This is a genomic window from Stenotrophomonas sp. PA-6-5C (assembly GCF_021605635.1).
GTDB classification, from domain to species: Bacteria; Pseudomonadota; Gammaproteobacteria; order Xanthomonadales; family Xanthomonadaceae; genus Stenotrophomonas; species Stenotrophomonas lactitubi.
In genome coordinates this window covers 57,672-114,224 of sequence record NZ_WKEE01000006.1, presented here as the reverse complement: position 1 = coordinate 114,224, position 56,553 = coordinate 57,672, and the positions used below count along the sequence as shown (strand labels likewise).

General features: G+C 67.8%; 53 protein-coding genes and 1 pseudogene (2 of these 54 running past the window's edge). 13 read left to right on the top strand and 41 right to left on the bottom strand.

The window, feature by feature from the left end; genetic code table 11:
* A protein-coding gene (locus GIW57_RS04095) for a LysR family transcriptional regulator (protein WP_100462033.1) crosses the window boundary here: on the bottom strand, positions 1–453 show its 5' portion. Its footprint begins 450 nt before the window's first position; 453 of the gene's 903 nt are visible here — the first part of the coding sequence; its start codon is at positions 451–453; its stop codon lies beyond the left edge, outside the window.
* 105 nt (positions 454–558) lie between these two features.
* Here GIW57_RS04095 and GIW57_RS04090 point away from each other — a divergent pair, with 105 nt between their 5' ends.
* Together GIW57_RS04090 and dkgB are read left to right on the top strand one after the other, a co-directional pair.
* On the top strand, positions 559–1,773 hold the full coding sequence (locus GIW57_RS04090; protein ID WP_236509221.1) for an MFS transporter: 1,215 nt from the start codon (positions 559–561) through the stop codon (positions 1,771–1,773).
* Between the two features lie 85 nt (positions 1,774–1,858).
* The gene (gene dkgB, locus GIW57_RS04085; protein WP_236509220.1) at positions 1,859–2,668 is read left to right on the top strand and encodes a 2,5-didehydrogluconate reductase DkgB; all 810 of its coding nucleotides are present in this window, start codon (positions 1,859–1,861) and stop codon (positions 2,666–2,668) included.
* Positions 2,669–2,784: 116 nt separating this feature from the next.
* Here the strand turns inward: dkgB and GIW57_RS04080 are convergent, their stop codons facing one another.
* Positions 2,785–3,492 (bottom strand): alpha/beta hydrolase, encoded by a 708-nt coding sequence (locus GIW57_RS04080; RefSeq protein WP_180165000.1) that lies wholly within the window; start codon positions 3,490–3,492, stop codon positions 2,785–2,787.
* A 45-nt stretch (positions 3,493–3,537) separates the two neighbouring features.
* On the opposite strand from GIW57_RS04080, the gene GIW57_RS04075 reads away from it, so the two are divergent.
* Complete coding sequence (locus tag GIW57_RS04075) at positions 3,538–3,918, top strand: YbjQ family protein (RefSeq protein WP_100462026.1); 381 nt, start codon at positions 3,538–3,540, stop codon at positions 3,916–3,918.
* Positions 3,919–3,971: 53 nt separating this feature from the next.
* Here the strand turns inward: GIW57_RS04075 and GIW57_RS04070 are convergent, their stop codons facing one another.
* Positions 3,972–6,692, bottom strand: a complete 2,721-nt coding sequence (locus GIW57_RS04070; protein WP_236509219.1) for a bifunctional acetate--CoA ligase family protein/GNAT family N-acetyltransferase — start codon at positions 6,690–6,692, stop codon at positions 3,972–3,974.
* Positions 6,693–6,870: 178 nt separating this feature from the next.
* Entirely contained in the window at positions 6,871–8,241 is a 1,371-nt protein-coding gene (mgtE, locus tag GIW57_RS04065; RefSeq protein WP_025877611.1) for a magnesium transporter, read from the bottom strand.
* A 342-nt stretch (positions 8,242–8,583) separates the two neighbouring features.
* Here mgtE and GIW57_RS04060 point away from each other — a divergent pair, with 342 nt between their 5' ends.
* The gene (locus tag GIW57_RS04060) at positions 8,584–10,362 is read left to right on the top strand and encodes a monovalent cation:proton antiporter-2 (CPA2) family protein (protein ID WP_180164995.1); all 1,779 of its coding nucleotides are present in this window, start codon (positions 8,584–8,586) and stop codon (positions 10,360–10,362) included.
* A gap of 117 nt (positions 10,363–10,479) precedes the next feature.
* On the opposite strand, the gene GIW57_RS04055 is transcribed toward GIW57_RS04060, so the two are convergent.
* The 27 genes from GIW57_RS04055 to GIW57_RS03925 all read right to left on the bottom strand — a co-directional run bounded on the left by GIW57_RS04055 (position 10,480) and on the right by GIW57_RS03925 (position 35,756).
* Positions 10,480–13,818: an ankyrin repeat domain-containing protein gene (locus tag GIW57_RS04055; RefSeq protein ID WP_236509218.1), complete on the bottom strand. Its 3,339-nt coding sequence runs from the start codon at positions 13,816–13,818 to the stop codon at positions 10,480–10,482.
* A complete protein-coding gene (locus GIW57_RS04050) occupies positions 13,811–14,071 on the bottom strand; it encodes a YcgL domain-containing protein (protein WP_100462022.1) in 261 nt (86 codons plus the stop codon). The genes GIW57_RS04055 and GIW57_RS04050 overlap by 8 nt, the downstream gene beginning before the upstream one ends.
* Positions 14,072–14,230: 159 nt before the next feature.
* Positions 14,231–14,671, bottom strand: coding sequence for an excinuclease ATPase subunit (locus tag GIW57_RS04045; RefSeq protein WP_100462021.1), 441 nt, complete (start codon positions 14,669–14,671; stop codon positions 14,231–14,233).
* A 37-nt stretch (positions 14,672–14,708) separates the two neighbouring features.
* Positions 14,709–15,947: a beta-ketoacyl-ACP synthase gene (locus GIW57_RS04040; RefSeq protein ID WP_025877989.1), complete on the bottom strand. Its 1,239-nt coding sequence runs from the start codon at positions 15,945–15,947 to the stop codon at positions 14,709–14,711.
* Positions 15,947–16,678: a 3-ketoacyl-ACP reductase FabG2 gene (locus GIW57_RS04035; protein WP_100462020.1), complete on the bottom strand. Its 732-nt coding sequence runs from the start codon at positions 16,676–16,678 to the stop codon at positions 15,947–15,949. Before GIW57_RS04035 ends, GIW57_RS04040 begins: the two co-directional genes overlap by 1 nt.
* Positions 16,675–17,133, bottom strand: coding sequence for a hotdog family protein (locus tag GIW57_RS04030; protein ID WP_236509217.1), 459 nt, complete (start codon positions 17,131–17,133; stop codon positions 16,675–16,677). The genes GIW57_RS04035 and GIW57_RS04030 overlap by 4 nt, the downstream gene beginning before the upstream one ends.
* On the bottom strand, positions 17,130–18,317 hold the full coding sequence (locus tag GIW57_RS04025; protein WP_236509216.1) for a beta-ketoacyl-[acyl-carrier-protein] synthase family protein: 1,188 nt from the start codon (positions 18,315–18,317) through the stop codon (positions 17,130–17,132). Before GIW57_RS04025 ends, GIW57_RS04030 begins: the two co-directional genes overlap by 4 nt.
* Complete coding sequence (locus tag GIW57_RS04020) at positions 18,314–18,868, bottom strand: DUF3261 domain-containing protein (RefSeq protein WP_180164983.1); 555 nt, start codon at positions 18,866–18,868, stop codon at positions 18,314–18,316. Before GIW57_RS04020 ends, GIW57_RS04025 begins: the two co-directional genes overlap by 4 nt.
* The gene (locus GIW57_RS04015) at positions 18,856–20,130 is read right to left on the bottom strand and encodes an NAD(P)/FAD-dependent oxidoreductase (protein WP_180164981.1); all 1,275 of its coding nucleotides are present in this window, start codon (positions 20,128–20,130) and stop codon (positions 18,856–18,858) included. The genes GIW57_RS04020 and GIW57_RS04015 overlap by 13 nt, the downstream gene beginning before the upstream one ends.
* A 62-nt stretch (positions 20,131–20,192) precedes the next feature.
* A complete protein-coding gene (locus tag GIW57_RS04010; protein ID WP_236509215.1) occupies positions 20,193–22,538 on the bottom strand; it encodes a hypothetical protein in 2,346 nt (781 codons plus the stop codon).
* Positions 22,531–23,160 carry an outer membrane lipoprotein carrier protein LolA gene (locus GIW57_RS04005; RefSeq protein WP_236509214.1) on the bottom strand — a complete coding sequence of 210 codons (630 nt, stop codon included), beginning with the start codon at positions 23,158–23,160 and terminating at the stop codon, positions 22,531–22,533. Before GIW57_RS04005 ends, GIW57_RS04010 begins: the two co-directional genes overlap by 8 nt.
* The gene (locus tag GIW57_RS04000) at positions 23,157–23,588 is read right to left on the bottom strand and encodes an acyl-CoA thioesterase (protein WP_033832524.1); all 432 of its coding nucleotides are present in this window, start codon (positions 23,586–23,588) and stop codon (positions 23,157–23,159) included. Before GIW57_RS04000 ends, GIW57_RS04005 begins: the two co-directional genes overlap by 4 nt.
* Entirely contained in the window at positions 23,575–25,125 is a 1,551-nt protein-coding gene (locus GIW57_RS03995) for an aromatic amino acid ammonia-lyase (protein ID WP_236509213.1), read from the bottom strand. The genes GIW57_RS04000 and GIW57_RS03995 overlap by 14 nt, the downstream gene beginning before the upstream one ends.
* Positions 25,115–26,056: an acyltransferase gene (locus tag GIW57_RS03990; RefSeq protein WP_236509212.1), complete on the bottom strand. Its 942-nt coding sequence runs from the start codon at positions 26,054–26,056 to the stop codon at positions 25,115–25,117. Before GIW57_RS03990 ends, GIW57_RS03995 begins: the two co-directional genes overlap by 11 nt.
* Before the next feature lies 1 nt (position 26,057).
* On the bottom strand, positions 26,058–26,828 hold the full coding sequence (locus GIW57_RS03985; RefSeq protein WP_236509211.1) for a glycosyltransferase family 2 protein: 771 nt from the start codon (positions 26,826–26,828) through the stop codon (positions 26,058–26,060).
* Entirely contained in the window at positions 26,818–28,503 is a 1,686-nt protein-coding gene (locus GIW57_RS03980; RefSeq protein ID WP_236509210.1) for an AMP-binding protein, read from the bottom strand. The genes GIW57_RS03985 and GIW57_RS03980 overlap by 11 nt, the downstream gene beginning before the upstream one ends.
* Complete coding sequence (locus GIW57_RS03975) at positions 28,496–29,047, bottom strand: hypothetical protein (RefSeq protein WP_236509209.1); 552 nt, start codon at positions 29,045–29,047, stop codon at positions 28,496–28,498. Before GIW57_RS03975 ends, GIW57_RS03980 begins: the two co-directional genes overlap by 8 nt.
* A 22-nt stretch (positions 29,048–29,069) precedes the next feature.
* Positions 29,070–29,327 (bottom strand): acyl carrier protein, encoded by a 258-nt coding sequence (locus tag GIW57_RS03970; protein ID WP_025878014.1) that lies wholly within the window; start codon positions 29,325–29,327, stop codon positions 29,070–29,072.
* 16 nt (positions 29,328–29,343) lie between these two features.
* Positions 29,344–29,601, bottom strand: coding sequence for a phosphopantetheine-binding protein (locus GIW57_RS03965; protein WP_005411610.1), 258 nt, complete (start codon positions 29,599–29,601; stop codon positions 29,344–29,346).
* Positions 29,588–30,385, bottom strand: coding sequence for a lysophospholipid acyltransferase family protein (locus GIW57_RS03960; protein WP_236509208.1), 798 nt, complete (start codon positions 30,383–30,385; stop codon positions 29,588–29,590). The genes GIW57_RS03965 and GIW57_RS03960 overlap by 14 nt, the downstream gene beginning before the upstream one ends.
* Entirely contained in the window at positions 30,378–31,124 is a 747-nt protein-coding gene (locus tag GIW57_RS03955) for a beta-ketoacyl synthase chain length factor (protein ID WP_236509207.1), read from the bottom strand. The genes GIW57_RS03960 and GIW57_RS03955 overlap by 8 nt, the downstream gene beginning before the upstream one ends.
* 229 nt (positions 31,125–31,353) lie before the next feature.
* Positions 31,354–32,367 carry a cytochrome d ubiquinol oxidase subunit II gene (cydB, locus tag GIW57_RS03950; RefSeq protein ID WP_236509206.1) on the bottom strand — a complete coding sequence of 338 codons (1,014 nt, stop codon included), beginning with the start codon at positions 32,365–32,367 and terminating at the stop codon, positions 31,354–31,356.
* Between the two features lies 1 nt (position 32,368).
* Positions 32,369–33,766 carry a cytochrome ubiquinol oxidase subunit I gene (locus GIW57_RS03945; RefSeq protein ID WP_236509205.1) on the bottom strand — a complete coding sequence of 466 codons (1,398 nt, stop codon included), beginning with the start codon at positions 33,764–33,766 and terminating at the stop codon, positions 32,369–32,371.
* A gap of 246 nt (positions 33,767–34,012) precedes the next feature.
* Positions 34,013–34,228: a hypothetical protein gene (locus tag GIW57_RS03940; RefSeq protein WP_100462005.1), complete on the bottom strand. Its 216-nt coding sequence runs from the start codon at positions 34,226–34,228 to the stop codon at positions 34,013–34,015.
* The gene (locus tag GIW57_RS03935; RefSeq protein WP_236509204.1) at positions 34,225–34,878 is read right to left on the bottom strand and encodes a sigma-70 family RNA polymerase sigma factor; all 654 of its coding nucleotides are present in this window, start codon (positions 34,876–34,878) and stop codon (positions 34,225–34,227) included. The genes GIW57_RS03940 and GIW57_RS03935 overlap by 4 nt, the downstream gene beginning before the upstream one ends.
* A 37-nt stretch (positions 34,879–34,915) precedes the next feature.
* Positions 34,916–35,245: a hypothetical protein gene (locus GIW57_RS03930; protein WP_100554000.1), complete on the bottom strand. Its 330-nt coding sequence runs from the start codon at positions 35,243–35,245 to the stop codon at positions 34,916–34,918.
* Between the two features lie 70 nt (positions 35,246–35,315).
* Entirely contained in the window at positions 35,316–35,756 is a 441-nt protein-coding gene (locus GIW57_RS03925) for a hypothetical protein (protein ID WP_236509203.1), read from the bottom strand.
* A gap of 150 nt (positions 35,757–35,906) precedes the next feature.
* On the opposite strand from GIW57_RS03925, the gene GIW57_RS03920 reads away from it, so the two are divergent.
* The 7 genes from GIW57_RS03920 to GIW57_RS03890 all read left to right on the top strand — a co-directional run bounded on the left by GIW57_RS03920 (position 35,907) and on the right by GIW57_RS03890 (position 44,711).
* Positions 35,907–38,279 (top strand): S9 family peptidase, encoded by a 2,373-nt coding sequence (locus tag GIW57_RS03920; RefSeq protein ID WP_236509202.1) that lies wholly within the window; start codon positions 35,907–35,909, stop codon positions 38,277–38,279.
* Positions 38,276–38,695, top strand: a complete 420-nt coding sequence (locus GIW57_RS03915; protein ID WP_100462001.1) for an NUDIX domain-containing protein — start codon at positions 38,276–38,278, stop codon at positions 38,693–38,695. Before GIW57_RS03920 ends, GIW57_RS03915 begins: the two co-directional genes overlap by 4 nt.
* 30 nt (positions 38,696–38,725) lie before the next feature.
* A complete protein-coding gene (locus GIW57_RS03910) occupies positions 38,726–39,289 on the top strand; it encodes a hypothetical protein (protein ID WP_100462000.1) in 564 nt (187 codons plus the stop codon).
* A 34-nt stretch (positions 39,290–39,323) separates the two neighbouring features.
* Entirely contained in the window at positions 39,324–40,445 is a 1,122-nt protein-coding gene (locus GIW57_RS03905; RefSeq protein WP_236509201.1) for a hypothetical protein, read from the top strand.
* A 36-nt stretch (positions 40,446–40,481) separates the two neighbouring features.
* On the top strand, positions 40,482–42,098 hold the full coding sequence (locus GIW57_RS03900) for a hypothetical protein (RefSeq protein WP_236509200.1): 1,617 nt from the start codon (positions 40,482–40,484) through the stop codon (positions 42,096–42,098).
* 54 nt (positions 42,099–42,152) lie between these two features.
* Entirely contained in the window at positions 42,153–43,049 is an 897-nt protein-coding gene (gene hemF / locus GIW57_RS03895) for an oxygen-dependent coproporphyrinogen oxidase (RefSeq protein ID WP_100461997.1), read from the top strand.
* A gap of 141 nt (positions 43,050–43,190) precedes the next feature.
* Positions 43,191–44,711 carry a hypothetical protein gene (locus tag GIW57_RS03890; protein ID WP_236509199.1) on the top strand — a complete coding sequence of 507 codons (1,521 nt, stop codon included), beginning with the start codon at positions 43,191–43,193 and terminating at the stop codon, positions 44,709–44,711.
* Positions 44,712–44,766: 55 nt separating this feature from the next.
* Here the strand turns inward: GIW57_RS03890 and GIW57_RS03885 are convergent.
* Together GIW57_RS03885 and polA are read right to left on the bottom strand one after the other, a co-directional pair.
* Positions 44,767–45,261, bottom strand: a pseudogene (locus tag GIW57_RS03885) (YetF domain-containing protein).
* 315 nt (positions 45,262–45,576) lie between these two features.
* On the bottom strand, positions 45,577–48,351 hold the full coding sequence (gene polA, locus GIW57_RS03880; RefSeq protein ID WP_236509198.1) for a DNA polymerase I: 2,775 nt from the start codon (positions 48,349–48,351) through the stop codon (positions 45,577–45,579).
* A 97-nt stretch (positions 48,352–48,448) separates the two neighbouring features.
* Between polA and GIW57_RS03875 the strand changes: the two genes are divergently transcribed.
* A complete protein-coding gene (locus GIW57_RS03875) occupies positions 48,449–48,733 on the top strand; it encodes a DUF2782 domain-containing protein (protein ID WP_236509197.1) in 285 nt (94 codons plus the stop codon).
* Between the two features lie 190 nt (positions 48,734–48,923).
* Here the strand turns inward: GIW57_RS03875 and GIW57_RS03870 are convergent, their stop codons facing one another.
* On the bottom strand, positions 48,924–49,370 hold the full coding sequence (locus tag GIW57_RS03870) for a universal stress protein (RefSeq protein ID WP_025878044.1): 447 nt from the start codon (positions 49,368–49,370) through the stop codon (positions 48,924–48,926).
* A 209-nt stretch (positions 49,371–49,579) separates the two neighbouring features.
* Here GIW57_RS03870 and GIW57_RS03865 point away from each other — a divergent pair, with 209 nt between their 5' ends.
* Positions 49,580–49,726, top strand: a complete 147-nt coding sequence (locus tag GIW57_RS03865; protein ID WP_165781013.1) for a hypothetical protein — start codon at positions 49,580–49,582, stop codon at positions 49,724–49,726.
* 94 nt (positions 49,727–49,820) lie between these two features.
* On the opposite strand, the gene GIW57_RS03860 is transcribed toward GIW57_RS03865, so the two are convergent.
* From GIW57_RS03860 to rpmB, 7 genes are all read right to left on the bottom strand, one after another.
* Positions 49,821–50,375, bottom strand: coding sequence for a hypothetical protein (locus tag GIW57_RS03860; protein ID WP_100554012.1), 555 nt, complete (start codon positions 50,373–50,375; stop codon positions 49,821–49,823).
* Positions 50,376–50,480: 105 nt separating this feature from the next.
* Positions 50,481–50,807 (bottom strand): low molecular weight protein tyrosine phosphatase family protein, encoded by a 327-nt coding sequence (locus GIW57_RS03855; protein ID WP_100461988.1) that lies wholly within the window; start codon positions 50,805–50,807, stop codon positions 50,481–50,483.
* A gap of 98 nt (positions 50,808–50,905) precedes the next feature.
* Complete coding sequence (uvrD, locus tag GIW57_RS03850; RefSeq protein WP_099819910.1) at positions 50,906–53,098, bottom strand: DNA helicase II; 2,193 nt, start codon at positions 53,096–53,098, stop codon at positions 50,906–50,908.
* Between the two features lie 9 nt (positions 53,099–53,107).
* On the bottom strand, positions 53,108–54,529 hold the full coding sequence (locus GIW57_RS03845) for an FAD/NAD(P)-binding protein (RefSeq protein WP_236509196.1): 1,422 nt from the start codon (positions 54,527–54,529) through the stop codon (positions 53,108–53,110).
* Positions 54,530–54,553: 24 nt separating this feature from the next.
* Positions 54,554–55,972, bottom strand: coding sequence for a cardiolipin synthase (gene cls, locus GIW57_RS03840; protein ID WP_089237853.1), 1,419 nt, complete (start codon positions 55,970–55,972; stop codon positions 54,554–54,556).
* Positions 55,973–56,233: 261 nt separating this feature from the next.
* On the bottom strand, positions 56,234–56,401 hold the full coding sequence (gene rpmG / locus GIW57_RS03835; RefSeq protein ID WP_170272460.1) for a 50S ribosomal protein L33: 168 nt from the start codon (positions 56,399–56,401) through the stop codon (positions 56,234–56,236).
* Between the two features lie 10 nt (positions 56,402–56,411).
* Positions 56,412–56,553, bottom strand: the 3' portion of a protein-coding gene (gene rpmB / locus GIW57_RS03830; RefSeq protein ID WP_005411638.1) for a 50S ribosomal protein L28. The gene runs 95 nt beyond the window's last position; 142 of the gene's 237 nt are visible here — the last part of the coding sequence; its start codon lies off the right edge, out of view — the gene reads right to left on this strand; its stop codon occupies positions 56,412–56,414.

Below are 56,553 nucleotides of genomic sequence, written 5' to 3'. Positions count from 1 at the left end.
ATCGGCCAGCGGACCAATGCGGATCGCCAGGTCGGTACGCCGTTCCAGCAGGTCGATGTAGCGCTCGGAACTGTTCAACTCCAGCTGCACGTCCGGATAGCGTGCGCGATAGCCCGCCACCAACGGCGCGATCACGTGCAGCACGAACGGCATCGCTGCATCCACCCGCAGCCGGCCAGCCGGACGCTCGCGGCGCGCCGCCATCTGTTCCTCGGCTGATTCCACCGCATCGATGATCGCCCGCGCATGACGCAGGTAGGCCTCGCCCTCGGCGGTCAGGTGCAGGCGGCGGGTGGTACGGGTCAGCAGGGTGGTGCCCAGCTTGTCCTCCAGCCGGCCCAGCGCGCGGCTCACGCCTGAAGGCGTCTGCCCCAGCTGTTCGGCGGCGGCGCTGATCGAGCCGCTGTCGATCACCGCGAGGAAGGCCTGCATTTCGTCGAGGGTGGTTTTCATGACGCCATTATTGACCACCAGGCAAGAGTGATTGGCGTGAAGACCGGTTTTTCGGCAAAGGTCGGCCGCGCACACTGCGCCCCTTCCTTCGCTCTGGACACTGTCATGATCCGTGGCATTCCGCTCGCCCTGCTGGCGCTGACCCTCGGCGCCTTCGCCATCGGCACCACCGAGTTCGTCATCGTCGGCCTGATCCCGACCATCGCCGCCGACCTGCAGGTCAGCCTGCCCTCGGCCGGCCTGCTGGTCTCCCTGTATGCGCTCGGCGTGGCGGTCGGCGCACCGGTGCTGACCGCACTCACCGGCCGTGTGCCGCGCAAGACCCTGCTGGTCGCGCTGATGGTGCTGTTCACCCTCGGCAACGTCATCGCGTGGGTGGCACCGGGTTACACCTCGCTGATCGTCGCCCGCATCCTCACCGGCCTGGCCCACGGGGTGTTCTTCTCCATCGGCTCGATCATCGCCACCGCCGTGGTGCCGAAGGAGAAGGCCGCCAGTGCCATCGCCATCATGTTCACCGGCCTGACCGTGGCGCTGGTGACCGGCGTACCGCTGGGTACCTTCATCGGCCAGCACCTGGGCTGGCGCGCCACGTTCCTGGCCGTGGCCGGGCTGGGCGTGATCGCGCTGCTGGGCGCCCTGCTGTTCGTGCCGCGCGGCCTGGCACAAAGCGCGCCGGCCACCTTCCGCCAGCAGCTGGGCGTGCTTGCGCAGCCGCGTCTGCTGATGGTCTACGCCATCACCGCACTCGGATACGGCGGCACCTTCCTGTCCTTCACCTACCTGACGCCGATCCTGCAGGACGTTACCGGCTTCTCGGCCAACGCGGTCAGCCTGGTGCTGCTGGTGTATGGCGTGTCGGTGGCGATCGGCAACCTGTGGGGTGGCCGCATGGCCGACCGCATGGGTCCGGTGCCCGCGCTGAAGCGCATCTTCGCGCTGCTGGCCGTGGTCCTGCTGGTGATGACCTTCACCGCCCACAACACCGGGTTGATGCTGCTGACCGTACTGGCACTGGGCGCAGTAGCGTTCGGCAACGTGCCCGGCCTGCAGGTGTATGTGGTCAAGCAGGCACAGCGCTATGCACCGCAGGCCACCGATGTGGCCTCGGGCCTGAACATCGCCGCCTTCAACATCGGCATCGCCCTGGGTGCGTCGCTGGGCGGCCTGGTGGTCGAACACATCGGCCTGATGCACACGCCGTGGCTGGGCGCACTGGTGGTGGTCGGCGCGTATGGCCTGACCGTGCTGAGTGGCCGCCTGGACCGTCGCGACGGCATCGATGATCGCGCCGACGGCATCACGGTGGCGGCGCATTGATGAGCGCAATGCACCGTTGCCGGCATGCACACGGCCCCTGCCCTACCCTTTGTGATCACCTCCTTCCCCCGCTTTGGAGTTCCCCATGACTGTTCCCGCTTTTGGTCTCGGCACCTTCCGCCTGAAAGACCAGACCGTGATCGACTCGGTGCGCAACGCACTGGACGTCGGCTACCGCGCCATCGACACCGCGCAGATCTACGGCAACGAAGCCGAGGTCGGTCAGGCCATCGCCGAGTCCGGCGTGCCGCGTGACGAGATCTACCTGACCACCAAAGTGTGGATCACCGAGTTCAAGCGCGATGCGCTGCTGGCAAGCCTGCGCACCAGCCTGGAAAAGCTGCGCACCGACCATGTCGACCTGGCATTGATCCACTGGCCATCGCCGAATGACAAGGTCGACACGCCGATGGAGGAGTACCTGACCGCGCTGGCTGAAGCCAAGGCACAGGGACTGACCAAGGAGATTGGCATCTCCAACTTCACCATCGCCCAGACCCGCAAGGCGATTGAGATCCTCGGTGCCGATGCCATCGCCACCAACCAGGTCGAGATCCATCCGTACCTGCAGAACCGCCTGCTGGTGAAGTTCCTGCAGGACAACGGCATCCGCGTCACCGCGTACATGAGCCTGGCCTATGGCGAGGTGATCAAGGACCCGGTGATCCAGGCCATCGCCGGCCGCCATCAGGCCAGCCCGGCGCAGATCGCACTGGCGTGGGCGCTGCAGCAGGACTACGCGGTCATTCCGTCGTCGACCAAGCGCGAGAACCTGGCCAGCAACCTGGAAGCGGCAGCGATCCGCCTGACCGAGGACGACATGGCGCAGATCGCCAAGCTGGACCGCGGCCATCGCTTGGCCAATCCGGAAGGCATTGCGCCGGCCTGGGATTGATCCCAGCGTCGGGCACGGGCAGGTTTTGGTAGATGCCGACCTTGGTCGGCGCTTGCCTCTGGTCGATCGATGAAACATCGTGCCGACCAAGGTCGGCACCTACCAGAAGCGTGGGTTCAGCCCTCGCCCTGCAACAACCACCCGCGCATCGCCGCACTCACCTCATCCGGCTTTTCCATCGGCGCCAGATGCCCGCAATCGGGCACCACCACCAGCTGCGAATGCGGCACCAGCGCGTGTATCTCTTCGCTCACCGCCAAGGGCGTGATGCGGTCGTTCGCACCACAGACGATCAGCAGCGGATCGCGGTAGCTGGCCAGCACGTCGTGGCCGTCGCTCCGTTCCAGCGCGCTCTGCCGCAGGAACACCTCCGCACCCAACCGCGCGGTCATGTCGCGCACGCGCTGCACCAGCACGTAGTCGTCCAGCCGCGAGGCATCGATGTAGCTGCGCATCAGCACATCGCCAAAGCCATGGAATTTCCCCGGCAGGCGCACGCTGGCACGCTGGCTGCGGCGCTGTTCGGCACGTTCCGGGGAGTCGGCATGGATCGAGGTGTCGATCAGGGCCAGCTGCAGCACGCGCTCCGGCGCGGTGCGCAGGATCTGCTGGGCGACGAAGCCGCCCAGTGAGAAACCGGCCAGCGCGAATCGCGCGGGCGCCTGCGCCAGCACGTCCTCGGCCACCGCCTGCAGGGTCTCGCCCCGGGTCTGGTCGCCCACGGTGCAGTCGGCGATATCGGCCAGGTCGGCCAGCTGCGCGCGCCAGAGTTCGGCATCGTTGAGCAGGCCGGGGAGCAGCAGCAGGGGAATACGGTCGGTCATGGCGGTATTGTGGCGCCTTCAATCCCACAAGACGACCAGACACCCATGGCCGATCCCTACAACAGTGGCACTCCCACCACCTCCGCAGCGCGCCTCGATGATTCGATGGTGACCACCGCCTTCGAGCTGCCCGGCTTCCGCATCGCGCGCAATCTGGGCGTGGTGCGCGGCATCACCGTGCGCTCGCGCTCGATCGTGGGCAACTTGCTCGGCGGCCTCCAGACGATCTTCGGCGGCAACATCACCATCTATACCGAGCTGTGCGAGCAGGCGCGCGAGGAAACCTACCGCGACATGGTGCGGCACGCGCGGCAGCTGGGTGCCAACGCGATCATCGGCATGCGCTATGACGCCACCGATGTGATGACCGGGCTGACCGAAGTGCTTTGCTATGGCACGGCGGTGGTGGTGGAACCGTTGCGCTGAATCCGGCGTTCCGCCGGGCATGGCATCAAGTGCAGCCGAGCGTGGGCTCGGCTCTACAGCGGAGGCGCAGCGACTTCGACCTGTTGTACCGGCAGCGTCACCATCATCACCGTCGGATCGTCCGGGTCCAGCCGGGTCTTGAAGCCCAGGCTCTGGCACATCGCCAGCATGGTGCTGTTCTCGCGCAGCACCTGGCCTTCCACCACGTCCAGGCCCAGCCACTTGGCGTACTCGATCATGATCGCCATCAGGCGCCAGCCGATGCCGTGACCCTTCAGATCCGAGCGGATCAGGATGCCGTACTCGCCGCGGTGATAGTCCGCATCGGCATGCAGTCGCACCGCGCCGAGCATCTCGCCGGTGCGCGGCTCAATGGCCACCAAGGCGATCGAGCGCGCGTAGTCCAGCTGGGTCAGGCGGGCGATGAACTCGTGGCTGAAGTGCTTGACCGACTGGAAGAAGCGCAGTCGCAGGTCCTCGTCACTGACACGCGCGAAGAACGCGCGGAACAATGCGTCATCTTCCGGCCGCACCGGGCGTACGAAGGCGCGACCGCCATCGGACAGTTCGATGGTGCGCTCCCATTCCTTCGGATACGGGAACACGGCGAAGCGCGGATGGCCACGCCCTTTGTGCAGGATGCGCGACGGGGCCACCGCCACGCGTGCGTCCAGCGCCAGGATGCCCTTGCTGTCGACCAGCAGCGGGTTGATGTCCAGCGTGCGCACTTCGGGAATGTCTGCTGCCAGCTGCGCCAGCTTGACCAGCGCCAGCGCCAGCGCGCGCTCGTCGGCCGCTGGCACATCACCGTAGGCCTTGAGGATGCGTGAGGCCCGGGTCTGGCCGATCAGCTCGTGGGCCAGGCGCAGGTCCAGCGGCGGTAGTGCCAGTGCCTTGTCGTTGATCACTTCCACCGCCGTGCCACCACGACCGACCACGATCACCGGGCCGAACGTAGCGTCGTCGGCGATGCCGACGATGAGCTCGCGTGCCTTCGGGCGGACGATGGTCGGCTGCACCAGCAGGCCGTCGATACGCGCGTCCGGACGCAGCTGCCGCGCACGGGCAAGGATTGCCTTGGCCGCGCTCTGCACCGCCGGCAACGTCGCCAGATTCAGGCGCACGCCATCCACTTCGGATTTGTGCGGAATATCGGGCGACAGGATCTTCAGTGCGACGGTCGCACCGCGCTCCAGCAGCGGTTGCGCCAGGTCCATCGCCTCGTGCGCATCACGTGCGTGCATCACCGGTGCAGAGGGAATGCCGTAGGCCTTCAGCAGTTCATGGGTGGCCAGCGGATCCAGCCAGCCTTGACCGTTGGCCAGCGCGGCCTCGACCAGCGCACGTGCACGCACGGTGTCCACGCTGAAGTCCTGCGGCAGGCTGGGTGGCGTTTCCATCAACGCGTTCTGTGCTTCGCGGTAACGCACCAGATGCTGGAAACCGCGCACGGCCTCCGCTTCGGTGGGATAGGTTGGCACGCGCGCCGCGTTGAGGGTGGCGGTGGCCTGGTCGTCGTTGCCCAGCCACACCGCGAACACCGGTTTGTCGCGGTGATGACGCGGGCGCAGGCCGAGCGTACGGGTAAGCGCCTGCGCGGCGTCGGCCGAGGAGGTGAACGCCGTGGGCACGTTGACCACCAGCACCGCATCGTTCTCGTTGTCGGCCAGCAGCGCCTCGATGGCCGTGGCATAGCGATCACCATCGGCATCGACCACGATGTCGACCGGGTTACTGCGCGACCAGCCCTGCGGCAGTACCGTATCGAGCTTCTGTACGGTGCTGTCGGACAGTTGCGCCAACGTGCCATGCAGGGCGATCAGCTGGTCCACCGCCAGGTGGCCGACACCGCCGCCGTTGCTGAGGATGGCCAGGCGACGCCCGGGGAAGGTGCCGAGGCGGCCCAACGACTCGGCCGCGGTGAACAGTTCATCCAGCGCGCTCACCCGCAACAGGCCGGCACGGTTGAATGCCGCGCCATAGACATCATCGGCGCGCGCCAGTGCCTGCACGTGGGTATCGGCGCTGCCCGGCTGCACCCGTTCGGCACGCCCGGACTTCACCACCACCACCGGCTTGGCACGCGCAGCAGCACGTGCGGCCGACATGAACTTGCGGGCGTCCTTGATCTGCTCGACGTAGAGCAGGATGGCGCGGGTGCGGTAGTCGGTGGCGAAATAGTCCAGCAGGTCGCCGAAATCCACGTCCATGGTGTCGCCCAGCGAAACCACGGCGGAGAACCCCACCGAACGTGCCACGCCCCACTCCACCAGGGCCGCGGCGATCGCCGAGGATTCGGAGATCAGCGCTAGGTCGCCGGCCTGCGGGAAATGCGCGGCGATGCTGGCATTGAGCCGTGCGTGCGGTGCGATCACGCCCAGGCAGTGCGGGCCGAGGATGCGCAGGCCACGTGCGCGCGCGGCGGCCTCCACCTGTGCCCACGGCGAGCCTGGGCCCTCACCCAAATGCGCGGTGAGGATGATCGCGGCCTGCACGCCACGTTCGGCAGCGGTGCGTACCACCTGCGGCACGATGGCGGCCGGCGCGGTGATCACCACCAGCTCTGGTACCCAGTCGAGGTCCTTCAAGCGTTTGACCGTGCGGATGCCATCGATCTCGGCGTGGCGCGGGTTGATCCATGCCACCTTGCCGGGGAAGCCGGTGCCACGCAGGTTGCGCATCACTGCGCGGCCGGCCGAGCGCTCACGCGGGCTGCCGCCGATCACCGCGACCGACTGCGGACGGAACACGGACTGCAGGTGGTAGGTACTCATGTGCCTACGTTACACGGACCGGCGCTGCGGCGGCATGATCGTGCGCAGGAACCTGGCATCGCATCCACGCATGGCGTGGATCTACTACGGCGGCCACGACCGATACATCCACGCATGGCGTGGATCTACACGGCTGCCAGGACCAGTAGATCCACGCCATGCGTGGATGGCGCACCCGTTACAGCAACGTGCCGTGCAGAATCATCGCGGCGATGCTGAAATAGATCACCAGGCCGGTCACATCCACCAGGGTGGCGACGAACGGGGCCGAGGCGCTGGCCGGGTCGAAGCCCAGCCGCTTGAGGATGAAGGGCAGCATCGACCCCGACAGCGAACCGAAGGTGACGATGCCCACCAGCGCGGCGCCGATGGTGATCGCCAGCAGGATCCAGTGCTCGCCGTAGTCATGGAAGCCACCGAGCTGCCAGATCACGATGCGGACGATGGCCAGGCAGCCGAGGATGGCGCCGAGCACCATGCCGGTGGGCACTTCGCGCAGGGCGACCTTCCACCAGTCACGCAGGCGCAGCTCGCGCAGGGCCAGGCTGCGGATCAGCAGCGAGGTCGCCTGCGAACCGGAATTCCCGCCCGAACTCATGATCAACGGAATGAACAGGGTCAGCACCACCGCCCGCGCCAGTTCGTCCTCGTAGTGCTGCATCGCGCTGGCGGTCAGCATCTCGCCCACGAACAGCACGCTCAGCCAGCCGGCGCGCTTGCGCAGCATCTCGAAGAAACCGATCTGCATGTAGGGCTTGTCCAGCGCTTCCATGCCGCCGAACTTGTGCGCGTCTTCGGTGGACTCTTCGATCAGTGCATCGAGGATGTCATCAACGGTGACGATGCCAAGCATGTGCTGCTGCGCGTCCACCACCGGGATCGCCAGCAGATCGTGGCGGCGGATCAGCCGTGCCACGTCTTCCTGGTCCATCTGCGCATCCACCATCACCGGCGGATTGACCTGGGCCACATCCAGGATCGATTCCTCCGGCAGGCCGGTGATCAGCCGCCGCATGGTCACCACCTGCTGCAGCTGCTGGTTGGCCGGGTCGAGAACGTAGATGGCATACACGGTCTCGCGCGTGCGCTCGACCTGGCGGATGTGCTGAAGGGTCTGGGCCACGGTCCAGGTGGCGGGCACGGCGACGAACTCGGTGGTCATCAGCGCACCGGCGGTGTTCGGCGGGTAGCTCAGCAGCTTCTGGATGGTCTGCCGGGCTTCGTTGCCCAGCAGCGGGATCAGCCGCGCGCGTTCTTCTTCATCCAGCTCGTGGACGATGTCGGTGGCACGGTCGTCGGCCATCAACCCCAGCAGCGCGGCGGCACGTGCCGGCGGCAGCGCGGCAACCAGTTCGCCACTGCGGTGCAGCTCCGGCGCCTCCAGCATCTTCACCGCACGCGGCAACGACAGCGCGGCCAGCGTCTCGGCGGCGCGCTGCAGTTCGAGCGTATTGAGGAATTCCACCGCGTCGGCGGTGTTGTAGTTCGCCAGCGGTGCCGACAATGCTGCGGCATCGGCCACCGGACGCAGCAATTGCTTCTGGTTCATGGTGATTCGCCTTCATGGGGTGCGACATCGCGCAACGCCAACGCAGGCAAACCGTCCCGATGTCAGGCGGTGGCCATCGCTGGCGTCGACCGAGGTCGACTTCTACTGTCGCTGGACATGGGTTGGGGACTCCGGAAGGGTGTACTGACGGACATGCCGGCAGCGGCGGGCAGTCTGGACCGGCGGCCGGTGCAGGTCAACCCGCGGCCGGTGACCGGGCAAGGGGCCCGCTGCCGTTCTCGTGCGTACACAGCCGCGCGCGCATAATGGCCAGGTGGCCTCCGCCGCGCTTCCCCCCGCCGAACGGACGCACAGCCGGCCTCCCGATGACCAGGTATTCCCATGCATAGCGGTGGTCTGGAACTGGCGCTGGTCCTGCTGCTGGCCGCGGTGATCGCGGTGCCGGTGTTCAAGAAGTTCGGCTTCGGCGCGGTGCTGGGCTACCTGGCGGCCGGCGTGGTGCTGGGGCCGGATGGCCTCGGCTTCGTACAGGACGCCGACCGCATCCTCGGCGCCGCCGAGATCGGCGTGGTCATGCTGCTGTTCGTGATCGGGCTGGAGCTGTCCCCTGCCCGGCTGAAGGTGATGCGGCGCTCGGTGTTCGGTGCGGGCGCGGCGCAGGTGGCGCTGTCCGGGCTGGTGCTGGGCGGCCTGCTGCTGCTCGATCACTTCCAGTGGAAGAGCGCGCTGGTGGTGGGCGTGGCGCTGGCGCTGTCGTCGACCGCGGTCGGCCTGCAGCTGCTGTCCGAGCACAAGGCGATCAACAGCGACCACGGCCGGCTGGGGTTTGCCATCCTGCTGTTCCAGGACCTGATCGCCATTCCGCTGCTGGCCGCGATTCCGCTGCTGGGCGGGGTCAAGAACGAGACGCTGCGCTGGGAAGATGCAGCCGTCGCGCTGGGCGCGCTGGCAGTGGTGATCCTGTGCGGGCGGCCGGTGCTGCGCCGCCTGTTCGGCATCATCGCGCGCACCCGCAGCCCGGAAGTGTTCACCGCCACCGCCTTGCTGGTGGTGCTGGGCACCGCCTGGTTCATGCAGGAAGCCGGCCTGAGCCCCAGCCTGGGGGCGTTCCTGGCCGGCGTGCTGCTGTCCGATTCGGAATTCCGGCACGAGCTGGAATCGCAGATCGAGCCGTTCAAGGGTTTGCTGCTGGGCCTGTTCTTCATCGCCGTGGGCATGGGCATCGACCTGGACCGCATCGCCGCCGAACCGTGGATGATCGCCGCGGGTGTGGCGATCCTGCTGGTGGTGAAGTTCAGCCTGCTGTACGCCATCGGCCGCATCGCCAAGCTCAGTTCGCGGCAGTCGCTGCTGCTGGGCAGCGTGTTGTGGTTGGGCGGCGAATTCGCCTTCGTGGTGTTCAACGAAGCGCAGCGCGCGCACCTGCTGGGCAATGCCAACCATGACCGGCTGGTGGCGATCGTCGGCCTGTCGATGGCGATCACCCCGTTGCTGATGATCGCCCTGATGCGCCTGCTCGGCGAGGAGAAGGCCGCGCCACGGCAGGCGGCGGAGGCCGACAAGGTGGCGCCGGACAATCGCCCGAAGGTGCTGATTGCCGGCATGGGCCGCTTCGGCCAGGTGATCGCGCGCCTGCTGACCGCGCAGAAGGTGCCGTTCGTGGCGCTGGAAGCGAACCCGGACACGGTGGCCGACCTGCGCCGCTTCGGCAACCAGCTGTACTACGGCGACCCGACCCGGCCGGAGATGCTGCGCGCCGCCGGTGGCGAGCACATCGACGTGTTCGTGATCACCGTGGACGACCCGGAGACCAACCTGCGCGCGGTGCGCATGGTGCGCCGCCTGTACCCGGATGCGACGGTGCTGGCACGCGCACGCAACCGCCAGCATGCGTGGCGGTTGATGGACATGTCGGCCGAACCGTTCCGCGAAGTGTTCGGTACCAGCCTGGAAATGAGCGGGCGCGTGCTGACCGCGCTGGGCGTGGCGCCGAACGTGGCCGAGCGCCATGTGCAGCAGTTCCGCGAACACGACGAGAAGCTGCTGCGCGACCAGTACCTGGTCTACGACGACGAGGCGGCGGTGATCCAGACCTCGCGCGATGCCCGCAACGACCTGATGCACCTGTTCGAAGCGGACGCGGAAAGCGACGACAAGTAGATCCACGCCATGCGTGGATGCTTCTCTGTTTCGCCGCACGATCATCCACGCATGGCGTGGATCTACTGAAAGCATCCTGCCGACCAACGGTCGGCACCCATCCAATAAGGGGCGCCTTCAGCCGTTGTCGCGCAGGAACCTGGCCATCGACGATACGCCCGGCACGCGCGGCTCGAACTCGGCGGCGACGTCGATGAAGCCGCGCATCACCGCGATCTCGCGCGGGCTGCGGTTCAAGCCATCGCGCGCTTCCGGATCGGCACCGGCGCGCAGCAGGCGCTGCACCAGCAGCGGCAGCCCGTGCAGGGCGGCCAGGTGCAACGGACCGAAGCCGCGCGGGTCGCGCACATCCAGACTCACGTCTTCATCCAGCAGGCGCTCGACAGCGGCCATCACCACCTGCTCGTCGCAGGCGGTGCCCGGTTCGGCGCGCGCACCCATCAGCAGCAGCAGCGGCGTGACCGCACCGGCAGCGGCCTGGTCCGGCTCTGCACCGGCCAGCAGCAGGGTGTCGAGCAGCGCCAGCAGGCGCGAACGGTCGCGCGCACTGAAGCCATACAGGGCCGCGCAGTGCAGCGGCGCCAGCTGCTGGGCATCGCCGGCATGCACATCGGCACCGGCGGTGAGCAGGCGCGCCACGATGTCTGGCAGGCCCAGCGCCGAGGCCAGCATCAGCACGGTGACGCCGCCTGGCAGGCGGTGTTCGAGCTGCGCACCAGCATCGAGCAGGGCCGAGACGATCTCGACCTGGCGCATGCTGACCGCCGCCGACAACGGCGTCGCACCACTGGCAGCGGCATGCTGCGGATCAGCACCGCGCGCCAGCAGCAGGTCGACCACGGCCAGATGGCCACCGCCGGCAGCACGCAGCAGCGCGGTGCAGCCCTGCGCATCAACGGCGTCGACGGCAAAGCCCAGATCATTCAAACGACGCACGGCATCGACGTCGCCGGCCATCGCGGCGGCCGGCAGATCGCCTTCGCGCAGAGTCCTGCGCGGCAGCGGCCAGACCCGCCAGTCCAGCCAGTCAGCCAGATCGCGACGACCGATCGACAGCGCCACGCCCAGCGGCGTCTGCCCATCGGCAGCACGCGCTTCGGGCGAGGCACCGTGCTGCACCAGCAGCTTCAGGGCACTTTCGCGCGCCAGTGCGGTGGCCAGATGCAGCGCGGTCATGCCATGGCTGTCGCGTGCTTCACGGTCCACGCCGGTGGTGAGCAGGGCCTGCTGCAGGCGCAGCCAACCCAGGCGCACCGCCAGTGACAGCGGCGGATCACCTGCGGGCGAGGCAGCAAACGGGTCGGCGCCGCGTTCCAGCAGTTCCAGCGCCAACTGTTCCAGGCCACGCGCCGCCTGGTCGTGCTGCGCACAGGCGGCCAGGAAACGCGCCAGGCCACCACGGCCAGCCGGCGACAGGCCATGCTGCAGCATCACCTGCAGGGCCGGCACGGCATCGATACCGCGCGACAGCAGCGCGAACATCGGCGTATCGGCACAGGCGTCGCGCACGTACGGATCGGCACCATGGGCGAGCAGCCAGTCGACCGCGCGCGGCTCCAGCGCCAGCTCCGGATCGAGCAACAGGCCGCCCAGTTCTTCGGGCTGGCACAGCCTGGCCAGTGCGGCCATGCCATCGGTATTGCCGAACCCCAGCGCCTCGCGCAGCAGGGTCAACGGCGGGCGATCAGGCAGCAGGCCGCTGGCACTGGCCGTCTCACCGCGCTCGGCCAGGCCATCGCTGACGGCGGCAGGCAACGGATAGGACGGATCCAGCAGGGCGACGATCGCCCAGCGACCGGCTTCGGCGGCGTAGTCCACCGCGCGCCGACCGGCCGGATCGCTGCCGTCGGCGGCGATGCCCAGTTCCAGCAGGCGCTTGATCAACAGCGGCGAAACATCCTCGGCCATCGTTGCCAGCAGCACCGCGTTGCGGCCATCGGTGTCGACAGCGATCAGGTCGGGCTTGTGCGGCAGCAGGTGCTCGACCACGGCGGCGCGGCCGGCACGTGCAGCTTCCAGCCACGGGGTACGGCCCAGTGCGTCGCGCGCTTCCAGGTTGGCACCGGCGGCAAGCAGCACGCCGATGATGTCCACGTGGCCAGCCAATGCCGCTTCATGCAGCGCGCTGCGGCGCTGGCGGTCACGCGCGTCGGCACGTGCCTTGTGCTTGAGCAGCAGCTGCACGCCGGCCGGATCATCGTCTTCGGTGGCGGCCGCGGCCAGCAGCACCGGGGTGCCGTCAGCCGGTTCGCTGCGGGCGCCGCGCTCCAGCAGGAAGCGCGCCAGGCGCCAGTTGCCGACCTGGCAGGCCACGGCCAACGGCGACCAGCCATCACGGTTAAGTGCGTCGACTTCAGCCGCTGCATCGCGCAGCAGCGCGGCCACGCCCGGGTCGGAACTGCGGGCGGCATGGTGCAGGGGCGTATTGCCCTCACTGTCGGTGGCGCGCGAATCAGCACCGTTGGCCAGCAAGGTCATCACCGCCTCCGGACGCCCATGCCAGCTGTCGCGGGTCGCGGCCAGCAGCGGGGTCATGCCACGGTGCGGCGCGTTCACATCGACGCCGCGGCCGATCAGCTCACGCAGCAGGCGCAGGTCCGGCAGGACAGCGGCGAGCACCGCCAGGCTGCGCTGGTCGCGCCAGTTCGGGTCAGGCAGGGAATACGGATCGGCGCCGGCCTGCAGCAGCTGCAGCGCACGGTCGATGCGGCCGTGGCGTGCGGCTTCGTACAGGGCCGGGGTCAGCTCCTGCGGCGCCAGGGCTTCCAGCGGCGTGGTGTCCACGACCGCGCTGAACAGCGTTTCGCGATCGACCGGCAGTTCAGCGCCAAGCGGGCTGCGCAGCGAGACCAGCGGCGCCGGGGCAATGCGCTGCAGCAGCAGATGCAGCAGCGGCGACAGCAGCAGCACCGCCAGTGTCGACGGCCAACGCGCGCTTGCCGGCAGCAGGTCCGGCCAGCTCGGCAGTACCACCAGTGCCGCCAGGGCCATCACCAGTGCTGCCGCACCAAGGCCACGCCAGGCGCTGAGGTCACGACCCGCCAACGCCTGCCAATGCTGGGCCAGGCCACCATCGAGACGCTCGACATCGTTCCACAGCGGCCAGGTGCGCCAGGCCGCCAGCAGGCCGGCGCTGACCAGCACGCTCAGGCCCAGCACCGCGGCAAGACTGCCGCTGTCGCGCAGCGCGGCCAGTGGCCAGGCCAGCAGCAGGGCCAGCAGCAACGGCGCGGCAGTCCACAGCGCCAGCAGTGCCGGCAGGTCCTGGCGGGCGATCACCTTCGGCGGCAGCAGCGCGCGGCTGCGTCGCCACCACGAGATTCCCAGTGCGAACGCCGGTTGGGCCAGGGCCGCCAGCACCGCGCCGGGCAGGCCACCCAGCGCAGAACCCAGCGCCAGCAAGGCACCGAGGGTGAAGGCCAGCGACAGGGCGCGGGATCGGGAAAGCTCAGTCATAGTGGCGCAGCATCATGCTGCTCACCGACGGGGGCACCTGCAGGTAGAACCCGCGCTCGGTCAGTTCGCTGCGCACCTTGGCCGGATCGGCCTGGGCCAGCTGGCGCTGCGCGTCCAGGGTCACTTCCAGCACGAAGACGAGCGCACCCAACGACGCCGACAGCGGCGCAGGCAAAGCGCTGAAGTCATCGCGTCGGGCGAGATAGACGTAGGTGTCCGGCTTGAGTTGGCTTTTATAGACGTAGGCGTGCATGTCCACGGGACGATAACCCGGGAAGAGCCGTGATTGTGTCGGAAAGCCGACACCGGGGAAAGCCGTCACGCGACGATGGCGGCGTGATCGACGGCGTTTCCCCGGTGAGGTTCAGCAATGTGGCGACGCCGTTCAGCCAGCGCCACCGTTCCGCCGCGCTTACTTGACCTTGGCGTAGGTGCCTTTCAAGGCCACGCCGGCGACGAAGGTGCCGGCCCAGCACTCGTAGTTGGTCGCGCTCTTGAACTCGTTCTTCTTGTAGTAGCTGACGATGTCGACCACGGCGTTGGCGCCGCGCGACTTGGCACCGTCCTGCAGCGCCAGCAGCGCCGACAGCGCGACCCAGTTGCAGGCCTCGACGTCGCTCTTGTTGGCGGCGTTGGTCTTCTTGTTGGTCACGTCTTCGCCCAGGCGCTGCTGCACGCTGACCGGCTGGCCAGCCAGGTAGAAGCGCACGCTGCCGTCGATGCCGGCATCTTTGGCGGCCTGCGAACTGATCAGTTCGTGCAGGGACTGCTCGACGCGGGTATCGCGCGCCGAAGCGGTGGAAGTCAGGGCCAGCAGCGCGGTGGCAGTGGCGATCAGCAGGGTGCGGCGCATCGGAACGTCTCCTTGTTGAGGTGCGGGTACGGCGGGATCACGCGCTCCAGCGACGGAACACCAGCGAGGTGTTGATGCCGCCGAAGGCGAAGTTGTTGCTCATCACGTACTCGGCCTGCAGCTCGCGGCCTTGTCCGGTGATGAAGTCGAGCTGGCCGCAGCGCGGGTCCACCTCGACCAGGTTCAGGGTTGGCGCGAACCAGCCGGCGCGCATCATCTCGATGCTCATCCAGGCTTCGAACGCACCGCAACCGCCCAGCATGTGGCCGACGTAGCTCTTCAACGAACTGATCGGCACGCGGCTGCCGAACACCTGGGCGGTGGCCTGGGTCTCGGCGATGTCGCCGTGGTCGGTGGCCGTGCCGTGGGCGTTCACGTAGTCGATCTGCGCAGGTTGCAGGCCGGCGTCTTCCAGTGCCAGGCGCATGGCCTGGGCCATGGTGTCGGCGCTGGGCTGGGTGACGTGCTGGCCGTCGCTGTTGGTGCCGTAGCCCACGATCTCGGCCAGGATGGTCGCGCCGCGTGCCTGCGCGTGCTCCAGATCTTCCAGGATCAGCGTGCAGGCGCCCTCGCCCAGCACCAGGCCATCGCGGCCGGCATCGAACGGGCGCGGAGTGGTGTGCGGTGCATCGTTGCGCGTGCTGGTGGCGAACAGGGTGTCGAACACGGCCGCGGCGGTGGCGTCGAGCTGCTCGGCGCCACCGGCCACCATCACCGTCTGCTTGCCGCTGCGGATCGCTTCGTAGCCCGCGCCCACGCCCTGGCTGCCCGACGTACAGGCACTGGAGGTGGTGTAGACACGCCCGGACAAGCCGAAGAACACGCCGATGTTGACCGGCGCGGTGTGGCTCATCATCTTCAGGTAGGTGGTGGCGCTGATGCCGTCGGTGGTGAACTCATGCAGCATGCGGCCGAATTCGCCGGTGGCCTCGTGGCTGCCCGACGATGAGCCATAGGCCACGCCGGTACGGCCACTGCGCAGCACCGGGTGCTCGAACAGGCCCGCCTCACGCAGGGCGACCTCGGTGGCGCGCACCGACATGATCGCGACCTTGCCCATCGAGCGCGTGGTCTTGCGGTTGTAGTTCGGCGGCAGCTCGTAGTCCTGCGCGGGCGCGGCCAGCTTGGTGTTCAGGCCCGCATACACATCCCATTCCGGCATCGAACGCACCGCGTTGCGGCAGCTGCGCAGATGGGCCTGGATGGTCGGCCAGTCGTGACCGAGCGGACTGATGGCGGCGGCACCGGTGACCACCACGCGACGATCGGCAGCCATCAGATCATCCCTCCGTTGACCGAGATCACCTGGCGGGTGATGTACCCGGCCGGCTCGGACAGCAGGAACGCGACTGTGGCCGCCACTTCCTCGGGACGGCCAACGCGGCCGGCCGGGATCAGCTTCAATGCGTGTTCGACCACTTCTTCGTTGAGCATGTCGGTCTCGATCAGGCCCGGGGCCACGCAGTTGACGGTGATCTGGCGGCTGGCCAGCTCCAGCGCCAATGCCTTGCTGGCACCGATGATGCCGGCCTTGGCTGCACTGTAATTGACCTGGCCACGGTTGCCGGCCACGCCGGACACCGAGGACAGGGTGACGATGCGGCCCGGCTTGCGCCGCCGCACCATCGGCATGATCAGCGGATGCAGCACGTTGTAGAAGCCGTCCAGATTGGTATGGATCACCTGGTCCCAGTCATCCTCGGACAGCGCCGGGAACGCGCCGTCACGGGCGATGCCGGCATTGCACACCACGCCGTAGTAGGCGCCATGTGCCTCCACATCCGCTTCCAGCGCGGCGCGCGCGGCGGCACGGTCGGCCACGTCGAAGGCCAGCACGCGGGCCTGCTGGCCCAGCGCCTGGATATCGTCGGCCACTGCCTGTGCTTCTTCCACACGGCTGCGGCAATGCACCACCACGTCGAAGCCATCGCGCGCGATACGCAGCGCAATGGCCCGGCCGATGCCCCGGCTCGCGCCGGTCACCAGCACGCTTCGATTCCCTGTCATGCCTGTCCACTCTCCAGATAGGCCATCGAGTCGGCCGGTTCGAACACCGACACGTTGGCAACCGCCCATTCTTCTTCGCCTGCCAGGATGCGGCAGGCGAACATCCCTAATCCATTGTCGCCCAACAGTTCGCAACGCGCCTGTACCTGCAGGCGGGTGCCGCTGGGGAAGCTGCTGCGCGTGCTGGTGTAGCGCCGGCTGCCGAGCAGGAAGCCCAGCTGCGGCGGGTTGCCGGCCGTACGTGCACGGCAGCCGGCCCAGGCGGCGATGGCCTGGGCCATGTATTCGATGCCGACCCAGGCCGGGACCGCTCCGTCTTCGATGAACAGGCCGGCCTCGGGCACCACCAGTTCCGCCTCGATGCTGTCCTGGTCCCAGCGCAGGATGCGGTCCAGCAGGCACATGTCCTGGCGGTGCGGCACCACCTCTTCGATGGCATACAGCGGCAGGTTCATCGGCGCTCCAGTGCCAGCACGGCATTGCTGCCGCCGAAGGCGAACGAATTGCTCAGCACCCGCCGCGGCAGCTGCGGCAGGAAGGTCGCCGGGGCGACCAGCGGCAACGCCGGCAACGCCGGATCGGCCACGCCGTCCCACCAGTGCGGCGGCAGTTGCTGCTGCGGATTCTCGGCCAGCAGGATCCAGCACAGCGCCGCTTCGATCGCGCCGGACGCACCCAGCGTGTGGCCGGTCAGTGGCTTGGTCGAACTGGCGGGCACATCGGTGCCCAGCACCTGCGCCACCGCCAGGCTTTCCATCGCGTCGTTGTGGCCGGTCGCAGTGCCATGCAGATTCACGTAATCCACTTCCGAAGGCGCCCAGCCGGCACGCTGCAACGCCTGCTGCAGGGCATCGATGGCGCCCAGACCCTGCGGGTCCGGTGCGGACATATGGTGCGCGTCGGCCGACTCACCCCAACCGGCCAGGCTGACCGGACCCGGCTCGCGGGTCAGCAGGAACAGCGCGGCGCCCTCGCCGATGTTGATCCCGCAGCGATGCTGCGAGAACGGGTTGCAGCGCACGGCGGAGACTGATTCGAGCGCGCTGAATCCGGCGACGGTGAACCGGCACAGGGAATCGGCACCACCGGCGATGACCGCATCGACGATGCCCGAACGCAGCATGCGCGCAGCCGACATCAACGCCTTGGCGCTGGACGAACAGGCCGTGGACAGCGTCCAGGCCGGGCCCAGCGCACCGCTGCGGGTTCGCACGAACTGCGCGGCGGTGCCCATTTCCTGCTGGGCGTAGTCGAACCCTTCGGGCCAATGGCCATGCTCGGCGCGGGTACGCAGCGCCTGCTCGGATTCACCGATGCCCGAGGTACTGGTGCCCAGCACCACGGCCACGCGTTCGGCACCGTAACGGCTGATGGCATCGGCAACGGCCGGCGCGATCTGCGCCAGGGCCACGTCCAGCAGCGCGTTGTTGCGTCCACGCAGGGACACCGGCAGCGCTTCCAGCGACGGCAACGGGCTGTGCACTTCGCCCAGCGCCAGGGTGCGACCTGGCAGCAGGGTGGCGTTGTCGCTCAGCCCGCCGGGCGTATCGGCAAACAGCGCAGCGGCCACCGCGGCGCGGCCGTCACCCAACGCGCAGACCACGCCGAGGTCGTTGAGGAAAATGGGCGCGCTCTTCATTGCTGGCCGGCCATGTCGATCGATTCGATGCGCAGCGTGTATCCCTCGGCGCGGTTGTCCAGTTGCACGCTGCCATCGGCCAGGCGCTGCAGCTGCAGCCACACGGTGCCGTCGCGCGACAGGCTGCGCTGGCGGCCGTCATCGCTCACCTGCCAGCCGGCCGGCAGCGCGGCGGCAATGGCGTCGGTCGGCCACAGCGCGAACTGCAGGTCGTCCAGCACGCGTTCGGCGCGCACCTGTGGCGGCAGCCACGGTGCGCGCTGCTGGGTCAGCTGCTGGCCATCCCACTGCAGGCGCACGCCGGTCTGGCCCATCGCCTGCACGGCCAGCCGCACCTGCTGCGCATCGGCCTCCAGCAGCGCGTCCAGATCACGCTCGTGGCTGCCGAAGCGGAAGTGCAGCTGCTGCTGCAGGGCCAACGGCGCCGGCAGGCTGGACGGTGCCAGCCGCAACGGCGGCAGCTCGACCAGCGGCCGCGGCATGCGGCTGGCACAGGCGGCCAGCAGCAGGCACAGCAGGACCGCAGAGAGGCGGGCAATCAGGCGCTGCACAGTTCCTCCAGCACACGCATGCGGCGGCCGCTGTCGTCGGCCACATACGGATTGTTGGTGTCCCAGGCATAGCCGGCCAGGATGGAGCTGATCATGTCGCGCACCTGCGGCTGCTGGTCGGGGTGGTAGATGATCTTCTGGAAGCCGCCCTGGTACCAGCTTTCGACGAAGCGGCGGAAGGTTTTCACACCGGCACGCAGCGGAATCGAGAAGTCGCTTTCCCAGTCAACGGTCTCGCCCGCGTAGCGGCGCTTCAGGCATTCGCTGGCCAGTTGCGCGGATTTGAACGCGATGGTGACGCCGGAGGAGAACACCGGATCCAGGAATTCGCCGGCGTTGCCCAGCAGCGCATAGCCCGGGCCCCACAGCGAGCTGACGTTGGCCGAGTAGCCGGTGATGCGGCGCACCGGCAGCACGGCCCATTCGGCGTTGGCCAGCAGCGAGGTCAGGTTCGGGTCCTCGCCGACGATGGCCTGCAGCTTCTGCAGGTCGTCGCCTTCGTAGCGCTCGAAGAATGACGGCTCGGCCACCACGCCCAGCGAGCAGCAGCCGTTGGAGAACGGGATCGTCCAGTACCAGACGTCGATGTGCTCGGGATGGGTGGTGATCAGGATCTTGTTGCGGTCGAAATCCGCTTCGGCCGGGATGTTGTCGCGCACGTGGCAGAAGATCGCGCCACGCACCGGGAAGTTGGACGGCGATTCCAGGTCGAGCAGGCGCGGCAGCAGGCGTGCAAAGCCGGAGGCGTCGAGGATGAAATCGGCTTCGATGCGGTACTCGCTGCCATCCGGGCGGCGCACGTTCACCACCGGCTGTTCGCCCGGCTCGACCGCCAGCACTTCATCGCCGAAACGCAGGGTCGCGCCCATGCGCTCGGCGCCGCGCGCCAGCACGTTGTCGAAGTCGGCGCGCTGCACCTGGTAGGTGGTGCCCCAGCCCGGCGAGAACTTCTTCCTGAAGTCGAACGCGGTGCGCGCTTCCCCGTGCACGAAGGCCGCGCCGTTCTTGTACTGGAAGCCCGCCTCGACCACGTCCTGCAGTAGGCCCGCCGCCTCGATGTATTCCATGCTCTGCGGCAGCAGGCTCTCGCCGATGGAGAAGCGCGGGAACTGCTGGCGCTCCAGCATCAGCACCTTCCGCCCCTGCTGGCGCAGCATCGCCGCGGCCACCGAACCGGCCGGGCCGGCACCGATGATCAGGATTTCGGTACGTTCCACGTCTTCGTGGCCGGAAGAATCAGCGGCATCCACAGCAGTAGTCATCGGTGCGTCCTTGTTGCTCGATCAGGTGGAAAAGCGGAGGAATCGGAATGAAGCGTGTCCGTTCAGGCCGGCGGCACGTCATGCGGTGGCGGCCGGAACAGCGGCGAGATCAGCCAGACCAGGCCGATGCCGAACAGCAGGGTGAGCCCGAACGCGCGCAGCGCCGGTGTCTGCGAAAGACCCAGCAGGCCGAACGACAGCCACGTGCTGGCGGCACCCACGCACACCGCCAGCCAGGCACTGGCGTCGCCGCGGTGCTCGATCAGGAAGATGCCGTAGTCGATGCCCATGCCCAGCAGCAACATCAGTGCCAGCACGTTGAACAGCTGTAGCGGCTGGCCGAACAGGCCCAGCAGGCCCAGGGTCAGCGCACCGGCCACCAGGGTGGGTGCGAATACGCGCCAGGCCTGGCGCCGATAGCGCAGCCACAGGGCGCCGAACACCAGCACGATGCCAACCAGCAGCAGGCCGCCCATCAGCTTGCGGTAATGGCCCAGCAGCTGCGAGAAATCAGCGGTGCGGTCGACCCAGCGCACGCCGTCCAGGCCTTCGGCAGCGCCACGCAGGGTGGCCAGCGCATCGGCACGCGACAGGTCATCGACCATCACCACGCTGATCATCTGCCCGCCTACGTTGCCGACCCACAGGTGGCGGAATGGCTGCGAGGCCGGCGAAGCGAGGAAGGCCTCGGCGCTCAGCGGCGCTGCTGCGAATGCAGGGCGCTGCAAGGGCTCACCCACCGCTTCACCGACCGCGGCCAGCACACCCGGTTCCACCCGGGCGGTCAGCGCCGCATCGGCCTGCTGTCGCGCGGGCGACGGCAGCCAGTCGCTGATCGCGCGGTAGCCGCCGATGCGCTTGTCGTGGGTCAGTTCACGCAGGCGCGTGGTCAGCGCTTCTTCGCGCTGCAGCAGTTGTGCGGGATCGCTGCCCTGCACCAGGTAGAACTGCGCCGGGCTGGGCATGCCCAGCAGCTGGCTGAGGCGGATCTGCTGGGCCATCAGCGCCGGCGGCGAGGACTGCAGGCTGCGCAGGTCGTCGTTGCTGTGCAGGCGGGCGATGCCGATGGCCGACACCAGCGCGGCCACGCCAAGGAAGATCGCCACCGGGCGACGCCCGTGCAGGCGCGGGAAGCGCTCGAGCGTACTGCCCAGCCACTGCGCGAAGCGGGTGGTACGGATCTCGCCACCGTCCAGCCACGGGAACCAGAAGATCACCGTGAGGAAGGCCGCAGCCAGACCGACCACCGAGAACAACGCCATCTGCCGCAGCCCGGGGAACGGCGCCAGACCCAGTGCCAGGTAGGCCAGCGCGCTGGTCAACAGCGCAAGCCAGAGGCCTGGCAGCAGATGCCGCAGCAGCTTCCAGCGGCGGTCGGCCGGCTCGGCCTGACGCGAAGCAAACCAGTGGATGCCGTAGTCCTCGGCCACACCGACCAGCGAGGCACCAAACACCAGGGTCAGCACATGCACCTTGTCGAACACCAGCACAGTCACCGCCAGCGCCACGCCACAACCGATCAGCAGCGAGGCGGCAACCAGCAGGATCGGCCGCAGCGAGCGGAATGCCAGCCACACCAGCAGCAGCACCGCCGCCAGCGAACCCCAGCCGATGGTGTTGATCTCCTGGTTGGCCTGCACCGCGGCCGCTTCGGCATGCAACGGCACGCCGGCATGCAGGATCTCCAGATCCGGCGCAGCGGCCTTGGCCGCCTCTCCGGCGCGTTCGAGCAGGCCATCGAGATGGCGCTCGCCATCCAGCCTGAAGGCCGAGCCCGGCGTATCGAACTGCAGCGCTGCCCAGTGCTTGCCCTCGGCCTCCAGCAGGCCGTCATCGCCCAGGCGCAGCCCGGAGCCCTGCGCCTGCTGCTGCCACCACTGGGGCCACAGCGACAGCGGATCCTGCCGCCACTCGGTCAGGCGCGGGGCGCCCATCGGTCCGTACAGCGCGCCCAGCGCCTGTTCGGCCAGCGCAGCGGGTTCGGCCTGCTGCAGCTGCTCGCGCTGGGCCTGGGTCAGCAGGCGATCGCGGTACGGTGCGTAGAACGCACGCGCGTCATCGAACCAGCCTTCCATCGAACCACTGGGCACCAGCAGCGCGCTGTCGGCATCACTGGCCATTGCCGCAGCGAACGCCGCCTGCGCGCGCTTGGCAGCGGCACCGTCGGTGCTGCCGAGCAGCACCACCACCTGCCGCGAGCTGCCATCGGCGATGCGCCGGGTGACGTCGCTGAGCAGACGGTCATGCGCGTCCTGCGGCAGCAGGGCGAGGATGTCGGTGTCGATCCGCGACTCCTGGCTCCACAGGCGCCACTGCTGCGCGCCCAGCACCAGCAACAGCAGCAGCCAGGCGATGCCCAGCCAGTGCCACCAGCGGCGCAGGCGATCCGGTGTGGCGCTGTCACTCAAAGCGGCGCGCCTCGTCGGCGTTCAACGTGGCCGGCGCTTCGCTCAGCGCGGTGAACTGGATGCGGGTGCGATCCTGGTTGGCTTCGATGATCTCGACCTGGCGCACGTAACGGTCGCCCTGCAACGTCAGCGACTGGAAGGCCTTGGCCAGCATCGCCGACTTCGGCGTCAGTTTCAGGCGCCAGCCCTGCCCTTCACGCGTGGCCTGGACGTTGAACTGGCTGGACAGTGCCTGCACGTCACCGCTCATCAACGCGAACATGATCGCGTTGACCGAGCGCATCGCCGGCTGCTGGCGCGCGTCCAGCTCGACCCGGGTGCTGCCATCGCGCTGGCGACTGAGGATGCGGTCGGCGGTGACCACCACCTCGGACGGGAACGGCTTGAGCGTGGACCAGATCACCCCATGCTTGCGCGCGACCACGAACTGGCCCTGCGAGCGCAGCGGGTTCTTGAAGCCGCTGACCTGCTTTTCCTGGGTGAACTGCCCGCGCAGCACGTCCGGCCGGGCGACGGCCTGGGTGATGGCATCGACGGCGGGATCGGCGGCCTGCAGCAGCGGCGCGGCAACCAGCAGCAGCGCGCACAGCAGCACGCGCGGAAGACGAAGGGATCGGATCACGGGGCAGGCACTCCAAGACGCTGCCACAGCACCGGCGGGCACTGGTACAGCATTTCCTTGCTGGCCGCGTCGACCGCGACCTGGATGGTCATCGCGCGGGTCAGCACCTGGCCGCTTTCCGCATCGAGGATCTCGTATTCGATCTTCAGCCGGTTCTCCCACTCGACGATGCGCGAGCGCACGCGCAGCGCCTGCCCGAACAGCAGCGGCCGCACGTACTTCACCCGTGCGTCGACCACCGGCCACAGGTAGCCCGATTCGAGCATCTGCGGATAGTCGTAGTCGTAGCGCTTCAGCAACGCGCAGCGCGCGATCTCGAAGTATTTGAAGTAGTTGCCATGCCAGACCACGTTCATCGGATCGCAGTCATGGAATGCGGGGGCCAGCTCGATTTCGCCGACCAGTTCGTTGCCTTCATTCACCGACATACAACTCCCAGCGTTGCGCGCGGATCTCCACCAGCAGTTCCCGCAGTTCGCGATCCAGCGCGCGGTCTTCTTCGACCAGGGCGATGCGCTGCCCCAGGTCGGCGTACATGGCGGCCAGACTGCCATGCAGCTGCGCGTTCATGCCAACCCGTTCGCGCAGCGCCAGCCCCTGGCGGGCGGCGATCAGCATGGCCGCCACCACCTGTTCAGTCAGTTCGATCACGCGCAGGCAGTCGCGCGCGGCGATGGTGCCCATGCTGACCTTGTCCTGGTTGTGGCATTCGGTGGAGCGCGAGAACACGCTGGCAGGCATGGTCTGCTTCAGTGCCTCCGCCGTCCATGCCGAAACGCTGATCTGCAGCGCCTTCAGGCCATGGTTGATCGCCGCACGCGGGCCGGTCGCCGCCGACAGATTGGCCGGCAGGCCGTGGTTGTAGCGGGCATCGACCACCAGCGCCAGCTGCCGGTCGAGCAGGTCGGCGATGTTGGCCACGGTGTTCTTCAGCGTGTCCATCGCCAGCGCGATGTGGCCGCCGTAGAAGTGGCCACCGTGCAGGATGCGCTCGCCGTCGGCATCGATCAGCGGGTTGTCATTGGCGCTGTTCAGCTCGGTTTCGATCAGCTGGCGCAGGAACGGCAGGGTGTCTTCCAGCACCCCGATCACGTGCGGCGCGCAGCGCAGCGAGTAGCGGTCCTGCAGACGCTGCTCATTGCGCGGCGGGCGCTCGCTGTGCAGGTCGCTGCGCAGGCGCGCGGCAATGCGCGACTGCCCCGGGTGCGGCTTGGCGGCGAACAGGGTTTCATCGAAGTGGTGTGCGTTGCCGTCGCTGGACAGCACGTTGAACGCGGTCAGGCGCGTGGCCATGCGGGCCAGGTAATCGGCGCGCTGCCAGGCCAGGCAGGCCAGGCCGGTCATCACCGCCGTGCCGTTCATGATCGCCAGGCCTTCCTTCGGCCGCAGCTTCAGCGGGGTCATGCCGATCTTCGCCAGCACCTCGGCCGCCGGCTGCACGCGGCCGTCGTGCAGCACCTCGCGTTCTCCGCACAGCACGGCTGCCACGTACGACAGCGGGGTCAGGTCGCCACTGGCACCCACCGAACCTTCGGCGGGAATCAACGGCAGCACATCGTGCTGCAGCAGCGTGGCCAGGCCTTCCAGCAGCGGCACGCTGACGCCGGACATGCCGCGTACCAGCGAAGCCAGGCGCGCAGCCAGCACGGCGCGGGTCTCGGCCGGGTCCAGGTAACGGCCCAGGCCGCAACCATGGTAGGTGTACAGGTGGTGCGGCAGCTCGGCGACCAGTGCCGGCGGAATGTTCACCGTGCACGAATCGCCGTAGCCGGTGGTCACGCCATAGATGACGCCATCCTCGCGCAGCAGGCGGTCGAGGAAATCGGCACCACGCTGGATATGTGCGCGGAACGCCGGCACATCGCTCAGCGCGGCCTCGCATCTGCGCTGGGCCAGGGCGACCACGTCTTCGATGGTCAGCGGTGCATCGCCGAAACGGCACACGGGTACGGCGTCAATCGTCATGAGGAGCCTGATCCCAGAAGGGGAAGAAATTGAACCAGTCCAGCGGGGACTGGATGACCTGGAGTTCCAGCCAGTGCGCGAAGCGCTGCGCCTGTTCGGCCAGTGCGGCATCGCGCGATCCGCGCGGCAGCACCACGCGCTCGGCGAACTGTTCGAAGGCCACGCGATAGCCGTCGCCCTGGTGCAGGCACGACATCGTGTAGACCGGGCAGCCAAGCGCGGCCGCCAGCACGTAGGCGCCGATCGGGAACGGCGCACGGTGGCCGAGGAAATCGGCCATCACACTGCGCCCGCCCTGCACCGGCACGCGGTCGCCGACGATGGCCACGAAGCCACCCGACGCGACCTTTTCGGCGAGCATCACAGCCGTGGCCGGGCCCATTTCGGTGACCTGCACCAGCTCCACCGCAGCCAGCGGGTCCAGCCGCTGCAGCAGGCGGTTGAAGCGCTGCGCGTGCGCGGTATGCACCAGCACGGTGATGCGGAACCCCGGCACCTGCTCGGCCAGTACCTGGCACAGCTCCAGGCAGCCGATGTGCGCGGTCAGGATCAGGCCACCTTCGCGGCGTGCGATCTTGCCCAGCACCAGGTCGCGCTGCAGGTGGATACGCTCGGGCGGATAGCGGCCGCCGAGGCCCAGAATCTTGTCCAGCATCGTGTCGGCGAAGCTGAAGAAGTGGCGCAGGCTGTCGCGCCGGGTGGGCGCATGGCCCAGCGCGCCGGTATGCGCCTGCAATCGCTGCAGGTACTGCATCGAGGCCTGGCGACCGACGCGGTTGCCGAGCCAATGGCAGGCCACCACCGGCCATACGCACAGGCGGAACGGCCAGCGCCCGAACCAGCGGTGCACCCAGCACAGGAACAGTACGCCGGCCACCGAGGTGGACTCGCCGATGTCGGCCCAATGCGGGGCGTCGTGCGCCGGGGTCATCTCAGCCCTGCCCCTGCAGCCGGCGCCACAGCAGGCGCGGCGCACGCCAGAGCATGCCGAAGAACAGCCGGGTATGCATGCGGCTGATGCGCACGTTGTCGCGCCACACATCGAAATGCGAGACCCCGTCGGCGGGATAGGTCACGCGCGTGGCCAGGTGTTCGACCGGTACCTGCCGCCAGTACAGGCGGACCATTACTTCGGTGTCGAAATCCATGCGCCGGCCGATGGTCTCTTCGCCGATCAGGCGCAGCACCGGCGGCAGCGGATACACACGGAATCCACACATGGTGTCGCGCAGGTGCAGCGACAGCGTGTTGATCCACACCCAGATGTGGGTGGCGTAGCGACCATACAGGCGCGCCTTCGGCACGCTGGCATCGTAGGCCGGAATGCCGCAGATCACCGCGTCCGGGTGCGCGCGGGCGGCATCGATGAAACGCGGCAGGTCGCCGGTATCGTGCTGGCCGTCGGCATCGATCTGCAGCACGTGGGTGTATCCACGACGCTGCGCTTCAGCGAAACCGGCCAGCATCGCACCGCCCTTGCCCTGGTTCACGTCCAGCCGCAGCAGGTCGACGCCCGCTCGCTGTGCCAGTTCCCGCAGCACCAGCGCGCAGGAGGGCTGCGAGCCATCGTCGACCAGCAGGCAGGGCAGGCCCGCGGCCTGCACGCCATCGACCACCGCACCGATGGCGTGTTCGTGGTCGTACACGGGAATGACCACCAGCGGCGCGAACGCGCCGCCAGCGGTGGCCGGCTCAATGCGCATCGGCGAAGACCACCCTGCCGCTGGCGTGCACGCCATGCACGGAGGTATAGCGGAAGGTCAGCACACCGCGTTCGGTGTCCCACTGCAGTTGCAGGGTCAGCTCGTCGCCGGGGCGGGCCACGCGCTGGAACTTCACTGCATCCATGCGCTGGAAACCGGTCGGCAGCACGAAGGCCTGGCGACCGAAGCGCACCGCCCAGTCCAGCTGGGCCACGCCGGGCAGGATCGCCGCCTGCGGGAAGTGGCCCTGGAACGCGCGCAGCGCGGGGTCCAGCGTCATCCGCAGGGTGGCCGCGGCCTCTTCGCGACAGTCCCAGACAGGCACCGGCATCATCGGCTGGAACAGCGCAACCAGCGCGGCCTGGGTGACTTTGCCCTGGGCATTGATCGGCAGCGATTCGACCAGGCGCCAGCGGCGCGGCCGGGTGACCGCATCATGGCCCTGCGCCAGCCGCGCGCCCAAGCGCTGCCCCAGCGCACGCCGTGCGCTGTCACCGGCACGTGCCAACGCCGGGTCGGCCGGCACCACCACGGCCGCCAGCTGCTCGCGCTGGCCCTGCAGGACCAGCACGCGCACGTCCTCGACTTCTGGATCCTCGCGCAGCGCGCGCTCCAGTGCATCCAGCGAAACGCGCCGTTCTTCGATCTTGACGATGCGGTCGGCACGGCCCAGCAGGCGGAAACGGCCATCGGCCAGTGCTTCCACGCGATCCTGGGTGCGCCACCAGTCCGACGTCTCCAGGTGCGGCGAGGCCACCGCCAGACAGTCCTCCTCGATCCGCCACTGCACGCCCGGCAGCGGCTGCCACGGCGGCGCATCGGTGTCCCAGCGGCGCCAGGCGATGCCACCGGTTTCACTGCTGCCATAAACCTCGGTGGGCGCCACGCCCAACCACAGGCGGACCTGGCGCGCGGCGTCCTCCGGCAGCGGGCCGCCGGAAGAGAACACCGCGCGCAGGCGACCGTGCAGGCTGGCCCAGTCGAGCTGCTCGGGCAGGCGCTTGAGATGGGCCGGGGTGGCGACCAGCACCGTATCGGTACCGGCCAGCGCGCCCACCAGGTCTTCGTGGAAGAAGCGCCGGGGCTGGATTGCGCGACCGGCCGCCAGTGGCCACAGCACGCGGAACAGCAGGCCATAGATATGCTGGTGGGACACGGTGCCATGCACCTGGGCGCCATCGAGCTGGGCGCCGAACGCGGCCTGCAGCGCATCGACCTCGCGCGCCAGCTGGTCCAGCCGCTTGCTGATGGCGCTGGGCTGGCCGGTGCTGCCGGAGGTGAACACGCACAGTTCGCAGGCCCGCTCGTCCAACGGCAGCAGCGCCGCATCGTCGGCGACGGCGGTCGCCTGCAACGGCTGGTAATCGGCCGACAGGTCACCTGCAAAACCACTCACCTGCGGCTGCAGCGCCTGCAATGTCGCGGGCAGGTTGTCGGCGGCCAGGAACACCCGTTTGCCGGCATGCCAGGCACCGAACAACGCCGCAGCGAAGGCCACGGTGTCGTCGAAGTAGAGCGCCCAGTCACGGCCTTCGGCAGAACTGAAGGCGTCATGCCAGGCCAGCACGCGCAGGCGGAAGGCGACGTGGTCGACGGCGATGCCATCGCAGACACCGATGTCGCGGCCGGGCTGCGCCGTAGTCAGCAGCCGATCCAGGGCGATCCAGTCAGCCATGCGCGTGCGCTGCCTTGACCCGACGCCGTACCAGCCATTCGCCCCCGAACAACAATCCCATCATCACGTACGCCAACAATCCGTTGTAGAGCATCCAGACCCGGTCCGACGCATACAGCGCGGTGAGCAGGGCGAGACCACCATTGAGAACGAAAAAGCCGCACCACACCTGGGTGACGCGACGGGTATAGGTCACCGCGAACGGTGGCAGGTCCGGCTCCTGCAGGCGCGCCAGGCGCTCCACCAGCGGTGGACCGAAGCGCAGGCTGGTGGCGAACACCGTCAGCATCACCACGTTGACCAGCGCCGGGTACAGCTTCAGCGGCAGCGCCTGGTTGAGCACGGTGGCCAGCCCGGCCAGCAGGCCCGCGCCGGCGGCGCCGGCCCACCACAAGGGTTGCCGGGTGCTCAGCGCGCGCAGCAGAGCCAGCGCGAACAGCAGCAGCGCCAGCCAGCGCGGCTCGAAGCGGCCCATCGCCGCGTAGACCAGCACCGGATAGGCAAGCGAAATCGCTGCCACCACGACCATGCGTGCCCGTGCCATGGTCGCGGCGTCCGTGCTGCTGTCAGGCAGCGGCCTGACCGGGCAGCAGGCCGTGCACGACATCAACGATGTCCTGCACGGTGCGCACGGCCTTGAACGCTTCAGGCTGCAGGTTGCGGCCGAGCAGCGGCTTGAGCTGCACGATCAGGTCCACCGCATCGATGCTGTCGATGTCCAGGTCGTCGTACAGGCGCGACTCCGGGCTGATCCGCGCCGGCTCGATCTCGAAGCTGTCGGTCAGGATGCGGACGATGCGCTCGAACAATTCATTCTTGGTCATGGCAGTTCCTGGCGCCTTACGACTGGCGGGCGGCGACGAACTCGCCGAGCGCGCGCACGCTGGAGAAATGGCGGCGGGTTTCTTCCGAGTCGGCCGAGAGGCTGACACCGTACTTCTTCTGCAGCGCCAGGCCCAGTTCCAGCGCATCGATCGAGTCCAGGCCGAGGCCTTCCACGAACAGAGGCGCGGTCGGATCGATGTCCTCCGGGGTGATGTCCTCCAGTGAAAGCGAGGAAATGATCAATTCCTTGATCTCGTGCTCAAGTGCTTGCACGGGTCGGATCTCCAGACAGGTCGAAATAACGAGTGAGGTGGTCGGTGACGCGACGGGCCGCCAGGGCATCCCCCCTTGGCGAGTCATCTTCGGCCAGGAACGGCGCGATCGGGATATCTTCGCCGATCTGCAGCTGAACGTGAAAACGACGTGAGGGCACACGATACCACTTCTGGCCCTTGGTCAACGTCGGCGGCGTGCAGGTGATGCGCACCGGGGTGATGTCCAGGCGCCCGCGCACGGCGATGTTGGCGGCACCGCGCTGCAGTCGCAGCGGCTGCCCGGGCACGCTGCGGGTGCCTTCCGGGAAGATGACCAGGGTGCCGCCGGCATGCACGGCCGCCGCGCAGTCATCGACCAGGCCGGCGCCGTCGTCATTGGAGATGTAGCCCGCCGCACGCACCGGGCCGCGCATGAACGGGTTGCAGGCCACCGCCCGCTTGACCACGCAGTCGGCGTTGGGCAGCAGGGCGATCAGGCAGACCACGTCGATCAGGGTCGGGTGGTTGGCCAGCACCAGCAGGCCGTCGCGCTGCAGGCGTTCGCGCCCTTCCACCTGCAGGGTCATCACCCCCAGCCGGCACATCAGCCACACATGGCTGGCGAAGGCACGCTGGACCAGCCGGCGAGCCCGGCGGCGACGCGCAAGCGGGTCGCGCATCAGCAGCAGCACCGGCATCACCAGCACGCCCAGCAACAGACCGCCGACGCCAAATGCAGCAAAGCTGAGGCCGGTGCCGAACACCCGCCAGGCATGATCGAGGCGGCGCAGCGCCTCAGCCACGGCGGCGCCAGGACCAGCGCTGGCCTTCGGTCACGTGCTGCAGCAGCGGATCCCCGGCCAGCAGGAAGCGGTGCAGGTCCAGCGCATGCGGCAACAGGCCCGGAGCGGTCGGATCGACGTCGTCGGCGACCTGCCAGGACAGCGAAAGATCGGTGCCACCGGCGGTGCCGGCGGGTGCCAGACGCCAGCACCAGGCGAAGAACGGGTCGGGTTCGTCGGCGAATTCGGCGTAAACGTCGGGCAATGGTGACTCATACACCACGATCCGCACTTCGCGTGCACCATCACCAAGCAGGCCGACGGCCTCCAGGCAGGCCGCTTCCACCGTCGACTGGCCTGCGGACAACGCCAGGTAGTTGCCACGGTGGCCGCGGGCGATCGAATACAGCGCGGCGATGGCGTTGTGCACCGACAGGCCGAAGCCGGTGGGCGACAGCGGCTGATCGGCCACCAGCGAGCCCAGCAGGTCCATCGAACGGGCGACATCGCCATGGCGGCTGGCGAACACCAGCGGCACCTGGCTGTCAGCGCCCTGTCCGTCCTCGCACCAGCACGCGGCCTGGATCGCCATGCGGCCCAGGCGCTCGATACGGCGGCGCTGCATGGCCGGAATCTCGGCCAGCGCCGGCGTGTCCTCACCCTGCGGCAGGAACGGCGACCCGGCCCAGCCCATCCATTGGCTACGCTCGGTCAGGCCAGGCGCCCAGGCGGCCCAGTCGACAACGGAAAATTCGATCATTACCGGTGATGTTTCAATGGGCGAACGAGAGTCTCGAGCCATTACGGCGACACGCGGCTGCCCCCCATTCCTGCAGCCATGCATCCGTCCAGGACGTCGCCGGCTGCCCCCCTGGCTGCCGGAAAGGAGCGCACGCGAGCACGTCCGACACAGGGATGACATGTTTCACAAAACACAACGGGGAGCGATCAGCGACCGCCCCCCGCGTGGACTGAACCAGCGGACGGATTCAGTGGTAGCCAGCGTCGGCACGCACCTTGCCGCGGAACACCCGGTAGGACCAGGCCGTGTAGCCCAGGATCACCGGCAGCAGCAGCACCAGCCCGACCAGGGTGAAGCTGAGCGAAGAGGCCGGCGCGGCGGCCTGCCACAGCGTCATCGACGGCGGCAGCAGGTACGGCCACATGCCCAGCACCAGGCCGGCGAAGCCAAGCACGAACAACGCCAGGCTGAGCAGGAACGGCGGCAGGTCGCGACGCGGATGGGTGGCACTGCGCCACAGCGCGATGGCCACCGCCAGGGTCAGCAGCGGCACCGGCGACAACCACCAGAAGTTGCCGTCGCTGAACCAGCGGTCCATCAGCCGCGACTGCAGGAACGGCAGCCAGCTGCTGACCAGGCCCATCGCCGCGATCACCGCCACCACCAGCGGCCGGGTCATCTGCCGGGCCAGCGCCTGCACGCGCCCTTCGGTCTTCAGGATCAGCCAGGTACTGCCCAGCAATGCGTAGCCGGCCACCAGCGCGGCACCGGTCAGCATCGCGAACGGGCTGAACCAGCCGAACGCGCCGCCCTGGTACACGCCATCGACCAGCGGCAGGCCCTGCACCAGCGTGCCGAGGATCACGCCCTGGGCAAAGGTGGCCAGCAGCGAACCGAGGCCGAACGCCGCGCTCCACAGCCGCCGCGAGCGGTGCGCCTTGAAACGGAACTCGAAGGCCACGCCACGGAACACCAGCGCCACCACCAGCAGCAGCACCGGCAGGTACAGCGCCGACAGCAGCACCGCGTAGGCCTTCGGGAACGCCGCCATCAGGCCGGCGCCACCGAGCACCAGCCAGGTCTCGTTGCCGTCCCAGATCGGCGCGGCGGTGTTCATCATCAGGTCCAGCTGTTCCTCGTCCTCGGCGAACGGCGCGAGGATGCCGATGCCGAGCACGAAGCCGTCCAGCACCACGTACATCAGCACGCCGAAGCCGATCACCGCGAACCATGCCACCGGCAGCCAGGTCATCAGGTCCATGTCAGCGCTCCTCCAGCGGTTCGTCAGCAGCCGACAGCGGCCGCGCCGGGGTGTGGCTGCCATGGTCCAGTGACGGCCCTGCATCGTACGGCTGCGGGCCATGGCGCAGGATCTTCACCAGGTACCAGATGCCCCAACCGAACACGAAGGCGTAGCCGACCACGTACACCGTCAGCGACAGCGCGGTCATCCACGCGCTCTGCGGGCCCACCGCATCGGCGGTGCGCAGCACACCGTAGACGACCCACGGCTGCCGTCCCATCTCGGTGACGAACCAGCCTGATATCAGCGCGATGAAACCACTAGGCAGCATCCAGTTCCAGCCGCGCAGCAGCCACGGCGAATCCAGCAGCTTCTTCCGCCACAGCTGGATGGCCGAGACCCAAGCCAGCACCAGCATCAGCGTGCCCAGCCCGACCATGATGCGGAAGGCGAAGAACACCGGCGTCACCGGTGGCCGCTCGCTGGCGGGCACCGAGGTCAGCGGATCGAAGGTGCCGTCCAGGCTGTGGGTGAGGATCACGCTGCCGAGCTTGGGAATGGCCACCTCGAAGTCGTTGCGCTCTTCCTTCTCGTTGGGCAGCGCGAACACTACCAGCGGCACGCCCTCGCCCTCCTTGGGCTCATGCCAGTGCGCTTCCATCGCCGCGATCTTCATGGGCTGGTGCTTGAGCGTGTTCAGGCCATGCATGTCGCCGACGAAGATCTGCAGCGGCACGGTCAGCGCAGCGAACGCGACGGCGGCGATCAGCATCCGCCGGCCCGCTTCCACGTGTTGGCCACGACGCAGGTACCAGGCGCCGACACCACCGATCACGAAACAGGTGGTGATGAACGAGCCCAGCGCCATGTGCGCCAACCGGTACGGGAAGGACGGGTTGAACACCACCTGCCACCAGTCGATGGGATGGACGATGCCGTTGACCATCTCGTAACCGGCCGGCGTATGCAGCCAACTGTTGGACGAGAGGATCCAGAACGTGGAGAACAGCGTGCCCAGCGCCACCATGCAGGTGGACAGGAAATGCAGGCGCGGCGACACCCGGCCCCAGCCGAACATCATCACCCCCAGGAAGCTGGCCTCCAGGAAGAACGCGGTCAGCACTTCGTAGGTCAGCAGCGGGCCGATGACCGTGCCGGCCACTTCGCTCAGCCGCGGCCAGTTGGTGCCGAACTGGAAAGCCATGACGATGCCGCTGACCACGCCCATGCCGAACGAGACCGCGAAGATCTTCTGCCAGAAGAAATACAGCTCGCGCCACACGGGCAGCTTCGTGCGCAGCCAGCGCCATTCGATGAAGGCCAGCCAGCTGGCCGTGCCGATGGTGAAGGCCGGGAACAGTACGTGGAAACTGATGACGAATCCGAACTGGATCCGCGACAACAACAACGCGTCCAAGGGACGCCTCCTGCCAGGAGCCGGTGGGATACCAGACCACTTTAGGTGGATATTGTTAAAACGGGATGCGACCGGGTGACGCGCTGCTTCACTTTGTCGCAGGTGGAGAAGGCGCAGCCGACATGGCGCGGCGCTACCGTTCAGCCGCTCTGGTAGCTGCCAACCTTGGTTGGCACACACCCAAGCGCCGACCAAGGTCGGCATCTACCAACAGCAATTGGAACGGCCCATCACCCGGCGGGCGCCTCAGCGCCAGAAATACCAGACGCCCCCCGCCACAAGCGCCCCCAGCAGCAGCACCTGCACCACCACATAGCCCACGCCGCTGTCGCGCGATTCGGAGACAATGCGCTTCCGCAGCGCCTCACTCACATCCGGCGTCTGTTCCTGCTGCGCCTGCTCACGCAACGCCTGTGCCAGCGCGCGCTCTTCCGCATCGCGGGAATCGGTCGGTCGGTTCACAGCAGCTCTCCGGCGGTGGCGTGCCGCACCAGCTCCTGCTTCAGGACCTGGCGCGCACGGTACAGGTGGCTCTTGATGGTACCGCGGGCCAGGCCGGTCACCTGTTCGATCTCGGCCAGATCGAAATCCTCCAGATAATGCAGGCCCACGATCAGGCGCTGCGGCGCACTCAATCGTTCCAGCGCCGCGCCGAGGTGGCGGCCGGCCTGCAATGTCTCGCTGATTTCCGCCGGGCCCGGCCCTTCGTCACCAACGCCCAGTTCCTCGGGCGCTTCCACCGCCACCATCCACTGCGCCTCCAGCCGCCGCCGTCGCAGGTACTGCAGCGCGGTGGTGTAGGCCACGCGCGAAATCCAGGTACGCAGCGAGGATTCGAAACGGAACCGGTGCAGCTGGCGGAATACCGCCAGGAACGTTTCCTGCAGCAGGTCGGCCACCTGGTCACGGTCGCCGACCATGCGGCCGATCACATGCGCGCAGGTGCGCTGGTGTGTTTCCACCAGCTGCGCGAAGGCCGGTTGCGAGCCGTCGATGATGGCGCGCACCAGCACGTGGTCCGCATCCAGCGGCTCGGCGGGTATGGTCGACGTCGCGGCATCCTGCCGACGCCGCCCCCGCAATGCGGCCAGCGCTCCCCCCAGCAGGCTCATGCGTGGGGCTCCTCCTGTGCCCGCAGCATGCGCCGGCTCAGCCCTTGCGCACTGCGGGGCGGGTGAAGTGCCAGGCCAGCAGCTGACCCAGGCCGGCGCTGCCGACCATCGCGGCGGCGGCGCCGAACGTCAGGTCGCGTGCACCGATCGCCTCCAGCAGCGCCATGGCCAGTGCCAGGCACACCAGGCTGATGCCCCAGCGCAGCGCGCCCTGGCGGCGGCGCTCCTCTTCCAATACCGCCAGCGAGCGGATCACCTCTTCCGGCACGTGCGGCGCCACCAGCTTGCTGCGCGCACGCGCATCGGCGATGGCATGGATCGCATAGGCGGTGCAGATGAAGAGGGTGATCGGGATGAGTTCCTGCATGGTCGTGCTCCTGTCCGCTGGATGATGCGGGTTCAGGAGATTGGATGCGCGAGGCCGGCAGCCGGTTGCACTAGGCGTCATCGGCTTCGGGCGCCGGCGGTTCGTCCGGGAAATAGGTTTCCAGCTGGAAGCCCACGCGCAGGTCCGCCATCAGTCGTACAAGATCGCCATCCAGCTCGAAGCCGGCCCACGCGCGCTTCCCGAAGATGCCAATCCGCAGGCCGATCTCCGCCCCTTCCTGGTTCAACGCCTGAATCACCTGGGCACGTGCCTGAAGCGTCTCCACGACTTCCGGCCATGCGTCCATCAACCAGCCGTCCTTGTCCTTCGGCAGCTGGAACAACACCCAGGTAAACGCGTAGACACGGATCAAGCTGCCATCCTCGCGACGCAGATCGGTGCCCGCATCGCGGAAGAACTCGCGTTCCATTCCGAGACGGGCTGAGATATCGGCGCTGGCCGCGGACGGGTGCTTGATCCCCAGGGAGATGGTGTAGTCGTAGCGGTACATATCGGTTCCTTCCGAAGTGAACCCCCATCATGCGCCAGGCCGGGCCCTGCCATGCCCTTTGCCCAAGCGGTCAGCATGACCTGTGGCCCCTTCCCCCGGCCCTTGCGGCTGCTACGCTTGCCCGGTTTCCTCTTCTGGTGCTGTCCGCCCATGTCCCGAGTGCTGCCCCTGTCCCTCCTGCTGTCTGCCGTGCTGGCCGCTCCGGCCGCGCAGGCCGCGCCGACGCCGATCACCATCGAACAGGCCATGGCCGATCCGGACTGGATCGGTCCGCCGGTGGAGAAGGCCTGGTGGTCGTGGAACAGCCAGCAGGTGGAATACCAGCTCAAGCGCAACGGCAGCCCGGTGCGCGACACCTTCCGCCAGCCGGTGGCCGGTGGCGTGGCCGCGCAGGTGGCCGATGACCAGCGCGGCAGCCTCGACGTAGCCGATCCGGTGTACGACCGCAGCCGCACCCGCAGCGCCTTCGTGCGCAACGGCGATGTGTTCGTGCGCGACCTGCGCAGCGGCGCGCTGACCCAGCTGACCCGCAGCAACGAACGCGCCGGCGGCGTGAACTTCGCCGCCGACAACGGGGTGATCTGGCGCGTCGGCCAGAACTGGTTCCACTGGACCGCCGCCAGCGGCGTGCAGCAGGTGGCCAGCCTGAAGGCCGACAAGGATCCGAGCACGCCGCCGAAGGCCGACGTGCTGCGCGACCAGCAGCTGCGCACGCTGGAAACCCTGCGCCGCGACCGCGAGCAGCGCGAGGCGCTGAAGGACCAGGACCAGCGCTGGCGCCAGGCCGACCCGACCCGCGCACCGGGCCCGGTGTTCCTGGGTGCCGACGTCGAGATCGTCGACAGCGTGCTGTCGCCGGATCTGGGCCACCTGATCGTGACCACCAAGCCGAAGGACTTCGATGACGGCCGCGGCGGCAAGATGCCGCTGTACGTGACCGAGTCGGGCTACGAAGAAACCGAGGACACCCGTCCCCGCGTCGGCCGCAACGGCTTCGAGCCGCACACCCTGTGGTTCGTGGACGTGCGCAGCGGCAAGGCCGAGAAGCTGTCGCTGTCCAGCCTGCCGGGCATCGGCACCGATCCGCTGGCCGAGCTGCGCCGCAAGGCCGGCAAGGACGCGCTGAAGGGCGACCGCAGCGTGCAGGTGATGAGCGACTTCATGGGCGGTGGCATCCGCTGGAGCGCTGATGGCCAGCAGGCCGCGGTGATGCTGCGCGCCAACGACAACAAGGACCGCTGGATCGTCAGCGTTGCCGCTGCCGACGGCCGCGTGCAGAACCGCCATCGGCTGACCGACAACGCCTGGATCAACTGGGGCTTCAACGATTTCGGCTGGATGGCCGATGGCCGCACGCTGTGGCTGCTGTCCGAGGAATCGGGCTTCTCGCACCTGTACACCCAGGCCGGCGGCGGCAAGCCGCAGGCGTTGACCAGTGGCAAGTGGGAGACCTCGGCGCCGGTGCTGTCGGCCGACGGCAAGGGCTTCTACTTCCTGTGCAACCAGCAGGCCCCGCATGACTACGAAGTCTGCGCGGTCGATACCAGTGCCCGCCAGGTGCGCGAGCTGACCAGCCTCAACGGTGTGGAAGATTTCTCGCTGTCGCCGGACGGCCAGCAGCTGCTGGTGCGCTATTCCGGTGCCTACCTGCCGGCGCAGCTGGCGGTGGTGCCGAGCACCGGCGCTGGCCAGGCGCGCGTGCTGACCGATACCCGCACCGCCGACTACAAGGCGCGCCAGTGGGTCCAGCCGAAGCTGGTGGCAGTGCCGTCCAAGCATGGCGCCGGCGTGGTCTGGGCCAAGTACTACGAGCCGGAAAACAAGGAACCGGGGAAGAAGTACCCGATCGTGATGTTCGTGCACGGTGCCGGCTACCTGCAGAACGTGCACCAGCGTTACCCGGCCTACTTCCGCGAGCAGATGTTCCACAACCTGCTGGTGCAGAAGGGCTACATCGTGCTGGACATGGACTACCGCGGCAGCGAGGGCTACGGCCGCGACTGGCGCACGGCCATCTACCGCAACATGGGCCACCCGGAACTGGAAGACTACAAGGACGGCCTGGACTGGCTGGTCGACACCCAGCAGGGCGACCGTGACCATGCCGGCATCTACGGCGGTTCCTATGGCGGCTTCATGACCTTCATGGCGCTGTTCCGCTCGCCGGGCACGTTCAAGGCCGGCGCCGCGCTGCGCCCGGTGGTCGACTGGCACCAGTACAACCACGGCTACACCAGCAACATCCTCAACACCCCGGACATCGATCCGGAGGCGTACCGCGTGTCGTCGCCGATCGAGTACGCACAGAACCTGCAGGACAACCTGCTGATCGCCCACGGCATGATGGACGACAACGTGTTCTTCCAGGATTCGGTGAACCTGACCCAGCGCCTGATCGAGCTGCACAAGGACAACTGGTCGATCGCGCCGTACCCGCTGGAGCGCCACGGCTACGTGCGTGCCGACTCCTGGCTGGACCAGTACAAGCGCATCCTCAAGCTGTTCGAGCAGAACCTGAAGTGAGTGCTGCCGCGGCCACGATCCACATCGTGGCCGCGGTCATCCTCGATGATCGCGGCCGGGCGCTGGTGGTGCGCAAGCACGGTGCCAGCCGTTTCATCCAGCCCGGTGGCAAGCCCGACCCGGGCGAGGAGCCGCTGCAGGCACTGGCACGTGAACTGCACGAGGAACTGGGTGTGCAGCTGCACACCGCCTCCGCCATCGCACTGGGCAATTTCGAGGACTGGGCGGTGAACGAGCCCGGCCACCGCGTGCAGGCACAGGCCTGGCGGGTCTGGATCGAAGGTGAGCCGTGCGCGCGTGCGGAGATCGCCGAACTGGCCTGGGTGCCGCTGCAGCCGCCGCACGGCCAGCCCTTGGCACCCTTGAGCGAACACCATATCCTGCCGGCGGTCGCTGCCCTGGCGACGGCTCGCTGACGAAGCGGGCACCGCCCAGCCGGACAACGGATGTCAGCCTCGATTCCCCCGATTCCCGCACCCACCCCACCGCCACCCAACAACTGGGTCGGCGCAGTGGCGCAGGGCTCGTTCTGGCTGTGCCTGCTGGTCACCCTCTACTTCCTCGCGCAGGCGCTGATGGCGGCGGCCCTGGCCCGCACCGGGTTCTGGACGACGCTGGTGACACTGGCGTGGGAGCAGCAGCTCGACGGCAGCCTGTGGTGGATGCTGAAACATCCGGCGGCCACCTCGCTGCTTGTTGCCCTGCTCTGCCTGGTCTCGACCCTGGCCAGCTGGGGCCTGTGGCGCGGGCGACGATGGGGCCTCTGGGCCTATGTGTGGATGCTGGGCCTGAGCGCGCTGGCCAACTTCGTGATCGCCTGGTGGATGGACCGCCTGCTGCTGGTGTTGATCGCACTGCTCGCCAGCGACCCGTCGGCGCAACATGAGCTGCAGGTGCAGCGCGTGCTGTTCACCCTGACACTGGTCGGCACCTCGGTGCTGTTCGCGGGCCTGCAGGGCTGGCTGGGCTGGCGCCTGCTGCGACCGGACATCCGCGCGCGCTTCCACTGAGTCGCCTCCACTCCCGCACGACAAGGATCGTCGCATGCGTTTGTTGAACTACCTGCCCACCTTGTTCCTGCTCATCGCACTGCCTGCCGGTGCCGATGCGCTGCGGTGTGGCGAATACCGCAGTACCGATGGCGGCATGGCGCTCGTGTTCACCACCTCCAACACCGGCTACCGCCACAACGACATCAGTGAGCCGGAGCCGCTGTGGGTCGATCGCAGTGCGGCACAGACCCGCATGGTCATGCTCGACGATGGCGTGGCGGAGCCGATCCGGATCAGTGCCGATGGGCAGCGCATCGAGGACGACGTCGTCGTGGTCTACACGCTGCGCCAGCCCCGCGCCTGCGCCATCGAACCCAGCACAGTTGACGGGAGCTGCCGCGCCGCCGGCAGCCACTGCATCGCGCAGCTGCCCACAGCCTCACCCGGCCAGGCCCAGCGTGCCTGCAGCGAAGGCGTTGGCGCGGGCTGCTCGACGGTGCTGCGACAGCTGCGCGATGGCAGCGCCGTGGCAGCAGCCGACAGCACCAGCAACACGCGCTTCGAGCGCCCTCCTGCGTGTCGAGAGCACACGCCCGGGCATGACCTGCTGGCCTGCGAGGCGCTGACCGACGATGCGCTGGTTGCCGCCATGCAGCGGGTGGATGAGCGTCTGCAACAGGAAGACGAAGACTCACTGGATTCGCCCCTTACGGCCGCTGCACGCGATCACCTGCAGCAACTGTGCCTGCAGCACCGCAGTGGCCGCTTCTGCGTCGAAGTGGCCGAACAACAGTTGATCGCGCTGGAACCTGCGCTGGCGGTGCAGGCCCTGCAGGTGGTCTGCGATGCAGGGCGCGTCAGCGCCTGCGAACGTACCGCACCATTGCGTGAACTCGGTGCCGATCTACGCGTGGTGCCACTCCTGCAGGTGCCGTGCGGCCGCTATCAGGCCGATGGTGGCGTGATCGAGACGCTCGACTTCGGCGATGGCACACGCGCCCGCTTGCGGGAAGGCGCCATCCACCTGCAGCAGGACGGTGAAACCCTTGTGCTGCGCCAGCTCGGCAACGGCGACCTGCTTGGCATGGACGCGCAGACCGGCTACCAGCGTTACCAGCCGGTGCCCGGCACGGCACAATGCACGCCCCCGCGCGAGGGCCGTGGTTCGCCCTAGCGCCTGGAGTTCCCGTTCGATCGTCAAGGAGACGACATGCCTTCACCCGCACCACACCGCCGCTGGCTGACCTGGGCGTTGCTGCTGGCCACGCCGATGGCTGCTGCACAATCGCCACAATGCGGCCTGTTCAAGGCCGATGAAGGCAGCAGCACGCTGCGTATCAGCTCACCCGATCGCGGCGAGCAGAAGCATTTCGGCAGCGCGCCGTCTCCGGTCGCCTTCCAGCAGATCGACGGAAAGCTGCAGCTGGTGAGCCTGGAATACGGCCTGCCCAGCGCGCTGCAGGTGCGCGATCGTGGCCGCACCGTCGAAGTGGATGGCACGGTCTACACCCTGCAGACGCCGGCACAGTGCGCTGCGGCAGCCACACCTGCCGCTGGCAGCTGCCTGGCCGATGCGGCGGCGTGCCTGGACAATCGCACCATCGCCCCGCTTTCCGTTCTTGAATCGGCCTGCCAGGAAGGCGTGCCGGGCATGTGCCTGCAGTTGGCTGATCGTTGGCACGATGAGGCCAAACCTGCGGTCGACGCCGATCCTGCCGTGCAGAAGGCTGCGCTCGACGCCGCCCTGTCCGGCATTGAGCTCCCTGCCGCCTGCCACGACGGCGGCTTCGAGCAGGGAACCCCGGCCTGTGCCGCAGCCCTGGAGGCCGCCCCTGCGGTGCAGGAGCAGCTGGTCAAGGCAGCGATGACCGCAGCCATGACCGAAGCAGTGGTGACGATGGCGGCACCCACCGCGCCGGTGATCGTGCCGGCTGTGCGCCGCCAACAGCTGCTGCAGCTGTGCCGGAAGGTACCGCACGGCGGCTTCTGTACCCGCGTGGCTGAGCTCTCCTGGGAAGCGGGAGATCCCCAGCAGGCGGTGCAGGCACTGGCTGCGGCCTGCACACCCGGCAATGAAACCTCTGCCTGCGAGCGACTGCCTGCGCTGCAGGCGGTGGGCGCATCGCTGAGACCGCAGCCCGCAACGGCCCTGCCCTGTGGCAACTACCGGTCCGACGGCGGCCTGATGGACACGCTGGATTTCGGTGACGCCGGTCTGGTCGGTGTTGGCTGGAGCAGCCAGCTGCGTGCGCGTGTCGAGAGCGGCGACATCCGTATCCGCCATGACAAGGGCGGTGACTTCGTGCTGCGTCCGCTGCCGGGCGGCCAATTGCTGGGGCTGGACAGCTGGACCCGTTTCCAGGTGTTCGCTCCCACGGGTGAGGGCGCAACCGGCTGCAGCGCACCGAAGCAGTACACGGTGCTGCCGCTGCCACAGGATTGCCCGCTGGCACGGGCCGATGGCGATGGTGCCGAGGCCTGCTGCGCACAAGGCAAGCTGCAGGGCTGCAACATCCTCGGCAACCGCCTTGCGCTGTCCGGGAACTGGCTGCAGGCCGCCGAACACTACGCCACGGTCTGCCGCGCAGGAGTGCGCGAAGGGTGCGAGAACCTGGTCACCGCGCAGGGCAACGGTGCCGGTGTGGACGCACGTGCGACCCTGGAACAGCTGTGCAAGGCCGACCGCAACGGCCTCCACGTGGCCTGCGACGTGCTCGAAACACAGAACTGGAAGCTGATCGTTCTGGGGGGCGCCCTGCAGAAGGCGGCCGATGAGGCGGCAGTGGACGACACCCCGGCGCCACGCAGTTCCAACCGCAAGCGCTGAGTCCGCCAGGGCTTGCCCGCAGCTTCGGGCAGGCCCTGCGGTAAAGTACGCGCCATGAACGAATTCGAGCGCGTTCGCGCCTACCTCACCGACCTGCAGGATCGCATCTGTGCGGCAATCGAGTCCGCCGATGGCCGCGCACGCTTCCAGGAAGACCTGTGGCAGCGCGCCGAGGGCGGCGGTGGCCGCACCCGTGTGCTGCGCGATGGCGCAGTGTTCGAGCAGGCCGGCATCGGCTTTTCCGATGTGGCGGGCAGTCGCCTGCCGCCCTCGGCCTCGGCCAACCGGCCAGAACTGGCCGGCGCCTCGTGGCGTGCCACCGGGGTGTCGCTGGTGTTCCACCCGCTCAATCCCCATGTGCCGACCACCCATGCCAACGTGCGCTTCTTCCAGGCGCAGCGCGATGGCGAAGTGGTGGCCAGCTGGTTCGGTGGTGGCTTCGACCTGACCCCGTTCTACCCGTTCGACGAGGACGTGCAGCACTGGCATCGGGTGGCGCGCGATCTGTGCGCGCCGTTCGGTGAAGAGCGCTACGCCGCGCACAAGCGCTGGTGCGATGAGTATTTCTTCCTGCGCCATCGCAACGAAACGCGCGGCGTGGGCGGTCTGTTCTTCGACGATCTGCACGGCGATTTCGAGCGTGACTTCGCCTACCTGCGCGCGGTCGGCGAGGGTTTCCTCGATGCGTATCTGCCGATCGTGCAGCAGCGCAAGAACACGCCGTACGGCGAACGCGAACGCGAGTTCCAGCTGTACCGCCGTGGCCGCTACGTCGAGTTCAACCTGGTCTACGACCGCGGCACGCTGTTCGGCCTGCAGAGCGGTGGCCGCAGCGAGAGCATCCTGATGAGCCTGCCCCCGCGCGTGCGCTGGGAGTACGGTTTTACCCCGGAAGACGGCAGCGCCGAAGCGCGCCTGGCCGATTACCTGGTGCCACGCGACTGGCTGTAGGCGCTTCCGGTACCGGACGCTGCACGCGTTGCCGCTGCGCAATCCCTGCGGTTGTGCGGACCACCGCCCACGCGGCGGTGGCCCCGCTGCGGCGCCTCCACTTCATTCCCCCCCTCTTGTCTTGAATCAAGGAAGACCGTGATGCCCGTTGTTGTTTCCCCACGCCGCCGGATGGCCACCTGGCGCCTCATGCTGCTGCTCGCGCTGGCCGTGCCCAGCCTGCAGGTGGCCGCGCAGTCGATGGCCTGCGGCACCTACCTGCAGGACGATGGCAACGCCAGCCTGACCATCGAAAGCGAAGCCCACGGCTTCCTTTCGGGCCCCTACCAGGCCACGGAACGGCTGCGGCTGGTACGCCAGGACAACCTGCTGGGCACTGGCAACCTGTCCACCGGCCGCTTGGAGAACTGGGAGTTCAGCGACAACGACCGCACGGTCAGCGGCGGATACCACACGTTCCACCTGAAAGCAGCGGCCGCCTGCAAGCCGGTACCGGAGATGGTCGAAGGCAGCTGCATGGCCGATACCAGCGACTGCCTGGAGGCACTGCCCGAGGCCGCGCCCACGCAGCTGCACGCCTGGTGCAGCGAGGGCGTGGAGGCGGCCTGCACCCAACTGCAGGAGACCTACCAGCGCCAGGCCACGGAGGCGCAACCGCAGCGGGCCCAGGCCGAGCCGCAGATGCCGCCCTACTGCCGCGAAGACGCATCGCCCGAGGAGGGGGAAGCCTGCATGGCCGTCATGAAGGCCATGGCCGGCGAACTGATGGGCAGGGCGGTGATGGGCCTGGAGCAGACCCTGGACGCACCGCTGCCAGCAGCGCAGCTGGATGAACTGGCGGCGCTGTGCGCGCAGCAGCAGGGCGAGTCGTTCTGCAGCAACGTGGCCGAGGCGCTGTGGAACGGCGGACGCCTGCAGCAGGCGCAGCAGGCCCTGCAGCGCTCGTGCACGCAGCGCGAGGGCACCTACGCCTGCGGCCCGGCCAAGGGCCTGGCGATGCTGACCCCGCTGGCGTCGTCGGCGCTGACCCCGGTCGCAGCTACCGCGCTTCCCTGCGGCCGCTTCGAGGCCGAGCTTGGCCTGCTGTCGTCGCTGCGGTTCCTGGATGCCGGCCTGGTCGAAGTGGAGGGTGTCGGCACCCGCCTGCGCGCACGCGTGCAGGACGGCAGGATCCTGATCCGTCGTGACGTCGGCAGCGATTTCGTACTGCAGCCACTGAGCAACGGAACCCTGGCCGGGATGGACAAGGACAACCGCTACGGCTACTACCAGCGGATGGACAAGTCCGCGACGAGCTGCCAGCCGCCGCCGGGATTCGTGGAGATCCCGCAGCCACTGGACTGCCCGATCCTGGCCCGCAAGGGCGGTGCCGCGTCATGCTGCAACGACGGCAAGCTGCTCGGCTGCAAGGTCGCGGGCGAAGAACTGCACAACGCCGAGAAGTGGGCGCAGGCCCAGCCCTATTTCATCAAGCTGTGCAGCGCAGGCGTGCGCGATGGCTGCCTGGGGCTCGCCGCAGGCTATGCGCATACCGCCGACCCCAAGGTTCCGCAGACGATGGCGGCGATCTGCGCCAAGGACGGCAAGGGCACCCATGTAGCCTGCGATGTGGACGCCACACGTGACTGGGCGGGCATGAAGGCGCAGGCGGCCGAACAGTAAACCGTGTCGGCGTGGGTCGCAGGAGTACTGCCTCCGGCGCACGCTGTGGCGCGCGTCACTCGTCCTTGCGCTTGGGAATGATGGTGATGTGGCCGTTGGTTTCCAGCAGTGCCAGTTCCACCTCTTCCACGCCGATGCAGCTCTGCTGGCGCATGGCGACCTCGAAATCGGCGCGGCTGACCAGCTCGCGCCGCAGCACGCTGTCGAAGAGCTTGCCGTTGCGCGCGATCACCACCGGTTCGCCCTCGATCAACCGTTCCATGCGGCGGCTGCGGGCGGTGATCCAGCCCACGCCGTAGTTCAGCAGGATCAGCGTGGCGGCCAGCAGCAGGCCACCGGCCAGCGACGTATCGGTGCCCAGCAACGCGTTCTGCACCGCGTTGCCGAGCAGCACGATCAGCAGCACGATCAGCAGCACATCGAACGGCGTGACCTGCCCCAGCGCGCGCTTGCCACTGAGCCGGACCATGCCCAGTACCACTGCCTAGACCACCACCGCGCGCAGGATGAATTCCCACCACGGCATCGCCAGGGCGAACAGGTCGGGCATTGCGGGTTCCCCTGCTGAGCGATGGCCCAGCGTGGCGCAGCAGCGCACAAATAAAAAGCCCCGCTGACCAGGGGGAGGTCAACGGGGCCGGGGAACGGGTGCTTGGGGAGGAGCCCCCGTTCCGAGATCTGCTCCAGGGGATGGGAGAGATCCACAACAGGCGTTGCGCCTGTCGGGAGTTATAGAAGCACTCCGAACACTAACGGTTCGTGAAGGGGCCCAATTTAATAAGCACCCCTCAGGGAAGCATTCATGTTTGAGTCAGAAACATCGTACAAATGAACGAATTCACGGCGTTTTCGGCCTGAATGCGACTCAGTGCGCCTCATCCCAGTTGCTGCCGGTACCGGTATCGACCACCAGCGGCACTCGCAATTGTGCTGCTTGCGACATGTGCTGCACGACATTGCTGCGCAGCTCTTCAATGAATCCATTCTCGGCTTCGAATACCAGTTCATCGTGCACCTGCAGGATCATCCGCGCCGGGGCGCCGCTGTCACGCAGCCACTGGTCCACCGCGACCATGGCGCGCTTGATGATGTCAGCGGCGGTGCCCTGCATCGGGGCATTGATCGCCGCACGTTCAGCGCCGGCACGCAGGCCCTGGTTACGTGCATGAATGTCGTTCAGGTACAGGCGACGGCCGAACAGGGTCTCCACGTAGCCCTGCTCCCGGGCCTGCTCGCGCATGCGCTCCATGAAGTCACGTACACCCGGGTAGCGGCTGAAGTACAGCGCCACGTAGTCCTGCGCCTGGCCACGGTCGATACCGAGGTTGCGGGCCAGTCCGAACGCGCTCATGCCGTACATCAGGCCGAAGTTGATCGCCTTGGCCGCGCGACGCTCGTTGCTGGTCACTTCTTCCAGGGTGCGGCCGAACACCTCGGCGGCGGTGGCCCGGTGCACGTCGGCGCCCTGCTCGAAGGCGCGCACCAGGCCCGGGTCTCCGGACAGGTGGGCCATGATCCGCAGCTCGATCTGCGAATAGTCGGCCGCCAGCAGCTGGAAGCCTTCCGGGGCGATGAACGCGCGGCGGATGCGGCGGCCATCCTCGGTGCGGATCGGGATGTTCTGCAGGTTCGGATCGGACGAAGACAGGCGGCCGGTGGCGGCGCCGGACTGGTGGTAGCTGGTGTGCACCCGGCCGGTATCCGGGTTGACCATCTCCGGCAGCTTGTCGGTGTAGGTGCTGCGCAGCTTGGCCAGGCCACGGTATTCAAGGATCACCCGCGGCAGCTCGTGCTGTTCTGCAATCGCCTCCAGCGCCTCTTCATTGGTGCTGGGCTGGCCCTTGGGGGTCTTCACCACCGCCGGCAGCTTCAGTTCGTCGAACAGCACCGCCTGCAGCTGCTTGGGCGAATCCAGGTTGAAGCTGCGCCCGGCCAGTTCGGTGGCCTTCTGCTGCGCGGCCAGCATGCGCGAGGACAGGTCCTGGCTCTGCCGGCGCAGTTCGTCGGTGTCGATCCGCACGCCGTTGGCCTCGATGCTGGTCAGCACCGGCACCAGCGGCATCTCGATGCTGCGGTACACGCTGTCCAGGGTCGGCTCGGCCAGCAGTTGTGGCTGCAGCGCGTGGTGCAGGCGCAGGGTGATGTCGGCGTCTTCGGCGGCGTAGCGGCTGGCTTCGTCGATGCCCACCTGCGAGAACGAGATCTGCTTGGCGCCCTTGCCTGCCACCTCCTCGAACTTGATGGTGTTGTAGCCCAGGTAACGCAGGGCCAGCGAATCCATGTCGTGGCGGGTGGCGGTGGAATTGAGCACGAAGCTCTCGAGCATGGTGTCGTCGTGGTAGCCCTGCACGTCCACGCCATGGCGGCGCAGCACGTGCAGGTCGTACTTGCCATGCTGGCCCAGCTTCTTCTTCGCCGGGTCCTGCAGCGCCGGCCGCAGCGCATCGAGCACCTGCGCCAGCGGCAGCTGTGCCGGTGCGCCCGGATAGTCATGGCCGACCGGGATGTAGGCGGCCTTGCCCGGCTCTACCGCCAGGCTGATGCCCACCAGACGCGCACGCATCGCGTCCAGCGCATCGGTCTCGGTATCGAAGCTGATCAGATCGGCCTGCTGAACGCGCGCGACCCAAGCCTGCAGCTGCTCTGTGGTCAGCACGGTCTCGTACTCGCCGGGCGCTGACAGCGCAGGATCGAGCTCGCCCGCCGGCGGCGCTTCGGCGCTGCCACGGGCAAAGCCGGCTGCGGTGCCGCGCAGGCTCGGGGTGGCCTCGCTGACCTGCGCCGGTGCTGCGATCGGACCGCCCAGCTCTTTCAACGCCTGGGTGAAGCCATAGCGCAGGTACAGCTCGCCCAGTGTGGGCACGTCCGGATCACGCAGGGCCAGTGTGGTCGGGCTGGCGTCCAGCGCGACGTCGGTGCGGATGGTCACCAGCTCCTTGTTCAGCGGCAGCCGCTCCAGCGCGGCGCGCAGGTTCTCGCCGATCTTGCCCTTCATGGTTGGCGCAGCCGCGATCACCCCGTCCAGGTGCTGGTACTCGGCCAGCCACTTGGCCGCCGTCTTCGGCCCGCACTTCTCCACCCCGGGCACGTTGTCCACGGTGTCGCCCATCAGCGCCAGCAGGTCGACGATCTGGTCCGCACGCACGCCGAACTTGTCCATCACCGCCGCGTCCGAATCCATGCGGCTGCCGGTCATGGTGTTGACCAGTTCGATGCCCGGCCGGACCAGCTGCGCGAAATCCTTGTCGCCGGTCGAGATGGTGACCTTCAGGTCCTGTGCCACGCCCTGCAGGGCCAGGGTGCCGATCACATCGTCGGCCTCCACGCCGTCGATGCGCAGGATGCTGATGCCCAGCGCTTCAACGATGCGGCACATCGGCTCGACCTGGCTGCGCAGTTCATCGGGCATCGGCGGGCGGTTGGCCTTGTACTGGTCGTACAGGTCGTCACGGAAGGTCTTGCCGGGGGCATCGACGACGAACGCGACGTAGGCCGGGCGTTCCTTCAGCGTCGAGCGCAGCATGTTGACCACGCCGAACAGCGCGCCGGTGGGCTCACCCTGTGCATTGGACAGGGGCGGCAGCGCGTGGAACGCGCGGTACAGGTAACTGGACCCGTCGATCAGGACTAATCTGCTCATGCGACGATTCTACGCGCCTGTTCCTGCATCGCGGCGACACGGCAGCGACGCGGCGTTGGGGCATAATCAAGGCTCTTTCCAGGCAAAGGCCCCGCCGATGAAGAACCTGATGCTGGCTTCCCTGCTCCTGCTTGCTGGCTGCGCCAGCATGGGCGGTGCGGGCGCTCCCCCGGTGGACGTCAAGGGCGCCGATGTCTCCAAGCGCACCATGGACAACGGTGACACCATCGAGGAGTACCGGGTGTCCGGCCAGCTGCGCATGGTCAAGGTGACGCCGGCACGCGGCGCGCCGTTCTACATGTACGACAAGAACGGCGATGGCCGCTTCGACAACGACAAGGACGGTGTGTCGCCGGTGTACTGGAAGCTGTACAGCTGGTGATGTAGGCAGGGTCGGATCCCTTTCCGCAGGAAAGGGCTCTGACCCCATCAAGGCGATCGGCGATGTCCATCCACCCATGGGGTGGATCTACTGGATGTTTCGGTGGCCTTATCCGCCGGGCGCCGGAAAAAACAACGCCGGCGCGCTTCCTGCGGCCGGCGTCGGGTCCCCTCCCCGGGAACGCTCTGTATCAGCGGATGACCAGCACCGGCAGCGTGCTGCGCGCCAGCACCTCGGCGGTCTGGCTGCCCAGCAGCACGCGGGTGACACCGCGGCGGCCGTGCGAGGTCATCACGATCAGGTCGCTGTTGCGCTGGCCCGCCGTCTCGATGATGCCGTCGGCCGCGTAGCGGTCCAGCACATGCACCGGATTGGCGGTGATGCCCTGCTCGGCGGCTTTGGCCAGCGCAGGCTGCAGCACCTTCTGCGCGCCTTCCTCGCGGTCGGCCTTGTACTCCGGGCTGTTCATGTAACCCACGCTCCAGCCCATGGCGTCGTACATGCCGACGGCCCATGGCTCGGAGACGGTGACGATGTCGACCTCGGCGTTGAGGTCCTTGGCCAGCTCCAGGCCCTTGGCCAGGCCCTTGTCGGCCAGCTCCGAACCGTCGGTGGCGATCAGGATGCGCTTGTACATGGTGGGGCTCCGCGGTGATCTACCCAGTGGGAACGACACCATTACATACCCGATGTGGAGATCGTGCCTTGCGCAGGATCAATCCGGCAGCGCGCAGCGATGCCTGCGCAGCGCGGCATGATCGGTGCATGCACCACCAGCTTGCGCACCCTGACCACTGCGGCTCATGCTGGGCGCGCGGCACCGCGCCGCCTCCAAGGATGACAGGCATGCAAAACAACAGACCACCCGTCTGGAGCTCCCAGAAGTCCATCCTGATCGCCGCGATCATCGCATTGGCGGTGCTGTTCGGTGCCTACCAAGTCGGCAAGGACATGGCGCTGCGCGACAACGCCCGCGGGGCCGCAAGTCGGTAACGCTCTTCTGTAGAGCCGAGCCATGCTCGGCTGCTCTCCGCGACCGACGACATCGTGCCAACCAAGGTTGGCACCTACCGGTAGAGGCCTACGCTCAGGCGATCTGCACCACGCGTGCGTTCTGGCACAGCGGGTAGCTGCTGACGAATTCAGCGATCGCCTCACGCATCGCCTCGAACGACTGGCCATACATGTACAGCGCGGTCTCGCTCGGCCCCTGCCACCAGCTGCAGATCTCGCCCAGGCCATCGATGCGCTCGGACAGCTGTTCGAACACATGGTTCGAATCGCACTGCTCGTATACCTCGTCCGGCAGGGTGAGGCCGTCGAGGTAGATGCCCAAGCCCTCGGTCACGCCGAAGCTGCGATCGGCCTCGCCTGCGCCCTGTATCTGCGAACCCTTGGGCGCACCCAGCTGCTCCAGCAGGTCGACCAGCTTCGGCACGCCTGCGGCATCAACCAGCGCCACTTCGATATCGCCGTATTCGACTTCGCCTTCGTCGGACATGGCGGTACCGCCACCGGTGATTCCACCCAGCTCGGCCGCCTGCAGCAGCGCATCCAGCGGATCCTCGAACAGCTCATGGCGATGCTCGGGCTGCAGCCTGGCGTTCAATTTCACGGTGACATGCAGCGTGGGCTCGGTCATGAGGGCGTTCCTGGGAGATGTGGCCGCTATTGTAGAGCCGCGCCGTGCTCGGCTGCCTTTCGCCGGAGAAGCAGCCGAGCATGGGCTCGGCTCTGCAACGAACGCTCAGCGCAGGAACGGCGGCACTTTCCGTTTCAGCAGCTCCACCAGCACCGGATCCATGTACTCGTAGTCATCCGGAATATCCAGGCAGATCACGCGCTTGCCCTTCAGCCACGGTTTGTAGCGGCTGGAGAGGCGGTTGCGGTGTGCCCGCTCCATCACGAACACCAGGTCCGCCCACTGCAGCAGCTCGGGGCTGAGGATCTCCTCGGCGTCGGCGAGCAGCCCGGCCGAGGCGGTCTCGATGCCCGGCCACTCGGCGAACACCTGCTCGGCCGTGGGGCTGCGCAGGCGGTTCTGGCTGCAGAGGAAGAGAACCTTGCGGGTCATGAGCACTCGCCTTTGTAGAGCCGGGCCCATGCTCGGCTGCTTCCTACCGCGTTGGGGTCAGGGCCCTCCCCTCGAGAGGGATCCGACCCCGACGGTGATCAGATCACCGTCAGGTTGGCATACGCCATCACCAGCCACTTGCTGCCGGCATCGGCGAACTCGATCTGCACACGTGCATGGGCACCGTTACCTTCGTAGTCGGTCACCATGCCTTCGCCGAACTTGGGATGGTTGACCAGCGCGCCCAGCTTGATCGGCGGCGCTTCGATGGCGGCGTGACCCATCACCCGGCTTGCGCCCATCGAGGCCGGTCGCGAGACCTGCACCTTCGGCCGCACTTCATGCAGCAGCTCGCGCGGAATCTCGCGCAGGAAGCGCGACGGCAGGCTGTAGTTGTCCTGGCCGTGGATGCGCCGCGATTCGGCGTAGCTCAGCACCAGCTTCTGTCGCGCGCGGGTGATGCCGACGTAGGCCAGCCGACGCTCTTCCTCCAGCCGTCCGCTTTCCTCCAGCGACCGTGCGCTGGGGAACAGGCCCTCTTCCACGCCAGCCAGGAACACCAGCGGGAATTCCAGGCCCTTGGCCGAGTGCAGCGTCATCAGCTGCACGCCCTCCTCGCCCGCCTGCGCCTGGCCTTCACCGGCTTCCAGCGCGGCATAGGCCAGGAACGCGACCAGCTCGTCCATGTCCTCGCCCACTTCCTCGATGTCGTCGGCACGGCGCACGAAGCGCGAGGCCACCGACACCAGTTCGTCGAGGTTGTCGGTGCGCGATTCCGAATCCAGCGCGTTGCGGCTTTCCTTGCTCCAGTGTTCGCGCAGCTGCGAGCGCACCAGGACATGGTCCACGCGCTCGGCCAGGGTCATCTGCAGGGTCTGTGCCTGCAGTTCATTGACCAGCACCAGGAAGCCGGCCAGCGCGTTGCGCGCACGCGCCGCCAGTGCACTGCCCTGTGTCACCAGCATGGTGGCTTCCCACAGCGAGATGCCCTGGGCGCGCGCTTCGCGGCGCACTTCGTCCAACGTGCGGTCACCGATGCCACGCGTGGGCGTGTTCACCGCGCGCTCGAATGCAGCGTCGTCGTTGCGGTTGGACAACAGGCGCAGGTAGGCCAGCGCATCCTTCACCTCGGCGCGCTCGAAGAAGCGCATGCCGCCATACACGCGGTACGGCACCTGTTCGCTCAGCAGCGCTTCTTCCAGCGCGCGCGACTGCGCGTTGCTGCGGTAGAGCACGGCCACTTCGGTATAGCTGCCACCGTCGCGCACCCACTGCCGCGCGCGCTCGACGATGTAGCGCGCCTCGTCCATCTCGTTGTACGCCGCGTACAGGTCGATCGGATCGCCGTCGCCGCTGTCGGTCCACAGTTGCTTGCCGATGCGGTCCGGGTTGTGCGCGATCACCGCGTTGGCGGCATTGAGGATGTTGGCGGTGGAGCGGTAGTTCTGTTCCAGGCGGATGGTCTGCGCGCCCGGGAAATCGCGCAGGAAGCCCTGCACGTTCTCGACCTTGGCGCCGCGCCAGCCATAGATGGCCTGGTCATCGTCACCGACCACGAACACGTGGCCCTCATGCCCGGCCAGCACGCGCACGAAGGCGTACTGGATGGCGTTGGTATCCTGGAATTCGTCCACCAGGATCTCGCGGAAACGCGCACGGTAATGCGACAGCAATGGCGGGTTGTCGCGCAGCAGTTCGTGCGCGCGCAGCAGCAGCTCGGCGAAATCGACCAGGCCGGCGCGGTCGCAGCGCGCCTGGTACTCGGCATAGGCCTGGCGCATGGTTTCCAGCCACGCGTCGTTCGGCTCGGGCTGGATGTGCTGCGGGCGGCGGCCCTCATCCTTCTGCGCGTTGATCCACCAGGCAATCTGCTTGGGCGGGTACTTGCCGTCATCCAGCTCCAGCGCCTGTACCACGCGCTTGACCAGCCGCAGCTGATCGTCCGAATCCATCACCTGGAAGCTTTCCGGCAGCTTGGCGTCCTGCCAGTGCAGGCGCAGCAGGCGGTTGGCCAGGCCGTGGAAGGTACCGATCCACATGCCGCGGCTGCCATGCGGCAGCTGCGCGTCGATGCGATGGCGCATCTCGCCGGCAGCCTTGTTGGTGAAGGTCACCGCGAAGATGCCGTGGGTCGGCACGCCTTCGACTTCATGCAGCCAGGCAATGCGGTGGGTGAGTACGCGCGTCTTGCCCGACCCGGCACCGGCCAGCACCAGGTGGTGACCGAGGGGAGCGGAGACGGCTTCGCGCTGGGCCGGGTTCAGGCCATCAAGCAAGTGGGAGACATCCATGCCTCCATTTTACGGCATCGACGTCGCAGCTCCTGCGACCACCTGCACGGCCAGTGCCTCCGCCTGCTGACGCAGTTCAGGCACCGCCAGGCTTTCCCACAGGTTGCCGATGCGCAGGCTGCCGAGCACCCCCAGGCGCGCCTGCGGCTGGCCGCCCGCTGCGCACAGCCGGTCGCCCGGCACACTGCTGTCCAGGCCCAGCCCATGTGGGCCGGGACGGGCCAGGCCATCGGCCTGCAGCTGCTGCAGCAAGGGGTTGCTCAGCGCCGAGGCGCGGGTTTCCACGCCCGTGGCATTGACCACCGCGCCGATCGTCCACTGCACGTTGCCGCCGCCCGCCTCGCGACCCGACAGCCACAGGGCGTCCCCGTCGCGCCACACGCGTTGCAGGCGGGCGCGGTGAACGCGCAGCTGGCCGCTGGCCTGCAGCGCCTGCAACTGCTCGGCCACCGGTTCAGCGATGCGGTGGCGGTGTACGTCCCAGTAGCGCACCACGTGGCGCAGGAAGCGACGCTGGTCGGCCTCGCCCAGGCTAAGCCACAGTGCCTGGCCATGCGGACGGATGCGGTCCATCACGCCCTGCCACGGGATGCCGTCGGCCTGTGCCTGCCGTACGTGTTGGCGCAGTGCACGCAGGCGCTGGCGCAGGGTCATCGGCAGCAGCTCCTGCGGATCGAATGCCGGCAGGCCACCGTGTGCATGTGGCAACGGCAGCAGGCCATGGCGCGAGATCACGTGCAGCGGCCCGCTGTGACCGGCGGCCACCAGCGCCAACACGGTGTCCGCCATGCTCAGCCCGGAGCCGACGATGGCCAGTGCATGGCCACCGGCCAGCGTGCGCACGCCGTCGTAATCCCAGGCTTCGACCACGTCATCGGCGGGCAGCGCATCGGCGCCGTCGACCGGCAGCGGCCGCATGCTGTTGCCGGTGGCGATCACTGCCTGCGCTGCATGCAGCGTTGGGCCAGCGCCCAGCTGCAGCTGGTAACCGTGGTCATCGGCATGCAGCGCCAGCACCGGTTGGGTGATGACCTGCAATCGCGCCGCGCTGGCCGCTTCAGCCTCGCGCAGGCGCTGCTGCAGATAGGCGGCGAAGTAATGGCGGCACACGTAACGTTCGCCCAGCACCTCGCGCGCCTCACCCGGGTAGGCGTTGGCGGCCATCAGGTAATCGAGGAAGTCGCCGGGCTGGTCGGGGAACGCGCTCATCTTCGCCGCCGGCACGTTCAGCAGATGCTCCGGCCACGGCGTGGCATAGGCGATGCCCTGTGCCAGCTGCGAGGCCGGTTCGAAGATGGTCAGCGCCAGCGGCGCCCGGGCCTGGCGCAACACCTGGATCGCCACCAGCACCCCGGCCGCACCACCACCGATGATCGCCAGGTCCAGTTCGCCATTACGCGGTGAATCAGTCATGCGCCGATTGTAGGCCATCGACCGTGCCCGGCTGGCGCCGGCCTACATCAGCGCATCGGCCAAGCGCGCGATGCCCTCGCGGCTGCGCAGCCACGCGGGGCGCTTGCGCCACTGCTCCAGGTCCAGCAGGCGCGACTGGCGCAGATAGTCGTCCTCGATGGCGATCAGCTGCGTGACCAGTTGACGGTCGTAGCAGATCAGGCCGATTTCGGCATTCAGCGCGAACGAGCGGATATCCATGTTGATCGACCCGAGCACCGCGATGTCCTCGTCCACGCTCATGTGCTTGGCATGCAGGAACTGCGGCTCGTACAGCGCGATCTGCACCCCGCAGCGCAGCAGTTCATCGTAGTAGGCCTCCTGCGCCCACGAGGTCAGCCGCTGGTTGTTGCTGGCCGACAGGATCAGCTGCACCTGCACGCCGGACAGTGCGGCGATGCGCAGTGCACTCAGCGTTGCTTCGTCGGGCACGAAGTACGGCGTCACCATCACCAGCCGCCGCCGGGCAAGATGGATCAGCGCGGCCACCGCATCGCGCGCGTTGCTGTAGGGGTACGCCGGGCCGCTGGGCAGCAGCTGGGTGGCGATGTCTTCGCTGCACACCGGCACGTCGGCGATGACGTCCAGGCGCTGCCCGGTTTCGATGTACCAGTCACTGGCGAACACCGCTTCAAGGTGCGCTACCGCCGGCCCGCGTACGCGCGCCACCAGCTCGCGGTTGGGGTGGCCGGCCACGAATTCAGGCCGCGCCAGGTTCTGCGAACCGACATAACCCACCTCGTTGTCGATCACCGCGATCTTGCGATGGTTGCGCAGGTCCATGCGCCCGCTGCGGCGCCAGCGCAGGCCGCCGGGCAGCATCGCGCGCACTTCGACGTCACGTGACCGCAGCCGCTTGCTGTACGCGCGCAGGCCGCGCTTGGCGCCCACCGCATCCAGCAGCACGCGGCACTGCACGCCACGCGCTGCGGCACGCTGCAGGGCTTCGACGATGGCCTCGCCTACGGTGTCATCGAACATCAGGTAGTACAGCAGGTGCACCCGGTCCTGGGCCTGGTCGATGTCGGCGATCAGGTTGTGCAGTGATTCGTCGTAGTCGGTCAGCAGATCGACCGCGTTGCCGTGCACCGGCATGAAATCGCCCTGACGCTGCACCAGCGGCACCACTTCGGCGCTGGCCGAATCGGGCTGTGGCGTCCAGCGCAGGCGGCGCTGCAGCGCCTGTTCCTCGCGGATCACCTGCGAGGCCTCGGCCTGCCGGCGGATGCGTTCGCGCGACAACCACGGATGCCCGAACAGCAGGTACAGCGGCAGGCCCAGCAGCGGCACGAAGCCGACCAGCAGCAGCCAGCTGCGCGCCGCGCCCGGCGTGGTGCGGGTGGGGATCCAGCACAGCGCCACCAGCCGGATCAGCCAGTCGATCAGCAGCAGATACGAACCCAGCAACCACTCGAACAGCATCAGGCGCGCCCGTCGGGAGGGTGATGGGCCATTCTGCCCAGCGGGGTGGGTGGAGTCGAGCCGCGCCCCATGACCGACGGGCGCCATTGAGATGAACGCATCGCCATGCGCGCGGAGAAGGCCGCATAGCACGGGGCAGGATGTGTGCCCGGGTGCTCGACAGCGCGTCGACCAAGGTCGACACCTACCGGGGGCGGGGGGCCACAAAAAAACCCGCCACGAGGGCGGGTTTCTTCGGAGGCAATCAGCAATCCTTGCGGATTACTTGATCTTGCCTTCCTTGTACGGGACGTGCTTGCGCACGACCGGATCGTACTTGGAGAATTCCATCTTCCCCGGGGTGTTCTTCTTGTTCTTGTCGGTCGTGTAGAAGTGACCGGTACCAGCGGTCGAAATCATACGGACCTTATCGCGCTTGCCTGCCATGATCGTCTACTCCTCAGACCTTTTCGCCGCGCGCACGCAGCTCAGCCAGAACGGAATCGATACCGTTCTTGTCGATGGTGCGCAGTGCATGCGCGGAAACACGAAGCTTCACCCAGCGGTTCTCGCTGGCAACCCAGAAGCGGCGCTCGTGCAGA

Excerpts from the sequence above, each read along its gene's own strand:
- GIW57_RS03890 (WP_236509199.1), top strand. The coding sequence starts at position 43,191 with ATGCCCGTTGTTGTTTCCCCACGCCGCCGGATGGCCACCTGGCGCCTC.
- GIW57_RS04055 (WP_236509218.1), bottom strand. The coding sequence starts at position 13,818 with ATGACTGAGCTTTCCCGATCCCGCGCCCTGTCGCTGGCCTTCACCCTC.
- GIW57_RS04000 (WP_033832524.1), bottom strand. The coding sequence starts at position 23,588 with ATGTCGGTGAATGAAGGCAACGAACTGGTCGGCGAAATCGAGCTGGCC.
- hemF (WP_100461997.1), top strand. The coding sequence starts at position 42,153 with ATGAACGAATTCGAGCGCGTTCGCGCCTACCTCACCGACCTGCAGGAT.
- GIW57_RS04015 (WP_180164981.1), bottom strand. The coding sequence starts at position 20,130 with ATGACTACTGCTGTGGATGCCGCTGATTCTTCCGGCCACGAAGACGTG.
- GIW57_RS03855 (WP_100461988.1), bottom strand. The coding sequence starts at position 50,807 with ATGACCCGCAAGGTTCTCTTCCTCTGCAGCCAGAACCGCCTGCGCAGC.
- dkgB (WP_236509220.1), top strand. The coding sequence starts at position 1,859 with ATGACTGTTCCCGCTTTTGGTCTCGGCACCTTCCGCCTGAAAGACCAG.
- GIW57_RS04090 (WP_236509221.1), top strand. The coding sequence starts at position 559 with ATGATCCGTGGCATTCCGCTCGCCCTGCTGGCGCTGACCCTCGGCGCC.
- GIW57_RS03875 (WP_236509197.1), top strand. The coding sequence starts at position 48,449 with ATGAAGAACCTGATGCTGGCTTCCCTGCTCCTGCTTGCTGGCTGCGCC.
- GIW57_RS03925 (WP_236509203.1), bottom strand. The coding sequence starts at position 35,756 with ATGTACCGCTACGACTACACCATCTCCCTGGGGATCAAGCACCCGTCC.
- GIW57_RS03970 (WP_025878014.1), bottom strand. The coding sequence starts at position 29,327 with ATGACCAAGAATGAATTGTTCGAGCGCATCGTCCGCATCCTGACCGAC.
- GIW57_RS03870 (WP_025878044.1), bottom strand. The coding sequence starts at position 49,370 with ATGTACAAGCGCATCCTGATCGCCACCGACGGTTCGGAGCTGGCCGAC.
- GIW57_RS03975 (WP_236509209.1), bottom strand. The coding sequence starts at position 29,047 with ATGGCACGGGCACGCATGGTCGTGGTGGCAGCGATTTCGCTTGCCTAT.
- GIW57_RS03955 (WP_236509207.1), bottom strand. The coding sequence starts at position 31,124 with ATGATCGAATTTTCCGTTGTCGACTGGGCCGCCTGGGCGCCTGGCCTG.
- GIW57_RS04040 (WP_025877989.1), bottom strand. The coding sequence starts at position 15,947 with ATGGCTGCCGATCGTCGCGTGGTGGTCACCGGTGCCGCCGCCATCAGT.
- GIW57_RS04035 (WP_100462020.1), bottom strand. The coding sequence starts at position 16,678 with ATGACAGGGAATCGAAGCGTGCTGGTGACCGGCGCGAGCCGGGGCATC.
- GIW57_RS03980 (WP_236509210.1), bottom strand. The coding sequence starts at position 28,503 with ATGGCTGACTGGATCGCCCTGGATCGGCTGCTGACTACGGCGCAGCCC.
- cls (WP_089237853.1), bottom strand. The coding sequence starts at position 55,972 with ATGCTGTTCGAGTGGTTGCTGGGTTCGTATCTGCTGCTGATCGACTGG.
- GIW57_RS03910 (WP_100462000.1), top strand. The coding sequence starts at position 38,726 with ATGTCAGCCTCGATTCCCCCGATTCCCGCACCCACCCCACCGCCACCC.
- GIW57_RS04030 (WP_236509217.1), bottom strand. The coding sequence starts at position 17,133 with ATGAACCTGCCGCTGTATGCCATCGAAGAGGTGGTGCCGCACCGCCAG.
- GIW57_RS03990 (WP_236509212.1), bottom strand. The coding sequence starts at position 26,056 with ATGACCCCGGCGCACGACGCCCCGCATTGGGCCGACATCGGCGAGTCC.
- mgtE (WP_025877611.1), bottom strand. The coding sequence starts at position 8,241 with ATGAACCAGAAGCAATTGCTGCGTCCGGTGGCCGATGCCGCAGCATTG.
- GIW57_RS03900 (WP_236509200.1), top strand. The coding sequence starts at position 40,482 with ATGCCTTCACCCGCACCACACCGCCGCTGGCTGACCTGGGCGTTGCTG.
- GIW57_RS03985 (WP_236509211.1), bottom strand. The coding sequence starts at position 26,828 with ATGCGCATTGAGCCGGCCACCGCTGGCGGCGCGTTCGCGCCGCTGGTG.
- GIW57_RS03930 (WP_100554000.1), bottom strand. The coding sequence starts at position 35,245 with ATGCAGGAACTCATCCCGATCACCCTCTTCATCTGCACCGCCTATGCG.
- uvrD (WP_099819910.1), bottom strand. The coding sequence starts at position 53,098 with ATGGATGTCTCCCACTTGCTTGATGGCCTGAACCCGGCCCAGCGCGAA.
- GIW57_RS04080 (WP_180165000.1), bottom strand. The coding sequence starts at position 3,492 with ATGACCGACCGTATTCCCCTGCTGCTGCTCCCCGGCCTGCTCAACGAT.
- GIW57_RS03995 (WP_236509213.1), bottom strand. The coding sequence starts at position 25,125 with ATGACGATTGACGCCGTACCCGTGTGCCGTTTCGGCGATGCACCGCTG.
- cydB (WP_236509206.1), bottom strand. The coding sequence starts at position 32,367 with ATGGACCTGATGACCTGGCTGCCGGTGGCATGGTTCGCGGTGATCGGC.
- GIW57_RS03905 (WP_236509201.1), top strand. The coding sequence starts at position 39,324 with ATGCGTTTGTTGAACTACCTGCCCACCTTGTTCCTGCTCATCGCACTG.
- GIW57_RS03865 (WP_165781013.1), top strand. The coding sequence starts at position 49,580 with ATGCAAAACAACAGACCACCCGTCTGGAGCTCCCAGAAGTCCATCCTG.
- GIW57_RS03935 (WP_236509204.1), bottom strand. The coding sequence starts at position 34,878 with ATGAGCCTGCTGGGGGGAGCGCTGGCCGCATTGCGGGGGCGGCGTCGG.
- GIW57_RS04070 (WP_236509219.1), bottom strand. The coding sequence starts at position 6,692 with ATGAGTACCTACCACCTGCAGTCCGTGTTCCGTCCGCAGTCGGTCGCG.
- GIW57_RS03920 (WP_236509202.1), top strand. The coding sequence starts at position 35,907 with ATGTCCCGAGTGCTGCCCCTGTCCCTCCTGCTGTCTGCCGTGCTGGCC.
- GIW57_RS04025 (WP_236509216.1), bottom strand. The coding sequence starts at position 18,317 with ATGAAGAGCGCGCCCATTTTCCTCAACGACCTCGGCGTGGTCTGCGCG.
- GIW57_RS03860 (WP_100554012.1), bottom strand. The coding sequence starts at position 50,375 with ATGACCGAGCCCACGCTGCATGTCACCGTGAAATTGAACGCCAGGCTG.
- polA (WP_236509198.1), bottom strand. The coding sequence starts at position 48,351 with ATGAGCAGATTAGTCCTGATCGACGGGTCCAGTTACCTGTACCGCGCG.
- GIW57_RS04050 (WP_100462022.1), bottom strand. The coding sequence starts at position 14,071 with ATGCACGCCTACGTCTATAAAAGCCAACTCAAGCCGGACACCTACGTC.
- GIW57_RS04075 (WP_100462026.1), top strand. The coding sequence starts at position 3,538 with ATGGCCGATCCCTACAACAGTGGCACTCCCACCACCTCCGCAGCGCGC.
- GIW57_RS03845 (WP_236509196.1), bottom strand. The coding sequence starts at position 54,529 with ATGGCCTACAATCGGCGCATGACTGATTCACCGCGTAATGGCGAACTG.
- GIW57_RS04045 (WP_100462021.1), bottom strand. The coding sequence starts at position 14,671 with ATGCGCCGCACCCTGCTGATCGCCACTGCCACCGCGCTGCTGGCCCTG.
- GIW57_RS04060 (WP_180164995.1), top strand. The coding sequence starts at position 8,584 with ATGCATAGCGGTGGTCTGGAACTGGCGCTGGTCCTGCTGCTGGCCGCG.